The following is a 57,671-nucleotide window of genomic DNA, read 5'->3' as shown; positions in this document are numbered from 1 at the left end:
AGCTGGTGGGCGGCCCCGTCGACCTGGCGCCGGTCGCTGGTGAGGTGCGCCGCTTCGACGACGCCAGCGTGCTGCAGCCGCTGCATGCGGGCCTGCCTTCGGCCTTGCTCACGCAGCGTCCCGACCTGATCGCCGCCGAGCACCAGCTGCGCGCCGCGCAAGCCAATATCGGCGCCGCGCGCGCCGCCTTCTTCCCGACGATTTCGCTGACGGCGGGTTATGGCACGGCCAGCGCGGAGTTGAGCGGCCTGTTCGACTCGGGCAGCGGCGCCTGGAATTTCGCGCCGCGCCTGGTGCTGCCGATCTTTGACGCGGGCCGCATCCGCGCCAATATGGACCTGGCCGAGGTACGCCGCGACGTGGCCGTGGCCAATTATGAAAAAAGCGTGCAGGGCGCCTTCCGCGAAGTGGCCGACGCGCTGTCGAACCGGCGCTGGCTGGCGCTGCAGGTCGACATCGGCAAGACGACCCTGGCCGCGCAGAGCGAACGCGCGCGCCTGGCCAAGCTGCGCTACGACAATGGCGCCGCGCCCTACCTGGAAGTGCTCGATGCGCAGCGCGACCTGCTGACGGTCGAGCAGCAGCTGGTGCAGACGCGCCGCGCGCTGCTGTCCAGCCAGGTCAGCCTGTACGCCGCCCTGGGCGGCGGCGCACCCGCACCCGCCGCCGCTTCCACCCACTAATTTGATCGCCCCGACACCATGACTCCACAACTGAAGAAAAAACTCATTCCCGCGGCGCTCGTCGTGGCCGTTCTCGTGCTGGGCTACGTGGCCTGGCAAAAAATGCGCCCCACGGGCCCTGGCGAAGGTTTTGTCAGCGGCAATGGGCGCATCGAAGCGACGGAAGTCGATGTCGCCACCAAGCTGGCAGGCCGGGTCAAGGAGATCCTCGTGCGCGAGGGCGACTTCGTCAAGGCGGGCCAGCCGCTGGCCACCATGCAGGTCGACTCGCTGACGGCCCAGCGCGACGAGGCGCGGGCGCGCCAGCAGCAGGCGCTTGACGCCGTGGTCGGCGCGCAGGCGCAGGTGGCCGTGCGCGAAAGCGACAAGGCGGCCGCGCTGGCCATGGTGGCGCAGCGTGAAAGCGAACTCGATGCGGCCAAGCGCCGCCTGGCCCGTTCCGAAACCCTGTCGAAGGAAGGCGCTTCCTCGGTGCAGGAACTCGACGACGACCGCGCCCGCGTGCGCAGCGTCGCCGCCGCCCTGAATGCGGCCAAGGCGCAGGTGACGGCGGCGCAGGCGGCCATCGATGCGGCAAAAGCGCAGGTGGTCGGCTCGCGTTCCGCCGTCGCCGCCGCCGAGGCGACCACCGCGCGCATCGATTCCGACCTGGCCGATGGCCAGCTGACGGCACCGCGCGACGGCCGCGTGCAATACCTGGTGGCGCAGCAGGGCGAAGTGCTGGCCGGCGGCGGCAAGGTGCTCAACCTGGTCGACCTGTCGGACGTCTACATGACCTTCTTCCTGCCCGAGACGGCGGCGGGCAAGGTGGCGATGGGCGGCGAAGTGCGCCTCATCCTCGACGCGGCGCCCAATTACGTGATTCCGGCGACGATTTCCTTCGTCGCCGCCAGCGCGCAGTTCACGCCGAAGACGGTGGAAACGGCCAGCGAGCGCCAAAAACTGATGTTCCGCGTGAAGGCGCAGATCAGCCGCGAGCTGTTGCAAAAGCACCTGGCCCTGGTCAAGGTGGGTTTGCCCGGCGTGGCCTGGGTGCGCCTTGATGCGAAGCAGCCATGGCCCGCTGAACTGACGGCGAAGGTTCCGCAGTGAGCCTGGACGTGACTTCCTTTGTCGTCAGCATCAAGGGCGTCAGCCAGCATTACGGCAAGACGGTGGCGCTCGACGGCGTCGACCTCGACGTGCCGGCCGGCCGCATGGTGGGGCTGATCGGCCCCGATGGCGTGGGCAAATCGAGCTTGCTGTCGCTGGTGGCCGGCGCGCGCGCCGTGCAGCAGGGCAGCGTGATGGCGCTGGGCGGCGACATGCAGGACGCGCGCCACCGCGACGATGTCTGCCCGCGCATCGCCTACATGCCGCAAGGACTGGGCAAGAATCTGTATCCGACCCTGTCGGTCGAGGAAAACCTGCAGTTTTTCGCGCGCCTGTTCGGCCATGACGCGGCCGAGCGCCGCCGCCGCATCGACCAGCTGACCCGCAGCACGGGCTTGCAGCCGTTTCTGGCGCGCCCGGCGGGCAAGCTGTCGGGCGGCATGAAGCAGAAGCTGGGCCTGTGCTGCGCCCTGATCCACGATCCCGACCTGCTCATTCTCGATGAGCCGACCACCGGCGTCGATCCGCTGGCGCGCGCCCAGTTCTGGGACCTGATCGCCGGCATCCGCCAGCAGCGTCCGCAAATGAGCGTGATGGTGGCCACCGCCTACATGGACGAGGCGCAGCGTTTCGACTGGCTCGTCGCCATGGATGACGGCAAGGTACTCGACACGGGCACGCCGGCCGAACTGCTGGCGCGCACAGAAAGCGGCAACCTGGAAGCGGCCTTCATCAAGCTGCTGCCCGAAGCCAAGCGCGCGGGCCACCAGCCCGTCGTGATCAGCCCGCTGGACGCCGCCAGCGCGCAGGACGTCGCCATCGAGGCCAAAGACCTGACCATGCGCTTCGGCGATTTCACGGCCGTCGACCATGTGAATTTCCGCATCGGCCGCGGCGAAATCTTCGGCTTCCTGGGCTCGAACGGCTGCGGCAAGTCGACCACCATGAAGATGCTCACGGGCCTGCTGCCGGCCACCGAAGGCAAGGCCTGGCTGTTCGGCAAGGAGGTCGATTCCAGCGATATCGACACGCGCCGCAGGGTCGGCTACATGTCGCAGGCGTTTTCCCTGTACAGCGAATTGACGGTGCGCCAGAACCTGGTGCTGCACGCGCGCCTGTTCCACGTGCCGGAAAACGAGATCCCGGCCAGGATCGACGAAATGGCGCAGCGCTTCGACTTGCGCGCCGTGATGGACGACTTGCCCGACAGCCTGCCGCTGGGCATACGCCAGCGCCTGTCGCTGGCCGTGGCCATGGTGCACAAGCCGGAAATGCTGATCCTCGACGAACCGACGTCCGGCGTCGACCCGATCGCGCGCGACAATTTCTGGCGCCTGATGATCGAACTGGCGCGGCGCGACCGCGTCACCATCTTCATCTCGACCCACTTCATGAACGAGGCCGAGCGCTGCGACCGCATCTCGCTGATGCATGCCGGTAAAGTGCTGGTCAGCGATGCGCCGGCTGAGCTGGTGCGCAAGAAGGGCGCGCCATCGCTGGAAGCGGCGTTCATCGCCTACCTGGAAGAGGCGGGCGGCGGCACGGCGGCGGCGCAGGATAGCGACGCGGAAGCGCCCGTGCGGAAGGCGGAAGCGGCCGCACCGCAACAGCAACACCGGCGCAGCCGTTTCAGCCTGAGCCGCATGCTCAGCTATATGTGGCGCGAGACGCTGGAGTTGCGCCGCGACCCCGTGCGCCTGACCCTGGCGCTGGGCGGCTCCGTGCTGCTGCTGTTCGTCATCGGCTTCGGCATCAGCCTGGACGTCGAAGACTTGAGCTACGCGGTGCTCGACCACGACCAGACCACCCTGAGCCAGAATTACACGAACAACCTGGCCGGCTCGCGCTACTTCGTCGAGCGCCCGCCACTGCGCGATTATGCCGATATCGACAAGCGCATGCGCAGCGGCGAACTGTCGCTGGCCATCGAGATTCCACCGGGCTTCGCGCGCGACGTGCAGCGCGGCGCGCCGGCGCAGGTGGGCGCGTGGATCGACGGCGCCATGCCGATGCGCGCCGAAACCGTGCAGGGCTACGTGCAGGGCATGCATCAGCTGTGGCTGGCCGACCAGGCCTTGCACCGCTACGGTATCACGATGCGCAATCCCGTCGCCATCCAGACGCGCTACCGCTACAACCCGGATGTGAAAAGCCTGCCCGCCATGGTGCCGGCCGTGATTCCCTTGCTGCTGCTGATGCTGCCGGCCATGCTGGCGGCGCTGTCCGTGGTGCGCGAAAAGGAACTCGGTTCCATCATCAACCTGTACGTGACGCCCGTCACGCGCCTGGAATTCTTGCTCGGCAAGCAGGTGCCGTACGTCGTGCTGGCCATGTTCAACTTCATCCTCATGGCCCTGCTGGCGGTCACCGCCTTCGGCGTGCCGATCAAGGGCAGCCTGCCGACCCTGATCGGCGCCACCTTCCTCTTCAATATCTGCGCCACGGGCATCGGTCTGTTCGCCTCGACCTTTACGCGCAGCCAGATCGCGGCCCTGTTCGTGACCATGATCGGCACCATGATCCCGGCGATCCAGTTTTCCGGCCTGCTCAACCCCGTCTCGTCGATGGAAGGCGTGGGCAAGGCGATCGGCCTGATGTACCCGGCCACGCACATGCTCAATATCAGCCGGGGCGTGTTCAACAAGGCGCTGGGCTTCGGCGACCTGCACGCCTCGTTCTGGCCATTGCTCGTCGCCATACCTGTGATCCTCGGCGTGACGGTGGCGCTGCTGAAGAAACAGGAGAGCTGATATGCGCCACCTTGAAAACATCTACCGCCTGGGCGTGAAGGAAATCTGGAGCCTGATCCGCGACCCGATGATGCTGATCCTGATTCTCTACACGTTCACTTTGGCCATCTACGTGGCTGCCACGGCCAAGCCGGAAACCCTGCACATGGCCTCGATCGCCATCGTCGACGAGGATGGCTCGCCGCTGTCCGCGCGCATCGCCTCGGCCTTCTTCCCGCCCCAGTTCACGCCGCCGGCCATGATCAACCAGAGCCAGGTCGATGCGGGCCTCGATGCGGGCCGGTACACCTTCGTGCTGACGATCCCGCCCAAGCTGCAGGCTGACGTGCTGGGCGGGCGCCAGGCGGAATTGCAGCTGAACGTGGACGCCACGCGCATGAGCCAGGCCTTCAGCGGCAGCGGCTACATCCAGCAGATCGTCGCCGGCGAAATAGCCGAATTCGCCAAACGCTACCGTGGCACGACCGTCTCGCCCGTGGAGTTGGTGATGCGCGCGCGCTTCAATCCCTCGCTGAGCCAGGCGTGGTTTGGCTCGCTGATGGAGCTCATCAACCAGGTGACGATGCTGTCGATCATCCTCACCGGCGCGGCCCTGATCCGCGAGCGCGAACACGGCACCATCGAGCATTTGCTGGTGATGCCCGTGACGCCGGCCGAGATCATGCTGGGCAAGGTCTGGTCGATGGGCCTGGTGGTGCTGCTGGCCGCCGCCCTGTCGCTGAACCTGGTGGTGCGCGGCATGCTGCACGTGCCGATCGAAGGCTCGATCGCGCTGTTCCTGTGCGGCGCGGCCCTGCACCTGTTCGCCACCACGTCGATGGGCATTTTCCTCGCCACCGTGGCACGCAGCATGCCGCAGTTCGGCATGCTCTTGATCCTTGTGCTGCTGCCGCTGCAGATGCTGTCGGGCGGCAGTACGCCGCGCGAGAGCATGCCGCAGCTGGTGCAGAACATCATGCTGATCGCCCCCACCACGCATTTCGTCGAATTGAGCCAGGCGATTCTGTACCGGGGCGCCGGCATCGACGTGGTATGGAAACCGTTCCTGGCCCTGCTGGCCATCGGCACGGGCCTGTTTGCCTTCGCGCTGGCGCGCTTTCGCAGGACCATCAGCCAGATGGCGTAGCCCCCGCGCCGGAATGGTCCGGCGTTTTTTGCATGAAAAGGATAGCCATGAAGATCGAAGCTGCACCATTTTTCTCCACCGGCGGCTTGCCGTCGCTGGGTGTGCTGGGCGACTATGCGCGCGACTCGTGGCAGCGCATCGTGCTGTACGCGGACGTGATGCGCCGGCGCGGCAACCAGTACCAGGAGCACCTGGCCGAGGAAGTGCCGAACGTGCTGGACTTCCCCGCCGAACTGGTGATGTCGGGCCTGGAGCTGGCGCGCCCCGTCAACTACGGCCTGGCGCGGATACTGACACCCGATGCGCCCGAGCCTGATCCATCGAAGCGCCCTTTTGTCGTCGTCGATCCGCGCGCGGGACACGGTCCCGGCATCGGCGGCTTCAAGGCCGAGAGCGAGATCGGCGTGGCCCTGCGCGCCGGCCATCCGTGCTACTTCATCGGCTTCCTGCCCGATCCCGTGCCGGGACAGACGGTGGAAGACGTGATGCACGCGGAGGCGGCCTTCCTGGAAAAAGTCATCGCCTTGCATCCGCAGAGCGAGGGCAAGCCCGTCGTCATCGGCAATTGCCAGGCTGGCTGGCAAATCCTCATGACGGCGGCCATGCGCCCGGAGCTGTTCGGCCCCATCATCGTGGCCGGCGCGCCCGTGTCTTACTGGGCCGGCTGGCATGGCCGCAATCCGATGCGCTACGCGGGCGGCCTGATGGGCGGCAGCTGGGCCACGGCGCTGGCCGGCGACCTGGGCAACGGCCGCTTCGACGGCGCCAGTCTGGTGCAGAATTTCGAAAAGCTCAACCCGGCCAATACCCTGTGGAGCAAGCAGTACAACCTGTACGCGAACATCGATACGGAAGCGCCCCGCTACCTGGAATTTGAAAAATACTGGGGCGGCCACGTCTTCCTCAATGACGTCGAGATGCAGTACATCGTCGATAATCTGTTCATCGGCAACCGCCTGGCCACGGCCGAATTGATCACCGCCGACGGCGTGCGCCTGGACTTGCGCAATATCCGTTCGCCCATCGTCGTGTTCTGCTCGAATGGCGACAACATTACGCCGCCGCCGCAGGCGCTGGGCTGGATCACGGACCTGTACCGCGATGACAAGGATGTGCTGATGCACGACCAGACCATCGTGTACGCCGTGCACGACAGCATCGGCCACCTGGGCATCTTCGTCTCGGCCAAGGTGGGACACAAGGAACACCAGAAATTCGCCAGCAATATCGACCTGATCAACCTGCTGCCGGCCGGTATCTATGAAGCGCGGATCGTCGACAAGACGCCCGACACGCCGAACGCCGATCTGGCCAGCGGAGATTATGTGCTGCAGGTCGAGCACCGCGGCATCGAGGACGTGCGCGCCATCGTGCAGCCCAGCGTGGAAAACGACCGCAAGTTCGCCGCCGCCGCGCGCGTATCCGAGGTGAACCTGGCCTTGTACCGCACGTTCGCGCAGCCGTGGGTGCGCGCCATGGTCACGCCGCAGACCGCGCGCTTCCTGCAGCTTGCGCATCCGCTGCGCGTGTCGTACGAGCGCTGGACCGATCACAATCCGCTGGCCAGGCTGGTGGCCAGGGAGGCGGAGAAGGTGCGCGCGCACCGCCAGCCGGTATCGACCGACAACCCGCTGCTGGCCATGCAGGAAGCCGTTTCCGGCGCCATCACGGCCGGCTTGAACGGCTGGCGCGACTGGCGCGACATGCTGCAGGAAACCACCTTCGACCTGGTGTACGGCTCGCCCCTGGTGCAGGCGCTGACGGGACAGTCCATCGGCGATGCCACGCCGCCGCGCCCGCATCCGGGCATCTCGCCCGAGCATTGCGAATACGTGCGCTGCGAAACGCGCAAGATGGACGAGGACATGCAGCGCGGCGGCCTGGTGGAAGCGGCCGTGCGCGCGCTGTTCTACATCTACCGCTTCCGCATGATCGCCGACGAGCGCAGGGTCAACCTGGCCCTCAAATTGATCAAGCCGCAATACCGGCAGGAGGTCGGCATGGAAGAATTCCGCGGCATCGTGCGCCAGCAGGCGCGCCTGATGCTGCATGATTTCGACGCCGCCATCGCCGCCTTGCCCGTCTTGCTGTCGCGCGCCGACCCGGACGACATCGGCGCGCTGGCCGAATGGCTGCAGCAGGTGCTGCAAGTGCCCGAGGCGCCGACGCCGGACGAGGAAGCGAGCCTGCAGCAGATGCTGGACGTCTTCGACCGCGCGATCAAGGCGCAGGCGAAGGCGCTGCCGCCGGACGTGCGCGCATCCCATGCCGGACCCAAAGCCAAACCGGCCAAACACATTACCTCTGCCTAGAAGACCACGATGACTACTACCCAAGACGACGATCTGAATATCGTACGTAACCGCACCTTCGACCAGATCGCCATCGGCGACACCGCCAGCATCACGCGCACCCTGAGCATGGACGATATCGCCCTGTTCGCCGTGATGTCGGGCGACGATAACCCGCAGCACCTCGATACGGAATTTGCCGCCGCGACCCGCTACCAGGGCGTGATCGCGCACGGCATGTGGGGCGCCTCCCTCATTTCCGCCGTGCTGGGCACGCGCCTGCCCGGCGCCGGCACGGTCTACACGGGCCAGACCCTGCGCTTTTTGCAACCGGTGCGCGTGGGCGATACCTTGGCCATCAGCGTCACCGTCACGGCGCGCGAGCCGCGCAGCCGCCACGTGACCCTGGCTTGCCGCTGCGTCAACCAGCATGGCGCCGTGGTGCTCGACGGCGAGGCGCAGGTGATCGCGCCCGCCGAGCAGATCGAGCGGGCGCGCGCCACCCTGCCCGAAGTGCGCCTGCATAACGGCGACGGCACGCGGCGCCTGCTCGAACACGCGCGCACCCTGGGGCCGATCCGGGTCGCCGTGATCCACCCCTGCGATGCACTGAGCCTGTCGGGCGCGCTGGACGCGCATGCGGCCGGCCTGATCACGCCCGTGCTGGTGGCGCCGCGCGCGCGCCTGGAAGCGGTGGCGTTGGAGGCGGGCCTGAGCCTGGCCGGCATCGTCATCGAGGACGTCGAACATAGCCATGCGGCCGCCGCGCGCGGCGCCGAGCTGGCCGGCAAGGGAGAAGTGGAAGCCTTGATGAAGGGCAGCCTGCACACGGACGAACTGATGTCGGCCGTGCTATCGGCCAGCGCCGGCCTGCGCACCAAGCGCCGCATCAGCCACTGCTTCCTGATGCAGACGCCCGCCTATCCGCGCCCCTTCATCATCACGGATGCGGCCATCAATATCGCGCCCAACCTGGCCATGAAGGCCGACATCGTGCGCAACGCCATCGACCTGGCGCACGTGATCGGCGTGGCCCAGCCGCGCGTGGCCATCCTGGCCGCCGTGGAAACGGTGAACGCGGACATGCCGGCCACCCTGGACGCTGCCGCCCTGTGCAAGATGGCCGACCGGGGACAAATTACCGGCGCGATCCTCGACGGCCCGCTGGCCTTCGACAATGCCGTCTCGATCGCCGCCGCCACCGTCAAGGGCATCGTCTCGGAAGTGGCGGGCCGCGCCGACATCCTGCTGGTGCCCGACCTGGAAAGCGGCAACATGCTGGCCAAGCAGCTTGAATACATGGGCGACGCGGACAGCGCCGGCATCGTGCTGGGCGCGAAGATCCCCGTCATCCTCACCAGCCGCGCCGATTCGCGCGCCAGCCGCATCGCCTCGTGCGCCATCGCCGTGATGCTGGCCAATCACTACCGGAGCACGCCGCCATGAACGCGCCAATCACCCACGCCGACGGCACCCTGATCCTGGTGCTCAATTGCGGCTCGTCGAGCATCAAGTTCGCCCTGTTCGAGCAGGCGGACGGCGTGCTGCCGCAGCAGGCGCAATGGAGCGGCAAGGTCGAAGGCATCGGCCGCGAAAACGCCACCTACCGCGCCGGCGGCCTGCCGGCGCTGGCCCTGCAGCTGGACCCGGTGCAGCCCCATCACGCTGCCCTCGAATACATCCGCGCGCAAGTCGTGGCGCAGCTGGCCGGGCGTCCCTTGCGCGCCGTGGCGCACCGCGTGGTGCATGGCGGCAGCAAGTATTTCGCTCCCGTGCGCATCGATTTTGCCGTGCTGGCCGACCTGAAAAGCTATGTGCCGCTGGCGCCCCTGCACCAGCCGTTTGCCCTGGAGGCGATCGAGGTGCTGCTCGAGTCGCGCCCCGACATCGCCCAGGTGGCGTGCTTCGACACGGCCTTCCACCACACGGTGCCGCAGGTCGAGCAGATGCTGGCCCTGCCTTACGATGCGTGGGAGCGGGGCTTGCGCCGCTATGGTTTCCACGGTCTGTCCTACGAATACCAGTCGCTGGTGCTGGAGCGGCGTTTTGGTGCTGCCGCGCGCGGCAAGGTCATCGTCGCCCACCTGGGCAGCGGCGCCAGCCTGTGCGCCATGGACAATTTGCGCAGCGTGGCCACGACCATGGGATTTTCCGCGCTCGACGGCCTGATGATGGGCACGCGCTGCGGTGCGCTCGATCCGGGCGCCGTGATCTACCTGATGGAAATCGAAAAGCTGTCGCTGGAAAAAGTGGCGCATGTGCTGTACCACGAGTCGGGCTTGCTGGGCGTGTCGGGCGTGTCGGCCGATCCGCCGGTCTTGCTGGCGCAGCAGGACCGGCAGGATGCCACGGGCGAGCGCATCCGCGCCGCGCTGGCTTTATATATCCGCCGCATCGTGCGCGAGATCGGCGCCCTGACGGCCGTGCTCGGTGGACTGGACATGCTGGTGTTTACGGCCGGTATCGGCGAGCACAGCGCCGAGCTGCGCCAGCGTATCTGCGCCGAACTGGGTTTTATCGGCCCCGTGCTCGATGGCGAGGCCAATGCGCGCAACGCCAGCCGTATTTCCAGCGATGCCAGCCGCATCGTGGTGGGCGTGGAGCCGGCCAACGAGGAGTGGGTGGCGGCGCGCCACGCGGCCTTGGCCGTCAGCATGTAAGCCCATGCGCTGCTCGACGCGAAATTTGCCGATTTGCACATATTTCTCGTTGAGTGCGCTAACGCACTGTGTGGTTTGCCTATTCTCTTTACTATGAAGTCATGCCATTGCGCTACCTCAGAAACAGCGCGATGCCTGGCAAATTTTGAACATTTTGCCCGCCTTTAGTAAGAATAAAATTAAACCATATTGAAAGGACTCATCATGAACAAATTACTCGCCGCCCTGATCGCTACCCTGTTTGCCACCGCTGCCATCGCGCAAACGGCGCCAGCCACCCCAGCCGTTGCCAGCGCCCAGGCATCTGCGCAACATGACATCAACAAGGCTGCCAACAAGGAAGCCAAAGTCGATGCGAAGGCTGACGCCAACGTCGCCAAGGCCGAAATGAAGGCAGACGAAAAGAAAGCCGACGCCCAGCACAAGGCCAATAAAACCAAGGCCAAGGCTCACGACAAAGTGGTCGATGCCGATGCGGAAGACAAGATGAAGGCGCAAGCCAAGGCTGACAAGGCTGCCGCCAAGGCCGATGCGAAAGCCACCAAGGCTGCCGTAAAAGCCGATGCCAAGGTCGCCAAGGAAAAAGTCGAAGCGAACGCCGACAAAGCCCTCGCCGCCACCAAGACGGAAGAAGCCAAGGCCAAGGCCGACGCTGAAGTCAAGGCCGCCGCCGCCAAGTAATTCCCCGTTTGCGGGCCACGGCCTGCAAGCCAAAAAGACAGCTTCGGCTGTCTTTTTTTTCGTCTGCCACTTTTCCCGGGCACCGCTTGCCAGTCTTGATCTGGCGCAAATGCTCCTCTTTTCGCCGTGCCATAGTGAACTGGCCAACAGACGAAGGAGACATCATGAGCACCGCTAAAACGAAAAAATCACCGGCCACCGGTTCGGCGGAAGGCGCGCCGGCCATGCAGTCCATGCCGGTCGAGGGCGACGTGCATGCCGACACCGATGCGGCCGGTGCCGGCGCCATGCCGGGGCCGCGCCTGGGCATGTCTTACGCAGACCAGGCCGCCACCCATGTCGCAGCTGGCAGCGCGGGGAGCATGCCGGGCGGCGGCATGCAGCAGGCATCGCAGGGCATGGCCGGCGCCAGTTGCATGCACGTGGGCGATGGCGGCGGCATGGGGGGCGACCGCGATGGCGGGGGCGGCGCAGGCGGCATGGGCGGCGACGGTGGCGGCCAGGGCGGCGGCACGCCGCAGGTGCGCACCTGCGCCACGATGGACGTGCATCGCCGCCTGCTGACGGAAGATCCATCGTATGCGAGCGTGCGCGCCGATATTGAAAACCTGGCCGGTCTCTACGAGGGCGACGGCAGCATTGCGGCACGTTCCGGCGTGACGCAGATACCGGTGGTCGTGCACGTGGTGTGGAATACGGCCGCGCAGAATATTTCGGATGCGCAGATCGCCAGCCAGATCGATGTGCTGAACCGTGATTTCCGGCGCGTCAATCCGGATGTGAACAGCACGCCGGCGCCATTTTTGCCGCTGACGGCCGATGCGCGCGTGGAATTCGCGCTGGCCACGACCGATCCGAACGGCGCGGCCACCAGCGGCATCGAGCGGCGCCAGACGACGGTGGCCTCGTTTGGCGCCGACGATGCCGTCAAATCGCAGGCGACGGGCGGCATGAATGCCTGGCCGGCCGACACCTACCTGAATATCTGGGTCTGCCAGCTGGGCGGCGGCCTGCTCGGCTACGCGCAGTTTCCCGGCGGCCCGGCCGCCACCGACGGCGTGGTGATCCTGCAATCGGCCTTCGGCACGACGGGCACGGCGGCGCCGCCGTTCCACCTGGGGCGCACGGCCACGCACGAAATCGGCCACTGGCTGAACCTGAACCATATCTGGGGCGACGACGGCACCGGCTGCTCGGGCACGGACAACGTGGCCGATACGCCGAACCAAGGCGGCCCGAACACTGGGCAACCTTCGTTCCCGCACATTTCCTGCAGTAACGGGCCGAATGGCGACATGTTCATGAACTACATGGATTATGTCGACGATCCCGCCATGTTCATGTTCACGGCGGGCCAGGTGGCGCGTATGCAGGCCTGCCTCGACGGTCCGCGCGCCAGCATCGGCACGGGAACGGGCGGCACGGGCGCCACGCCGCGCCAGAGCTCCTCCCCCGTCGTGGCCTGGGGCGCGAACCGCCTCGACGTCTTCGTGCTGGGCACCGACCGCGCGCTGTACCACAAGGCCTGGAACGGCACGGCCTGGGCGCCGTCCGTCACCGGCTATGAAGGGCAGGGCGGCATCTGTACCAGTGCCCCGCAGGTGGTGTCGTGGGCGCCGAACCGGCTCGACGTATTCGTCACGGGCACCGATAGCGGCTTGTTCCATAAATGGTGGAACGGCACGGCCTGGGGACCGTCGCTGACCGGCTATGAAGCGATGGGCGGCTTGTGCGTGGGCGACCCGCGCGCCGTGGCCTGGGGACCGGACCGCCTCGACGTGTTTGTCGTCGGCACGGACCGCGGCCTGTATCACAAGTGGTGGAACGGGTCCGCCTGGGGGCCTTCGCTGACGGGCTACGAAGCCATGGGCGGCATCTGCCTGGGCCAGCCGGAAGCCGTGGCGTGGGGGCCGAACCGCCTCGACGTCTTCGTCATCGGCACGGACCGGGCCCTGTACCACAAGTGGTGGAACGGCACGGCCTGGGGACCGTCGCTGACGGGCTACGAGCGCCTGGGCGGCATTTGCACTTCGTCGCCGAAGGCGGTGGCCTGGGGACCGAACCGCCTCGACGTTTTTGTTACGGGCACCGATGGCGCCCTGTACCACAAGTGGTGGGATGGCGCCAAATGGGGGCCGTCCAACGATGGCTTCGAACGCCTGGGCGGCATCTGCGTGGGCGAAGTGGAAGCCGTATCGTGGGCGCCCAACCGGCTCGACCTGTTCGTCATCGGCACCGATAGCGCGCTGTACCACAAGGCGTGGAACGGCAGCGCCTGGACGCCGTCGCTGACGGGCTTTGAAAGCCTGGGCGGCGTATGCACCTCGCGTCCGCGCGCCACGGCCTGGGCGCCGAACCGCCTCGACGTGTTTGTCACGGGGACGAATGGCGCGCTGTTCCACAAGGCGTGGAACGGCACGGCCTGGTCGCCCTCGGTGAGCGGCTATGAAAGCCTGGGCGGCGTGGTATCGTGTTTCTGACGTCAATGCGTTAAACGGGAGGCGGCATGCACGGTATGACAACGGCTTTGCCCAGCGGCAGCTGGACCCATTCCTTCGAGGAGGATGCCGATGGTATCGAGGTGTACCGGCCCACGGCCACCTTCGCCTTTCCTCCCAGCCGCAAGGGGCGCAAGGTGCTGGAGTTTGGCGCGCCGGCTGGTGCCATGTCGCCGGGAGACGCGACATGGACGAGCATGGCGCCCGGTCCCGATGACCGTCCCCGCGCCGGACCACCTGTCCGGCTGGTGCCGCTGGGCATGGGGCGCTATGCCCTGGGGGACGCCGCAGGGAAGCAGGACGTGATCGATATCGTTGAAGCCACGCCCGAGGTGCTGCGCCTGGCGCGGCATCAGGGATGACCCCGGAGCTTGCTGGCGAGCGCCGTGCGGTTGCCCACGCCCAGCTTCTGGTAGATCGCATGCAGCTGGTTGCGCACGGTGGCCGGCGACTTGCCCAGTTCCCTGGCGATGCTTTTATACGGCAAGCCCTCTATCGCCATGGCCGCCACCAGCCGTTCGGCCGGCGTCAGGCGCTGCATGGCCACCTGCCTGAAACGTTGTTTGTCATCGCTGTTCTCCTGTATGGGGCGGCACGCCGGCGGCATGCCTGCAGGGATAACGGGAACATGGGACATATCTGCAAAATTATCTGTAAGACGGGTTTTCCCGTTGCCGCCACGCGGCGATGGGCGAAAAAAAAGACAGGCGAACCTGTCTTTTTGTCTTGCTTGATGGCGGTCAGCCGATGGCTGCCATGGACACCGGTTTCAGCTTGGCCGCCAGCGCCTTGCCCTTCTTGGCGCGCTTGCCGAAGTGCTCGGCCAGGGCCGTGGCGCCCAGCGATGCCTCCTGCGGTTTCGAGGCCCGGCCGATGCCCGAGACGACCACGCCGCGCTGCGTGATCGGCTGCACGGCCAGCAGCTTGTCCTTGGCATCGAGGTCGATCAGTTTCACGCCCGTGCCGCCCTTGGACAGGGTTTTCATTTCATCGAGGCCGAACACCAGCAGGCGCGCGCCTTCCGTCAAACAGGCCAGGGCGCTGGCCGCTTCGGGGATGACTTTCGGTTCCAGTGGCACGTCGCCATCGTCCAGGGTGATGAAGGCCTTGCCGCCTTTCAGACGGCTCGTCATGTCGCCCGCCTTGGCGATGAAGCCGTAACCGGCGTTTGAGGCCAGCAGCAAATTGGTGGCGCCATTGCCCGCAAAGTAGTGCAGGATGCGCACGGCATTGCCCGGCGTGCCGCCGCTCAGGTCGCACAAGGTGGTGATCGGCACGCCGTCGCCGCGCGCGTTGGGCAGCGCCGAGACAGGCACCGAGTAGATCTTGCCGTTGTTGCCAAAGCCCAGCAGGGTGTCGACCGTGCGGCACTCGAAGGCGCCATGCAGGCTGTCGCCCGCCTTGAAGGTGAACTGCGCCGCATCGTGGCCGATGCCCGTGCGTGCGCGCACCCAGCCTTTTTCCGAGATGATGACGGTGACCGGTTCGTCGACCACTTTTTGCTCCGCGACGGCTTTCTGCGCTTCCTCGATCAGGGTGCGGCGCGCGTCGCCGAACTGCTTGGCGTCCGCTTCGATCTCGCGGATGATGGCGCGCTTCATCGAACCCGGGTTGTCGAGCAGGTCTTGCAGCGATTTTTCTTCCTTGCGCAGCTCGGCCAGTTCCTGCTGGATCTTGATCGTTTCCAGGCGCGCCAGCTGGCGCAAGCGGATTTCCAGGATATCGTCGGCCTGGCGTTCGGACAGCTTGAACGCCTCGATCAGGGCCGCCTTCGGTTCATCCGAATTGCGGATGATCTGGATCACCTTGTCGATATTGAGCAGGATCGCTTCGCGTCCTTCCAGGATATGGATGCGGTCCTTGACCTTGCCCAGCTTGTAGCCGGTGCGGCGCGTGACGGTCTCGAAGCGGAAGTCGATCCATTCGCGCAGGATGTCGCCCAGGCCTTTCTGGCGTGGACGGCCATCGCCGCCTATCATCACCAGGTTGATCGAGGTCGACGATTCCAGCGACGTATGCGCCAGCAGCATCAGCATGAATTCCGTCTGATCCTGGTTTTTCGACTTCGGTTCGAATACCAGGCGCACGGGCGCGGCGCGGCCCGATTCGTCGCGGATGGTGTCGAGCGAGTTGAGGATCAGTGCCTTCAGGGCCACCTGGTCCGGCGACAGCGCCTTCTTGCCCAGCTTGATCTTCGGATTCGTCAGCTCTTCGATTTCTTCCAGCACCTTCTGCGACGAGGTGCCCGGCGGCAGTTCCGTCACGACGGCTTGCCACTGGCCGCGCGCCAGTTCCTCGATCTTCCAGCGCGCGCGCACTTTCATGCTGCCGCGCCCGCCCGCATACATGTCCTGGATTTGCGATGGCGGGGTGATGATCTGGCCGCCGCCGGGGAAGTCGGGGCCGGGCATGATGGCCATCAGTTCGGCGTGCGTGATCTTCGGATCGCGGATCATGGCGACGGCTGCTTTCGCCACTTCGGCCAGGTTGTGCGACGGGATTTCCGTCGCCAGGCCCACGGCGATGCCGGAGGCGCCATTGAGCAGCACCATCGGCAGGCGCGCCGGCAGCAGCTTCGGTTCTTCCGTCGAACCGTCGTAGTTGGGCTGGAAGTCCACCGTGCCCATGCCGATTTCATCCATCAGCAGCCTGGCGATCGGCGTCAAACGCGCTTCCGTGTAACGCATGGCCGCCGCGCCGTCGCCGTCGCGCGAGCCGAAGTTGCCCTGGCCATCGATCAGCGGGTAGCGCAAGGAAAAATCCTGCGCCATGCGCACCAGCGCGTCGTACACGGACTGGTCGCCGTGCGGATGCAGCTTACCGAGCACGTCGCCGACCACGGCCGCCGATTTGCGCGGCTTCGCCGTGGCATTCAAGCCCAGCTCGTTCATCGCATACAGGATGCGGCGCTGCACCGGCTTCTGGCCATCGCATACGTCGGGCAGGGCGCGGCCCTTGACGACGGAGATGGCGTAATCGAGATAGGCTCGCTCGGCAAAGGTGGACAGGGTCAGCGCTTCGCCGTCGAATACCGGTTCATCCGGCTCGATCGGCTCAGGCTGGGCATCGTCAAATAAATTGGTTTGTGTGGACATGGCGCTTGTTTCGGTGTTAAGTGGTTGCGGTTGAATTCATGGAGCTGATTATGACAGCCCGGGTCGGGATAAGGCGGCGCCGTAGCGCAGATAGATGCAGCGTAGGGTGAAATACAGCACGATCAGGGCCAGTTCGACGCCGTTATGCATCATCGACATGGCGCGCACGGGCGCGGCCTGGCCCGCCAGCAAAAAGCTGCCTAGGGACGGCACCAGCACCAGCGGCCAGACCGTCCGCCAGCGCAAATCGCTGGGCGAGATCAGCAGGCCGGCGCACGACCAGGCATACAGCGCGGCGCCGAGCGGCACGGCTGGCAGCAGCTGCAGATACAGGGGCAGCAGCAGGGCGGCGCAGCCGACCAGCCATGCCACGCGCAGGCGCGGCAAACGCGCCGCGGGCAAGCCGCATTCCTCATACAGGCCGCCGGCGCTGCGCAAGGTCAGCAGTAACAGGCAAAACATCATGGGCATGCCATTGGCGATGACGAGTGCCGCGGAGCCTGTGCCGTTCATGAACATGGCGGCGACCAGCGCCAGGCCCAGCGCAGCGGCGAGCAGCACGCCGTTGAGCAGTTGGCGGTTCATGGCATAGGCCAGCAGCGCCGAGGCGCACAAGCCCACCGAGGTGGCGATGCGCAGCGCCTCGCCCCGTTCGGGCAGGAACAGCGATAGCGCCAGCAGCACGTAGGGCACGATCCAGGCCAGATGCAGCAGCCCGTGACGCTGCCGCAGCACGGGCAGGCATTCCAGCAATGCTTCCTGCAGCGCGTGCAGGCGCGCGAACAGGGGCGCGGGCCAGCGCAGCGCGTGCATGGCCAGCAGGGCAAAGGCCAGCGCCTGGCATCCCAGCAGGCTGGCATACGCGCCCATGTCGCCTAGGCTGACGTCGGCGACCTTGAACAGGCTGGACAGGATGAGGTGCAGCACGAAGCCTAGACCCGCCGAGGCGAAGGCCGTCTGCTTGAAATAGCGGCGCGAAAAAACCGCCTGTTCCCATTGTTCGAACAGGTCGATGTCGAGTTTGTAGGCCAGCATTTCGGCGTGATGCCAGCGTATCGTCTGCAGCAGCTCGCGCAGCTGCAGGTTGAATTTTTTGTCCAGCATCTGGCGCGCATAGGCCGACGGTGGCTGCTGCGACAGGATGCAGTCCAGGCCGGGATAGCTGTCGCGGTTGTCGTTGAAATGGGCGAACGAGCGGTCGGCCCGGTAGCGCTGCACGGCAGCGCGCACCAGGTCGCCATGGCGGCGCGCCAGGTAGGAAAAATCAAATTCCCAGCCCAGTTGCTCGAACAGGGCGTTGCGCAACGACAGCTCATAGCCGGCGCTGGCGCAATAGCGCAGCGCGCACAGATCGAATTCCTCGCGCACGTCGAGGTTGAGCAATTCCTCGCGCTCGAGGAAGCCGGCCAGCAGCGTGGCCGCGTCGCGGCGTCGCGACTGCTCCAGGAATGCCTGCCACAGGCTGGCGCCTTCCTGGACGGGATCGATGGCGACCACGCCCCATTGTTCCGGCGGCCGTGCGCGTTCCCGCGCTGCTTCGTCGGGGACGCCCCACAGCTCCGCAGGCGCTTCCTGATGTTCCTGTCCTGCGTCGGCGATCACGCCCCACAGTTCAGGCTGTGCTTCCGCGGGCGCTTCGTCGGCCGGCGCTTGCTCCTGCAGTGGCACGGCTGCCGCCAGGCCGGCGTCTGTTTGCCAGCCGGACGCGGGCGCCGCAGAGAGATCCGCCGGATCCGGCTCCGCCAGTTCAGCCGCTGGTGTGGCGTGCATCTGCGCCAGCTCCGCGGCAAAGCGCGGTGCATGGCGCAGCGCATATTCATAGGCGTCGCGCAGTTGCTGGAAGGCGGCCGGGTCGTCCTCGGGCCGCGTTACCTTCAGGCGTTTCGCGTAGGCGCGCTTGATGGCGCGCTCGTCACCCGTCGGCGCCGTGCCGAGGATGTCCCAAAGGCTGCGCTCAGCGCCATGCATGCCGCCGTCCATCAGACGTCGCTCCCGTTACGGGACAGGTCGGGTGTAGTGGCTTGCTTGGGCATGGGCGCGCGTTCAGGCATGGACGTTTTCTTGCTGGTTTTCATAGAACAGATTGGCCAGGATTAGCATGGCGATGAGTGGCAGCAGGGCTTGCGGCAGTATCAGGCGGGCATCGGGCAAATTGGCAAAAAAGGACGTGCTCGATACCAGCGTGATCTTGGCCAGCAGCAGGGCTGGCCATACCAGGTGGCGGGAAATGTCGGGCATCGTGAATGTATACAGCGGTACTCCGGCCAGGCACCACAGCCAGGCCAGCACCGGGGCCAGGCCGGCCGGCAGCACGCCCGTCGCCGCGACAAAAAACAGCATGGTGCCACCCAGCAGCCAGGTGATGCGCAAGCGGTGCTGCCACGCCTTTGGCAAGCCCAGGGCCGGATACAGTTGCGCGCCGCTGCGCGCCAGCAGTATCAGCAGGCACAGGCTGAAAGCAAAACAGGCGCCGGCAGGAAAGGCGTCGAAGGCGGTTGCCCGCATCATCCAGGCCAGCAGCGAGGCAATCGGCAGCAAGAGCAGATAGGCGCGCAGCTTGAAGTGGGCCGAGGAAGCAAATACGGCCACTAGCGCGCAGACGGCAAGCAGGAGCGTGGCGCCGGAGACCAGCGTCGGCGATGGATGGCTGACAAACAGCAGCAGCGACAGCCCGGCATAGGCATACACCCAGCCGAATTGCCACAGGTGCCGATGTCGGTACTGCAGATAGACACCGAAGTGCTGCTGCCTGGACTGCGCCATCCGCCCGGGCAGTGCAACAGGGCGGTAAAAGGCGAACGCGGCGTAGGCCGAGAAGGACAGCAGCTGTGACAGCACGAAGAAAATCGCATGAAAGGAGTCGATGCCGAAGAAACCCCAGCGCTCATGCATGAACAGCGCTAGTCCGTAGAGGGCCATGCCGGTCACCGCGGAAAGTATGGCGGTACTTCCGAAGTATTTTTTGGCGCGCGCCTTGCTCTCCCACCAGGTGATCGACGCGGGATCGATCTTGTAGGCCAGCAGGTCGCCATGATGCGCGCGCAAGTCCTCGATGAGTGCCAGCAGGGTCCGCGTCAAGCGCACATCGTGCAGTCTGGATGCGGATGCCGGCGGTGCGGCCATCAGCAGATCGAGGCATGCGTCGTACTCTCCGCTGCGGCGCAAATAGGCCAGCGAAGCCGTCGCATTCTGGCGCCCGACCAGGCTGCGCGCCGCTTCCGCATCCATTTTGTGCAATTGCGGCAGCCGCTGGTCCCACTGATAGTGCTCGATGAAGCGAGCACGGACGGCGTCATGGCAGGCGGCCGTGGCGCAGTAGCGCAGGGCCAGGCGTTCAAATTCCTCGCGCACGGCGAGGTGGGTCATCGCTTCGCGCTTTTCCAGCGTCGACAGCTTGATGCCGTTGCCGGAGGCCAGCCATTCCTGCCACAGGATCTGCGCTTCTTTCCGCGGATCGGCTGTCATGGCAGGCGATGCCGCCGGTGGTGCTTTGCCGAAATCGATCTTGCCAGCTGCCAGCGGGGCTGGAGTGGGCGCGGGCGCTGTGGCCGCAGCGGTGGATGCGGCAGGCGCCTGTCGTTCCTGGCTATGCGCGACGATGCGCAGCGCATGGTCATAGGCATCGCGCAGGCGCTGGAAGGCGGCCGCACCGTCTTCAGGACGGTTCAGCTTTAACTGGCGCGCATAGGCGCGCTTGATGTCCCGTTCATCGCCCGTCTCGGCGATGCCCAGGACTTGCCAGATATCCAGCGTCTCGCTACCCGTCACAGGAAACTGTCACTTTCTATTTCCTTGAGCACCTCCGCGAACGCCGTACGCGCTTGCCGGATGGTGGACGGGTTCTGCGTCTCCAGCGCGGCCTGGAAATTGGCCGTATGCGCGGCGATGTAGTTGCGCACGTCGCCCAGCGACTGTTCGTACAGGCGGTCGGCGCGCGTGACCAGGGTACGGTTTTCCAGCTGCTCGCGCGGGTGGATCTTCAGGTCGGCCAGTTCAAGGAAACGCTGTTCGATCTGTTCCGGCGTCATCACGCCCGCATTGTCGCTGATGATCATCTTGTGGCGTTCCTGCGTGGCCAGCACCGTCACTTCTGCTTCCAGCACGCCGCTGATATCATAGGTGAAGCGCACGTCGATGCTGATCTCGCCCGCTTTTTTGACGGGAATCGGAAAGTTAATCTTGCCAAGGAAGACGTTGTCGGCCACCAGGCGTGATTCGCCCTGGAAGATCGCCAAGTTGATTTCCTTCTGGTTGTCGTGGATGGTGGTGATGCTTTCCGTGCGCGAGACGGGCACCACGGAATTGCGCTCGATGATGGGCAGGTAATGGCCGCCTTCATACTGGTTCGGGCCGATCTGGCGCGAGGTCGCAATGCCCAGCGAATATGGCGCCACATCCGTCATGACGACTTCGTCGAGGGCCGCGTCGCGCATTTTCAGGCCCGCCTGCACGGCGGCGCCCAGCGCCACGGCTTCGTCCGGATCCAGGTGGATGGCGGGGAAGCGGCCGAACATGCGCGAGACGAGTTTGCGTACCAGCGGCATGCGCGTGGCGCCGCCGGCCAGTACCACTTCATCGAGTTCGGCGGCACGGATGGTGGCGTCGCGCAGCGCGCGCTCGACCGGCAGGCGCAGGCGCGCCAGCAGGGGCTCGCACAATTGCGCCAGCTTGTCTTCGTTGATCTCCCAGCTGTATTCCTTGTCCTGGTAGCGCGTGGCCATGCGCACGGACGGCTGGTCCGACAGCAGGCGCTTGGCGCGTTCGGCCTCATCGCGCAGCAGCTGCTGCTGGCGTGGGTCGAGCAGGCGGCTGCCGATGGCGTCGCGCAGGCCGCTGCCTTCCAAAAAGGCGTCAACCAGGACGGTGACGAAGTCTTCGCCGCCGAGGAAATTGTCGCCGGCCGAGGCGCGCACTTCCATCACGCCTTCGAACAATTCCAGGATCGACACGTCGAAGGTGCCGCCGCCCAGGTCGAAGACGAGGAATTTGCTTTCCTGTTCCTTGTCGCGGATGCCGTAGGCCAGCGCGGCGGCCGTCGGTTCATTCAGCAGGCGCTCCACGCGCAAGCCGGCCAGCTGGCCGGCGATGCGCGTAGCCTTGCGCTGCGCATCGCTGAAATACGCGGGCACGGTGATGATGGCCTCTTCGACCTTGTGGCCGAGGAAGGCTTCCGCATCTTCCTTCAGCGCGCGCAGCACCATCGACGACAGTTCTTCCGGACGGAATTGCTGCGTGCCGAGGGTGATCTTCTTTTCGCTGCCCATGTAGCGCTTGAAGACGGCCGCCGTCAGCTGCGGGTGCGTCTGCAGCCGTTCGCGCGCGGCGCGGCCCACCAGCACGGTGCCGTCGTCATCGATGCTCACGCACGATGGCGTCAGGTGTTCGCCCAGCGCGTTCGGGATGATGGAAGCCTTGCCGTCGCGCCAGAGGGCGACCAGGCTGTTGGTGGTGCCCAGGTCAATGCCGATAATCATCAGATATCCGCCTCCGCCTCATTGCCGTGTTCCTCGATCCAGGCGCGGCGTCCGGCCGCTTCGCCCTTGCCCATCAACATATTGAAGCGCGAGGCCGAATCCATGTGGTCGACTTCGCCGAGCGTCACGGGCAGCAAACGGCGCGTGTCCGGGTTCATCGTCGTTTCCCACAGCTGTTCCGCGTTCATCTCGCCCAGGCCCTTGAAGCGCGAGATCGACCAGGCGCCCTGTTTCACGCCTTCCTTGCGCAGCTTGTCCTCGATGGCCAGCAGCTCGCCGTCGTCGAGCGCATAGATTTTCTGCATCGGCTTCTTGCCGCGCGCCGGCGCGTCCACGCGGTACAAGGGCGGCCGGGCGATGCAGATGTGGCCCTTGTTGATCAGGACCGGGAAGTGCTTGAAGAACAAGGTCAGCAGCAGTACCTGGATGTGCGAGCCGTCCACGTCCGCGTCGGACAGGATGCAGATCTTGCCGTAGCGCAGGCCGGACAGGTCGGGCGAGTCGCCCACGCTGTGCGGATCGACGCCGATGGCGACCGCGATATCGTGGATCTCGTTATTGGCGAACAGGCGGTCGCGGTCCGTCTCCCACGAGTTCAGGACCTTGCCGCGCAGGGGCAAGATCGCCTGGAATTCCTTGTCGCGGCCCATCTTGGCCGAACCGCCCGCCGAGTCGCCCTCGACGAGGAACAGTTCATTGCGCGCGATGTCCGACGATTCGCAGTCCGTCAGCTTGCCCGGCAACACGGCGACACCCGAGGATTTTTTCTTTTCCACCTTTTGCAGCGAACGCTGGCGCGACTGCGCCTGCTTGATCACGAGCTCGGCCAGCTTCTTGCCGTAGTCGACGTGCTGGTTCAGCCACAGTTCCAGCGGCGGCTTGGCGAAGGTCGAGACGAGGCGCACGGCGTCGCGTGAATTGAGGCGTTCCTTGATCTGGCCCTGGAATTGCGGGTCCAGCACCTTGGCCGACAGCACGAAGGAAGCGCGCGCGAACACGTCTTCGGGCAGCAGTTTCACGCCTTTGGGCAGCAGCGAGTGCATTTCGACGAAATTTTTCACGGCGCCGAACAGGCCGTCGCGCAAGCCCGATTCGTGCGTGCCGCCATTCGAGGTGGGAATCAGGTTGACATACGATTCGCGCACGATGGCGCCTTCTTCCGTCCACGCCACGACCCAGGCCGCGCCTTCGCCTTCGGCAAAGCCTTCCGAGTCCGGGCCAGCGTATTGTGCGCCTTCGAACAGGGGAATCAGAGTTTCGCCATTCGATACCTGCGCCAGCGTTTCGGTCAGGTAGCCGCGCAAGCCTTCCGCGTACTGCCAGGTCTGCGTATCGCCCGTCTTCGCGTTGGTGAGCGTAACTGTCACGCCCGGCAGCAGCACGGCTTTCGAGCGCAGCAGGCGTTGCAGCTCGGTTTGCGAGATGTTCGGCGAATCAAAGTATTTTGCATCGGGCCAGGCCGTGACGCGCGTGCCGGATTTTTTACCGTCGCGCGGGGCGGGGCGGGAACTCAGGGGCTCGATCACGTCGCCGTTGGCAAACACCATGTGGTGCAAGCCGTTGCCGTCGCTTTCCTTGCGCCAGACGGTGATTTCCAGGCGCGTCGACAGTGCATTGGTGACGGACACGCCGACGCCGTGCAAGCCGCCCGAGAACGCGTAGGCGCCGCCCGAACCCTTGTCGAACTTGCCGCCCGCGTGCAGCCGGGTAAACACGATTTCCACCGTCGGCACGCCTTCTTCCGGGTGCAAGCCGACGGGAATGCCGCGGCCATTGTCTTCGACGGTGATGCTGCCATCGGTGTTCTGCGTCACGGCGATATGCGTGCAATGACCGCCCAGCGCTTCGTCGGAGGCATTGTCGATCACTTCCTGAATGATGTGCAGCGGATTTTCAGTGCGGGTGTACATCCCCGGGCGCTGCTTGACGGGTTCCAGTCCTTTCAGGACACGGATGGATGATTCGCTGTAGTCGGATGCTGGTTTTTTAGTGGCCATACGTGTTCAAGCTAAGTAAAGACAGTGGTTGGAACGCCAGGCCAGGGCACTGCGGGCGCAATGACAGCGGCGGCGATAACTGTATGAATATACAGTATATCCCGTCCAGCGTCACTGGGGGAGGGCAGTGCGGCAGGCTAGGCGTCCTTGTGCGGACGCTCGCGCATTCTATCTTGTCCGGCGAGCAATAGCGCTACTCCAAGGCAACAACAGTGCTCCGCGCGCGTGGTTTTGCACCAATTGTGATGGATTTTATGCGGTAAAGCCGCCTTTTTTACATCTTGTTTACAGCCGCCTTCCCAGTCTTTACGAATTTTTTAGACCCTTTTGGCTAATCTGCTCACTATCAAAACAAACCTGAATGAGGGTGGGAATGGATCTCGTGTATCTCGGCTTGATTGCCGTGTTTTTCGTCCTGGCGGCCGGCTTTGCCGTCGCCTGCGACAAATTAGGGAGCGTCAAATGAACGCGTTTTATGTGCTGGGCGCCGTCGTCTCGGCCGGCCTGCTCGTGTATTTGCTGGTGGCGCTGCTGAAGGCGGAGGAACTGTGATGACGACGCAATCGATACTGTTGTTGGTGGCCTTCCTGGCCGTGCTGCTGGCCGCCGGCTATCCGCTGGGCCTGTACATGGCCAAGGTGGCCGGCGATGGCCCCGTGCGCGGTCTGGGCTGGCTGCAAAAGCTGGAAAATCTGCTGTACCGCTGGTCCGGCCTTCCCGCCGACAAGGCCATGGGCTGGAAAAGCTATGCCATCGCCCTGATCGTCTTCAATACCGTGGGCGCCGTCTTCGTCTACGGCCTGCAGCGCCTGCAGGGCTTCCTGCCACTCAATCCCCAGGGCCTGGGCGCCGTCAGCCCCGATTCCTCGTTCAATACCACCGTCAGCTTCGTCGCCAATACCAACTGGCAGGGCTACGGCGGCGAACAGACCATGAGCTATCTGACCCAGATGCTGGGCATGGCCTGCCAGAACTTCTTTTCGGCGGCCACCGGCATCGCCGTGATCTTCGCGCTGGTGCGCGGCTTCGCCTCGCGTTCCAGCAAATCGATCGGCAATTTCTGGGTCGACCTGGTGCGCTCGACCCTGTACATCCTGCTGCCCTTGTCCCTGGCCCTGTCGGTGGTCTTCATGGGCGAAGGCATGATCCAGAATTTTTCCGCCTACAAGGAAGTGACCCTGCTCGACCACGTGGCGTATGAAACGCCGAAAACGACGGCTGACGGCCAGCCCGTGCTGGACGCCGCCGGCAAACCCGTGATGGAAGCGCAAGTGGCGACGACGCAGATGATCGCCATGGGGCCCGTCGCGTCGCAGGAGTCGATCAAGCTGCTGGGCACGAACGGCGGCGGCTTCTTCAATGCCAATTCCTCGCACCCGTACGAAAACCCGACCGTGCTGTCGAACTTCCTGCAGATGCTGGCCATCTTCATCATTCCCGCCGGCCTGTGCTTCACCTTCGGCCGCATGGTGGGCGACCTGCGCCAGGGCTGGGCCGTGCTGGCCGCGATGAGCCTGATCTTCGTCGTCATGACGGCCGGCGTGATGAGCGCCGAGCAGCAAGCCAATCCCGCCTTGCAGGCCTTGGGCGTGGACCAGCAGGCCAGCAGCCTGCAATCGGGCGGCAATATGGAAGGCAAGGAAACGCGCTTCGGCATCAGCTCCTCGACCCTGTTCGCGGCAGTGACGACGGCCGCATCGTGCGGTGCCGTCAATTCCATGCACGACTCCTACATGCCCCTGGGCGGCATGGTGCCGCTGCTGCTGATGCAGTTCGGCGAAGTGATTTTCGGCGGCGTGGGCACGGGCCTGTACGGCATGCTGATGTTCGCCATCCTGGCCGTCTTCATCGCCGGCCTGATGATAGGCCGCACGCCTGAATACCTGGGCAAGAAAATCCAGGCCTATGAAATGAAGATGGTGTCGCTGGCCATCCTGATTACGCCAGCCCTCGTCTTGACGGGTACGGCGATCGCCGTGATGGTCGAACCGGGCAAGATCGGCGTGGCCAATCCGGGCGCGCACGGTTTCTCCGAGATCCTGTACGCCTTCACGTCGGCGGCCAACAACAACGGCAGCGCGTTTGCCGGCCTGTCCGCCAACACGCCGTTCTACAACGTGATGCTGGCGATCGCCATGTGGTTCGGCCGCTTCGGCGTGATCGTGCCCGTGCTGGCGGTGGCCGGTTCGCTGGCGGCCAAGCAGCGCCTGTCGGCCAATGCCGGCACCATGCCCACGCACGGCCCCATGTTCATCGGCCTGCTGATCGGCGTCGTCGTGCTCGTCGGCGTGCTCAATTACGTTCCCGCGCTGGCCCTGGGCCCGATCGTCGAACACCTGCAACTTTTCATCAAATAAGAGGCTACCATGTCACGCACAAGCCTGACTTTGTTCGATTCCGCACTGATTGGCCCCGCCGTCGTCGATGCGTTCAAAAAACTCGACCCCCGCACGCAGTGGCGCAGCCCCGTGATGTTCGTCGTCTATGTCGGCAGCATCATCACGACCCTGCTGGCCATCCAGGCCCTGAATGGCCAGGGCGAGGCGCCGTTCGGCTTCATTGTCGCCGTCGCCGTGTGGCTGTGGTTTACCGTGCTGTTCGCGAACTTCGCCGAAGCGCTGGCCGAAGGCCGCAGCAAGGCCCAGGCGGCCTCCCTGCGCGCCCTCAAGCAGACGGTGATGGCAAAGAAAATGCAGACGCCGAAATACGGCACCTCCTGGCTGCCCACGCCGGCCACCGACCTGCGCAAGGGCATGACGGTGCTGGTGGAGGCGGGCGACGTGATTCCCGCCGACGGTGAAGTGACGGCAGGCGTGGCCTCCGTCGACGAAAGCGCCATCACGGGCGAATCGGCCCCCGTCATCCGTGAATCGGGCGGCGACTTTTCCGCCGTCACGGGCGGCACCCGCGTGCTGTCGGACTGGCTGCTGGTGCGCGTCTCCGTCAATCCGGGCGAAGCCTTCATCGACCGCATGATCGCCATGGTCGAAGGCGCCAAGCGCCAGAAGACGCCGAACGAGATCGCCCTGACGATCCTGCTCGTGGCCCTGTCGATCGTTTTCCTGATCGTCACCGTGACTCTGCTGCCGTACTCGCTGTTTTCCGTGGCGGCGGCCGGCAGCGGCGCCCCCGTCACCATCACCGTGCTGATCGCGTTGCTCGTGTGCCTGATCCCGACCACCATCGGCGGCCTGCTGTCCGCCATCGGCGTAGCCGGCATGAGCCGCATGATGCAAGCCAATGTGATCGCCACCTCGGGCCGCGCCGTGGAAGCGGCTGGCGACGTGGACGTGCTGCTGCTCGATAAAACGGGCACCATCACCCTGGGCAACCGCCAGGCGTCAAGCTTCGTGCCTGCCCCCGGCGTGACGGAGCAGCAGCTGGCCGACGCGGCGCAGCTGGCCTCGCTGGCCGATGAAACGCCGGAAGGGCGCAGCATCGTCGTGCTGGCCAAGCAGAAATTCAATATCCGCGAACGCGAGATGGCCAGCCTGCATGCGACGTTTGTACCGTTCACGGCGCAGACGCGCATGAGCGGCGTGGATATCGCGGGCGAACAGCAGGTGCGCCAGCTGCGCAAGGGCGCGGCCGATTCCATGAAAAAGTATGTGGAGGCGCTGGGCCAGCCGTATCCGGCCGAGGTGGCACGCGCCGTTGACGACATCGCGCGCCGCGGCAGCACGCCGCTGGTGGTGGTCGACGATGGTAAGGTCATGGGCGCCGTGGAACTGAAGGATATCGTCAAGGGCGGCATCAAGGAACGCTTCGCGGAATTGCGCCGCATGGGCATCAAGACCGTCATGATCACGGGAGACAACAAGCTGACGGCGGCCGCGATTGCCGCCGAAGCGGGCGTGGACGATTTCCTCGCCGAGGCGACGCCGGAAGACAAGCTCAAACTCATCCGCAGCTACCAGTCCGAAGGCCGCCTGGTGGCGATGACGGGCGATGGCACCAACGATGCCCCCGCGCTGGCCCAGGCCGACGTGGCCGTGGCCATGAATTCGGGCACGCAGGCGGCGAAGGAGGCGGGCAATATGGTCGATCTGGACTCGAACCCGACCAAGCTGCTGGAAATCGTTGAAATCGGCAAGCAGATGCTGATGACGCGCGGCTCGCTGACGACGTTCTCGATTTCGAACGACATCGCCAAGTACTTTGCCATCATCCCGGCCGCGTTTGTGGGCACCTACCCGCAACTGAAGGCGCTCGACATCATGCAGCTGGCCAGCCCCGCCTCGGCCATCATGTCGGCCGTGATCTTCAATGCCCTGATCATCGTCGTGCTGATTCCGCTGGCGCTGAAAGGCGTGCAATACCGGGCCATCGGCGCGGCCATGCTCTTGCGCCGCAACCTGCTGATCTACGGCCTGGGCGGCATCGTCCTGCCTTTCATCGGCATCAAGCTGATCGACATGCTGCTGTCCGCCCTCCATTTAGTCTAAAGGAACCATCATGAGCACTATCGTACGTCCCGCCCTGGTCCTGTTTGCCGCGCTGACCGTGATCTGCGGCGTCGTCTATCCGTTTGCCACGGCCGGCATCGGCCAGCTGGCCTTCAACGATGAAGTCAACGGCAGCATCGTCGAGCGTGGGGGCAAGCCCGTCGGCTCGACCCTGATCGGCCAGTCCTTTACTTCGCCCAAGTATTTCTGGGGTCGGCCGTCGGCCACCGCGCCGATGGCCAATAACGGCGCCGGTTCGGGCGGCTCGAACCAGGGACCGACGAATCCGGCCCTGGTCGATGCCGTCAAGGCGCGCGTCGCCGCCCTGCAGGCAGCCGATCCCGGCAACCGCAACCCGATCCCCGTCGACCTGGTGACGGCGTCGAGTAGCGGCCTGGACCCGGAAATCAGCCTGGCGGGCGCCCTGTACCAGGCGCCCCGCGTGGCCCGCGTGCGCGCCGTGCCGCTGGCGCAGGTGGAAAATGCCATCGCCAAGGTACAGAAAACCGCGTATATCGGCTTTTTCGGCGAACCGCGCGTGAATGTGCTGGAACTGAACCTGGCGCTCGATGCCATGGCCAAGTAAGCTGGCAAAGGCGCGCAGGCCGGCATCGTGCACGGCTTGGCCGATGATGTCGTCGGATGACGCGCTTGCGCGCTAATCCGACCTACTTGACGCCATGGCAAAATAAAAAGATAGGCGCAGGTCGGCGTAGGTCGGCTTAGCGCAGCGTAAGCCGACATCACCCATAGCCCCAGCCAGGCCAACAATGCTGCCGGATTACGCGCCAGCGCTAATCCGGCCTACACATGCTCCAAGTAAATTAAAATACAACATGCTCCCCAACGACAGCCAACGCCCCGACCCTGATGCCCTGCTGGCGCAAGTGCAGGCGCAGGAAAAGAAAGCCGCGCGCGGCCGGCTGCGCATCTATTTCGGCGCCTCGGCCGGCGTCGGCAAGACCTACGCGATGCTGGCGGCCGCCCGCAAAATGCTGGCCGATGGCCAGGACTTGCTGGTGGGCGTGGTGGAGACGCATGGGCGCCAGGATACGGCGGCCCAGCTCGACGGCTTGCCCGTGCTTCCGCTCAAAGCCATCGAGTACCGCGGCAAGACCCTGTACGAGTTCGACCTCGACGAAGCCCTGCGTCGCGCGCCGCCGCTGATACTGATGGATGAACTGGCCCACTCGAACGTGGCCGGATCGCGTCATCCGAAGCGCTGGCAGGATGTCGAGGAATTGCTGGCGGCCGGCATCGACGTGCTGTCGACCGTGAACGTGCAGCACCTGGAAAGCCTGAACGACGTGGTAGGAGGGATCACGGGCGTGCGCGTGGCCGAGACCCTGCCCGATACGGTGTTCGACCGTGCCGATGAAGTGGTGCTGGTCGATATCCCGGCCGATGAACTGCTGCGCCGCCTGAAGCAGGGCAAGGTATATCAGCCGCAGCAGGCCGAACGGGCATCGCAGCATTTTTTCCGCAAGGGCAATTTGATCGCCCTGCGCGAACTGGCCTTGCGCCGCACGGCGGACCGGATCCAGGATGACGTGCAGGCCTACCGCGTCGAAAAATCCATCAATCCCGTGTGGAAGACGGGCGCCGCGCTGCTGGCCTGCGTGGGACCGCACGCGGGGGGCGAACACGTGATCCGCAGCACGGCGCGCCTGGCAAGCCAGCTGAACGCGGAATGGCACGCGCTGTACGTGGAAACGCCGCGCTTGCAGCGCTTGCCGGCGGGCCAGCGCGAGCGCATTTTGAAAACCCTGAAACTGGCGCAGGACCTGGGCGCGCGCACGGCGATTCTGCCGTCCGCCGACATCGCCGGCGCCGTGGTCGAGTATGCGCGCGGCGCGAATATCTCGAAAGTCATCGTGGGCCGTGGCCGCGGCGGTGCGCTGGCGCGCCTGTGGCAGACGCCGCCGGCCGCCCGCATGGCCAGCCTTGCGCCCGATATCGATTTGATCGAGGTGGGTTTGCCGCCTGCCGATGCGGCGCCCCGGCGCGCGGCGGACGACGACGCGGATGCGCCGCGCCGGCCATCGCGCCATTGGCGCTACATCCTGGCCGCCGGCGCCAGCCTGGCCACGGCCCTCGCTTCGGTCCCCCTGCAGCCCTACCTGGACCTGGCCAATATCGCCATGTTGTCCTTGCTGACGGTGGTGCTGGTGGCCGTGCGCCTGGGGCGCGGGCCGGCGGCGCTGGCCAGCCTGGTGGGCGTGGCCAGCTTCGACTTCATCTTCGTGCCGCCGCGCTTCTCGTTTGCCGTGGGCGATTTCCAGTATGTGATCACGTTTGGCGTGATGCTGGCGGTGGGCCTGATCACGGGCCACCTGACGGCCGGCCTGCGCTTCCAGGCGCGCGTGGCCTCGCACCGCGAAGCGCGCGCCCGCGCCCTGTACGAGTTTTCGCGCGAATTGTCCGGCGTGCTGCAGACGGAGCAGATTTTCGACATCACGAAAAGCGCCATCGAACGGGCGTTCCGCGCGCGCGCCGCTTTGCTGCTGCCCGACGACGAAGGCAGCTTGCAGTCCCCGAACGGCGGCGAGCCGCTCGATATCGGCATCGCGCAGTGGGCCTTCGACCATGCGCAGGCGGCGGGGACGGGCACCGATACCCTGCCGGCTTCGCCCATTTTCTACCTGCCGCTGATCGCGCCTATGCGCACGCGCGGCGTGCTGGCGCTGCTGCCGCTCGATGGCGCGCAGCGTGGCCGCTGGCTGCTGGTGCCGGAACAGCGCCAGCACCTCGACACCTTTGCCGCCCTGGCGGCCATCGCCCTCGAGCGCGTGCACTACATCGACGTGGCCCAGGGCGCGCTGCTGCAGATGGAATCGGAGCGGCTGCGCAATTCGCTGCTGGCGGCCCTGTCGCACGACTTGCGCACGCCCTTGACGTCGCTGGTGGGCCTGGCCGAATCGCTGGCTCTGTCCCGGCCTGCGCTGTCGCCCGCGCAGCTGGACATGGCGCGCTCGCTGCAGTCCGAAACCGTGCGCATGAGCGCCCTGGTGGCGAACCTGCTGGACATGGCGCGCATCGAGAGCGGCCAGGTGCGCCTGAACCTGCAATGGCAGGCGCTGGAAGAAGTGGTGGGCAGCGCGCTGCGCGCCAGCGGCCCGCAATTGCAGCAGCACGCCGTGCTGACGCAGCTGGCGCCGGACCTGCCGCTGGTGCGCTACGACGCCGTGCTGATCGAGCGCGTGCTGTGCAACCTGCTGGAAAACGCGGCCAAGTACACGCCGCCGGGCAGCACCATCACGGTCGCGGCCGGGGTGCACGGCCAGTTCCTGCAGGTGACGGTGCTTGACGATGGCCCGGGCCTGCCGCCCGGCCGCGAAGAAGCCATCTTTGAAAAATTCACGCGCGGCGAGCGCGAATCGAACAAGCCGGGCGTCGGGCTGGGGCTGGCCATCTGCCGCGCTATCGTCGAAGCGCACGGCGGCACTATCCACGCGCAGCCGCACACGCCGGGACAGGGCGCCGCCATCGTCTTCAGCCTGCCGCTGGGCACGCCGCCGGCGCCGCCGGAGATCGAGCTCGATGACGCCAACGACCATGAAACAGGAAAACCAACATGAACGAACCTTCCGCTACCGCCTTGCTCGTCGAGGATGAACCGCAAATCCGCCGCTTCGTGCGCGCCGCGCTGGAAGACGAGGGCTGGCAGATTTTCGAATCGGCCACCATGCAGCGCGGCCTGATCGACGCGGGCACGCGCCGGCCCGATCTGATCGTGCTGGACCTGGGCCTGCCCGACGGCGACGGCATCGATTTCATCGCCGACATCCGCAAATGGTCGGCCGTGCCCATCATCGTGCTGTCGGCGCGGGTCGACGAGCAGGACAAGATCCGCGCGCTCGATGCGGGCGCCGACGACTATCTGACCAAGCCGTTCGGCGTGGGCGAGCTGCTGGCCCGCGTGCGCGCCACCTTGCGCCGCCAGCGCCAGCCCGCCGCCAGCGACGATGGCGTGGTGCAGTTCGGCGACGTGCGCGTCGACCTGAAGGATCGGCTGGTGACGCGCAACAAGCAGCTGGTGCACATGACGCCGACGGAATTCCGCCTGCTGTCGGTACTCGTGAAGAACGCGGGCAGGGTGGTCACCAATCCGCAACTGCTGCGCGAAGTGTGGGGGCCGTCGAACAGCGAAAACGGCCATTACCTGCGCATCTACATGGGCCATCTGCGCCAGAAGCTGGAAGCCGATCCGGCCCAGCCGCAGTACCTGCTGACGGAAACGGCGGTCGGTTACCGCTTGCTGCTGCCGCTCTAATACCTGTTATTTCCCCTGTTTGAAAACAGGCGCCGCGCGCGCCGGGGGGACGCTTTACCTTATTTTTTGCAGCGGCGGGCCAGCTGCGCCATGTTGGCAAAGGCCCATACTACCCATGAAGAAGAAAAAACCATGAATAAAATGCTACTTGCACTTGCCGTCGCCACCGCCTTGACGGGCAGCCTGGCCCACGCGGACGAGGCCAAGCCCGACAATGAAGTCAGTTTCAACGTGGCCGGCGTATCCGACTACCGTTACCGGGGCATCTCGCAGACGCGCTTGAAGCCCGCGCTGCAGGGCGGCGTGGATTACATCAACAACCCGACGGGCCTGTATGCGGGCGCCTGGGCTTCCACTATCAAGTGGACCAAGGATGCGGGCGGCAGCGGCGACGTGGAAGTCGATCTGTATGCGGGCAAGCGCGGCCAGTTGGGCGGCGCTGTCGGCTATGACGTCGGCGTGCTCGCCTATGTGTACGCGGACAACGGCTTGAAGCACGTCGCCGGCCTGGCCGACGCGGACACGCAGGAAGTCTATGGCCAGCTGTCGTATGGCCCCGCCTATATCAAATATTCGCACGCCGTCTCGAACCTGTTCGGCATCGTCAACAGCAAGAACAGCGGCTACCTCGATATCGGCGCGAATATCGACCTGACGAACGGCTGGACCGGCAACCTGCATGCGGGCCATCAGAAAGTGAAAAACAATGACGCGTCGAGCTACACGGACTGGAAAGTGGGCGTCACGCGCGACTTCGGTGTCGTGACGGGCGCGCTGGCCGTGATCGGCACGAACGCGGGCAAGGCGGCGTATGCCTCGCCCGTGAATGGCAAATTCATGGGCAAGACGGCGCTGCAGCTGACGGTCAGCAAGACGTTTTAATTGACAGGTGAGGGAGGCGGCGCATGCGCCGCCTTTTTTGCGCGCTCTAAGCGGGCAGGTTGAAAACGGCGCAGTAAAGTTGCCCCAGGCCGACCACGCGGGCGTCTGGAATCTGCGCGGCCAGGGCGTGGGCGGGCGCCGCTTGCGTGTCCCTTGCCAGCAGCACGCGCAAGCCGGGATTGACGCTGCGCGCGTGCGCGATGCGGCGCGCCAGGCCCGCCTGCGCGCCGGCGTCGACGACGCCGTCGAGCGGCACCACCAGCACGCGCGCGGCGATCAGGGCCGAACGGCTGCCCATGGAGTCGCGGCCTTCGCTGTCGATGACGATGTCGTGGTAGCAGTGCACCAGGTGCTCGAGCTCCGGCTGCAAGCCCTTGGCGCTGATGGCGCGCGCCATCAGGCGCGGCCGCGTCAGGCTGCCGTGCATGGCGCCGTCGTGCATATTCCTGGCTTGCGCCATGGCGCCCTGACGCGGATCGGCATCGAGCAGCAATACCTTGCGTCCGGCCAGCGCGCGCGAGGCGGCCAGCCGCCCGGCCAGGATGGATTTCTCCATCCCCCCGCGTTCATCCGTGATGGCGATGATCATCTTGGCGCACGGCTGGCATGATGTTGGCGGAAGAAACCAGCTGCAGCAGACAGCCTTCGCGTGCTTCCTCCCTGTCGCCCGCGGTCCATGCGGGCAGCTGCATCAGGGGTTCGAGCGCTTCGGCCAGGGCGGCCTGGCCGGCGGAAGACATGGGCGTCATCGGCAGGCGCAATGCGTCGCGTACCTTGCCCTGCATGGCCAGCGCGGCCTTCACGGGAGCGGGATTTGGTTCGGCAAACAGCAGGCGGATGACGGGCAGCATGGTCTTGAACAGGGCGCCGGCGGCGCCGTGGCGGCCCTGCCTGACGAGGTGGTACAGCTGCGCATACAGGTCGGGGCGCACCTGGGCGGCGGCCGACATGGCGCCGTGGCCGCCCATGGACAGGCTGGCCAGCAGCAGCGCGTCGTCGCCGCACAGCACGTCCAGGCGCGTGTCGAGCAGCAGTTCGCCCAGCTGCTGCAGCTTGCCGCCCGCTTCCTTGATGGCGACGAAGTGCGAGTCGCGCGCCAGCAGCGCCGCCGTCTGCGGTTCGATATTGACGCCCGTGCGGGCCGGCACGTTGTACAGCACGATGGACTGGTCGGTGGCGGCGGCGATGGCCTGGAAGTGGCGCACGATGCCGTCCTGCGAAGGGCGCACATACGCTGGCGCCGAGACCAGCAGGCCGGCCAGCGGATGGTCGTTGTAGCGCTGCACGGCGGAGACGACGCTGCGCGTATCGCTGCCGCCTATCCCCATGACGACGGGGAAGCGGGGACCGACGGCTTCGAGCACGCTGTCGAGCAGCATGCTCTGTTCCGCGGCGCTCAGCATGGCCGCTTCGCCCGTGGTGCCGCACACCACCAGGCCATCGACGCCGCTGGCGGCCAGTTCGCATGCGAGCTGCTGGGCCGCGTCGAAGTCGATGTCGCCATCGCCGTCGCAAAATGGCGTGACCATCGGCACCCAGATGCCCTGGAAATGCGCGGTGATGCGCGATGACGACATCGCCTGTTCGCAGGTGTACTGGTTCATAGCGATTTCCCCTGGCTGATGCGGCCAAATTCCGCCGCCGGCAGCAGGCGCATGACGGCATCCATGGTCAAGCGCAGGGCCGGTTCCGTCACGCACAGCCAGACTTTCATGCGCTCGGCATGATCGACCGCTTCGACGCGCATGAACGACAGCATGCCGCCGCAGGTCTTGACGACCAGCTGGCGCAGCTCGGCCAGGCAGGACTTGTCGACCGTGATATGCATGAGAAAGGTGGGCAGGCGGGGATGGCGGTGGGGCAGTGCTTGATGCGATTGCAGGCGTGAATGGGGTTCCATGGTGGCTTTGCAGCGGTGGTTGAGGTACGTTCAAGATTAGCAGCGGGGGCGTAAAGATTCTCTAAAAAGCGGGGCCTGCGGCGTAAACGGGCCGTATGCAGGCGGCGTGAGTGTGTTGCGCAGAGGCCCGCGCGTGGGCTTTTGTTACAAAATTGAATCGTGCTTTCGGAGATGGGGGTTTATATTGAAAACGTCTCCGCTTTCAGTCAGCCTTGCCATGTCAGACGAAAAAGATCCCCAGCAGCCGCCATCCACCGATCCCGCGGCGCCAGCGTCGTCCCGGCCCGACCGGGTAGGCCGCCGGGCGCCCGATGATGAGCACCGTGCGCGCGACGCCGCCCCCCGCTATTTGAAGGATAACGACACGCCGCTGGCGCTGGCCTGGCGGGTGATCTCGTCGCGCTACCGTTCCATGCGCGACAAGGCCAGCCGCGATTTCATGCGGCGCACCCTGCGCATCGGCATCTCGGCGCGCATTTTCCATCCCGAGCCGGGCGCCACTGGCCTGCGCAGCAAGAACCTGCAATACCTGGAAGAGTCGATCGCCCAGTGGGTCATGTCGCGCGACGTGCTGGTGTTCATGATCCCGACGGTCAATACCAGCGGCCAGCTACACCCGAGCAATATCACCCTGCGCCACTATGCGCGCCATCTGGACGGCCTGGTGCTGCAGGGCGGCGCCGACGTCTCGCCGCAGACGTATTCCGAGGCGGCCACGCGGCCCGAATGGAACGGCGACCGCGCGCGCGACCTGTACGAACTGGAGCTGCTGCACGAATTCGTCGACGCGGGCAAACCCGTGCTGGGTATTTGCCGCGGCTGTCAACTGATCAACGTGGGCTTTGGCGGCACCCTGTACCAGGACATCGCTTCGGACGTGGCAGGCGCCACTTCCCATGTCAACGACCTGTATGACCGCCACCGCCATACCATTGTCTTCCCGAAAGGCTCGTCCCTGGCGGGCATGTTCCCGAAGACGGGCGAGGCGCTCGTCAATTCCATCCACCACCAGTCGGTCAAGGACCTGGGGCGCGACGTCACCGTGGAAGCGTATTCGCAAGGGGACAACATCGTCGAGGCCATCCGCTACCAGCGGGCGCGCTTCGTCATGGGCTTGCAGTGGCACCCGGAATTCCATTCGGCGGGCGGCGTCGAACTGCTCGATTGCACGCCCATCCTCGATAATTTTTTGCGCGCGGCGCGGGAGACGCGGTTTTGAGTACGCATCTGATCCGCCGGCGCACCGTGCTGGCCGGCCTGCTGGCGCTGCCACTGGCGGGCTTGCGCGCGGCGCCGCACCCGCATGAAGGCGCGCTGCCGTTTGCGCTGACGTCCGCCGCGCGCGCCCGCACGCTCAAGGCGCGGGTGGCGCCCGCCATCGCCGGACAGGTGGTCAAGGCGGCGCGCAAGGACGCGGCGCGGCCCGTGCACCTGATGGCCGAAGTGCGCACGGGCGGCTTGCTGAAGGGAGAGGGCGGGCGCGAGACCAGCCAGCAGGCGCAGGAAGACTGGCGCCAGGCGAGACTGCAGGCGCTGGCCTGGCGGCTGTCGGGCGAGATGGCGCATTTCGAGGCGGCGCGCCAGCTGCTGCTGGCCTGGAGCGGCACCTACCAGCCCTCGTTCAGCCCTGTCGACGAGACGGAGCTGGCCAGCCTGCTGATGGGATACGACCTGGTGCAGGAGCGCTTGAACGGCATCGAGCGCGAGCAGGTGCAGGCGTTTTGCCGCACCCTGGCGCAGGGCTACCTGAGCGATCCCGTCAAGGTGGGCGGCCCCTCCACGGCCCGCAACAACTGGCACAGCCACCGCATCAAGATCGGCACGGCCGCCGCGTATGTCACGGGCGACGCCCTGCTGGTCGCGCGGGCGAAGGAACGCTTCCTGGCGCACGTGCCGCGCAATATCGGCGTCGGCGGCGTGCCCTTCGACTTCGAGCAGCGCGACGCCCTGCACTACACCACCTATAGCCTGGAGCCGCTGCTGACGACGGCCCTGATGGCGCAGGCGCATGGCGACGACTGGTATGGCGCGCCGGAAGCGCGGCGCCTGGTCGAGGCGCTGGCCTGGCTGGCGCCGTATGCGCAGGGCAAAAAGACGCACGAAGAGTTCGCGAAAAGCGCCGTGCCCTTCGACCGCAAGCGCGTGGCCGCCGGCGAAAAGGGCTTTACGGGAAATTGGGAGGCCAGGGGCGCCGCCAATGTGTATTTGCTGGCGGCGCGCTTCGATCCCGCCTGGCTGCCGCTGGCACTGGAATTGCGCCCGCCAGCCTGGGCGCTGGCGCTGTACGGCGCGTAGTGAAAACTTCGTGCGCACGGTGAACATCACATTGCTACGTTACTAGGCAGCGCAACGTCAGTAGTTCATGGGCTCGCCACGGAAGCAGCGGATGGCCGAATCGACCATGCCCTCGGCGCTGCCCTGCACGTTGTGCTGCTTGCGCAGGTATTGCGCGTCGCTCCATTGCTTGGCCACGTCCGACAGGTGTTTCAGGGCCGGCGTGCTGCCCAGCGCCTCGGCGTGCGGTTCCATCTTGCGCAGCGTGGTCATGATGTCTTCGCGCAGCGACATCGTTTCGTAGGTTTTCGGATGCGTGATGGCGCCATCGAGGCCGAAGCGGCAAGCCTGGAAGCGGTTGTAGTTATACACGAGGTAATCGTCTTCCACGGGCGGCGCTTCGCGGCGTTCGAGCAGGTAGCGGCACAGGGCCTGCAGGTAGGCGGCCAGGGCGGCGGCCCGTTCCACCGTCAGCGGCGTGTCGCACACGCGCAGTTCGATGGTGCCGAATTCCGGCTTGGGCCGGATATCCCAGTAAAAGTCCTTCATGCTCTTGATGATGCCGGTGTTCTCCATCTTGGCGAAATACTCGTTGGAGAACTGGTCCCAGCTCAGGGTGAACGGTGCGCGTCCGCTCATGGGAAAGGCGAACACGGAATTCAAACGGGCCGAATCGAACAGGGTGTCGCGCCCCTGCACGTAGGGCGAAGACGCCGACAGGGCGATGAAGTGCGGGATGTAGCGGTTCAGCGAATGCAGCAAGAACATGGCGTCGTCGCCCGAGGCGCAGCCGATGTGCACGTGCTGGCCGAAGATGGTGAACTGCTTGGCCAGGTAGCCATACAGTTCCGAGATTTCCTGGAAGCGGGGCTTGGAAAAGATCTTTTGCGACGACCATTGCTGGAACGGGTGCGTCCCGCCGCCCGCGATGCCGATATTGAGCTTGTCGCCGGCCGTGATCAGGGTGTCGCGGATTTCCTGCAACTGCTCCAGCAGGGGGCCGTGATGCGTGTGCACGCTCGAGTTGATCTCGATCATGCTCTCGGTGATTTCCGGCGTGACGTTGCCGGGAAACGGCTTCTTGTTCAGCAGATGCAGCAGGTCGGGGCTGGCGGCCGTCAAGTCATAGTCCGACAGGTTAACCAGTTGCAGTTCGAGTTCGACGCCGAAGGTCAGCGCGGCCGATTGGCCAAAGGGTTCCAGCGGCATTTAGCGCTCCTTTATTTCGTGGGTTTCTTTGGCCAGCATCAGCACGCGCTGCACCAGCACGGGGCCGACCAGTTCCAGGCCCAGGGTGATGGCGGCCAGGGCGTTCAATTCGTCGCCGAAGTTCACGCCGTGCTGGCGCGCGTGTTCGAGCAGCAGGATGATGAAGACGGAAACGGGCGTCAGGGCCACGCCCGTCAGCACGCCCTTGCGCCAGGAAATGCCGCTCACATGCGAAAACGCGGCCACGCCGGCGACCTTCGTCAGCAACCGTCCGCCGACGACGGCCAGGGCCAGGCCCGCGCCGGCCGTCACGCTGGCCCATTCCAGGGTCGAGGCGGCATACACGAACAGCAGCACCGTCAGCAGCTCGCCCATGGCGCCGAAATTGCGCTGCGCCTGGCTGAAGGCGACCCTGCGGTGGCGCGCCACCAGGCCGAAGGTGAGGGTGGCCAGCAGCGGCGACAGGCTGGTGGTGTAGGTCAGGGCGACGAGCAGCATCACCGACAGGGCGAATGCCACGGTGGCGTCCTGCGCCATGTTGCCCAGGCGGCGCAGCATGGCCGGCACCACGATGCCGAAGACGGTGCCGGCGGCCACGGAGGCGGCCAGCACGGCGGCGCTGCTGCTGCTTGCCTGGATCAGGTCGGTGGAACTCTGGAACATCCAGAAGCCGACGATGATGTTGAACGTGAAGACGGCCAGCACGCAATTGAGGGCGGTGAGGTGGACGATGCGTTCCGTGACCTGGCCCGAGCTGCGTTCCTCGTTGATGACGCGCATTATGGTGGCCGGCGAGGTGGACATGGCCAAGGACGCCAGCAGCAGCGCCGTCATCGAGGTGGAACCGAATTCGATGCCGATGAAGTAGACGACGGCAAAGGTCAGCAGGGATTCGACCAGGCCCGTGACGGCGATCCACGGATTGTTCTTCAGCCAGCGCAGGTTGATGCGGTAGCCCACCTCGAACAGGATCAGGCCGAAGGCCACGTCGGCCAGCACCAGCATGGGGCCGGCGTCCGTCTGCGGCAGGATGCCTACCTGCGTCTGTGCGAGGACGAAGCCGATCACGCCGTAAAAACTGATGCGCGGCAGGCCAGTCCAGCGGTGGCCGAATTCGCCCGCCACCCAGGCCAGGGTAATGGCGAACGGCCAGGACAGGTCGGCGGCGATCGAGATCAGACTTTGCATGCTCATTCCTTTGATGTGGCGCTGGCACCGGCCGGCAGCACGGGGGCTGGCGCGGCAAGGTCGTGGTGCAGCGATGGTGCATGGTTTGCACACAGCGATGCGCCGATTCTACCGGAGCAGAAGGCGCGCACGATGTGCGCAATCGAACAGTGTCGCGGCCATGGCGGCCGCGCACGGGATGCAGCAGGGTGGGGCAGGGCCGGTACCGGCGTATGGTACCCGCCCGCAGCGGAGATGCTCCGCACGGTAGTGCCGTGTCGCAGTGTACGGCATGGCGGCCCTCTGCCGCCATGGACTTTTTGTTGCGTGCTTTTATTTACTGAGCAGACGCATGCCCCGTTCCAGCCCGTCGATCGACAGGGGGAACATGCGGTTGTTCATCAACTGCCGCATCACGCCGATCGACTGGCGGTATTGCCATAATCCTTCCGCTTCGGGATTGAGCCAGATGAATTTCGGGAATGCCTGGGTAAAGCGCGCCAGCCAGGTGGAACCCGCTTCCTCGTTGTTGTATTCGACACTGCCGCCCGGTTGCAGGATTTCATAGGGGCTCATGGTGGCATCGCCGACGAAAATCAGCTTGGTGTCGGGCGGGTATTTGCGCAGCACGTCCCAGGTGGGGAAACGCTCGGCGTTGCGGCGCCGATTGTTCTTCCACAGGTAGTCGTAGACGCAATTATGGAAGTAAAAGAATTCCATGTTCTTGAATTCCGTCTTCGCCGCCGAGAACAGTTCCTCGGTGCGCTCGATATGGTCGTCCATGCTGCCGCCCACGTCGAGCAGCATCAGCACCTTGATGCGGTTCTTGCGCTCGGGCCGCATCCTGATGTCGAGGTAGCCCGCGTTATTCGCCGTGGCGGCGATGGTGGCGTCGAGCGCCAATTCATCTTCCGCGCCTTCGCGCGCGAACTTGCGCAGGCGGCGCAAGGCCACCTTGATATTGCGCGTGCCCAGTTCGCGCTCGCCGTCGTAATCCTTGTAGCTGCGCGCTTCCCACACTTTCACGGCCGTGCGGTTGCCGCCCTTGCCGCCGATGCGGATGCCTTCCGGATTCGTGCCGCCATTGCCGAACGGCGACGTGCCGCCCGTGCCGATCCACTTGCTGCCGCCCTCGTGGCGCTCCTTCTGCTCCTTCAGCAGCTCGTTCAGGCGGTCCATCAGCTTGTCGTAGCCGAATTTTTCCAGCTGCGCCTTCTGCTCCTCGGACAGCTCGCGCTGCATGCGCTTGAGCAGCCAGTCGAGGGGTATCGCCGCGTTCGTGTCGAAAGCCGCGTTGACACCCTTGAAGTACTGCGCGAACGCGCGGTCGAACTTGTCGAAATGGGCTTCATCCTTGACCAGGGTCAGGCGCGCCAGATAGTAGAAATCGTCCATCGAGGCGTCGATGACGTTCTTTTGCAGCGCCTCGAGCAGGCTCAAGAATTCCTTGATCGAGACGGGAATCTTCGCATCCTTGAGCGTGAAGAAGAAGTCGATCAGCATGGCGCGCGCTCTCCCGCGCGGGACAGCGCGGCGATGGGGCGCTGCGCCAGCTTGTAGCGCAGATGGGCGGCAATCTCGGGCCACTCGCCGCGCGTGATGCTGTACATGACCGTGTCGCGCACGGTGCCGTCGCGGCGCAGCGCATGGTGGCGCAGCACGCCATCCTTTTTCGCGCCCAGGCGCTCGATGGCCGCCTGCGAGGCGTGGTTGAAATTGTCGGTGCGCAGGCCCACCAGCGCGCAACCGAGCGTGTCGAAGGCATGCGCCAGCAGCAGCAATTTGCAGGTGGTGTTGACGTGGCTGCGCTGGCAGCGCTTCGCATACCAGGTGTAGCCGATTTCCAGACGCCCGATGGCGGGTACGACGTCGTGGTAGCTGGTGGTGCCAAGCACCTCGCCGCTGGCCACGTCGATGACGGCAAAGGCGAAGCGCGAAGGGCGCATCTCGATGCCCTTGAAAATATACTGGTCCACCTGCTCCGGCTCGGGCACGGAGGTGACGCGCAGATTCCACAGCTCGCCATCCATGGCCGCCGCGCGCAGGCCCGGCGCGTGGTGCGGCGCCAGCGCTTCGAGGCGGATGCCGTGCAGTTCCAGCGGGACGAAGACTGCGTCAGGGCTGATGTCGTTCACCGGCGCTCCTTAGCGGTTGGTGCGCGACATGAACATCAGGCGCTCGAACAGGTGCACGTCCTGCTCGTTTTTCAGCAGCGCGCCATGCAGCGGCGGCACGACGGCCTTGCTGTCCTTGCTGCGCAGCGCGTCAGGCGGGATGTCCTCGGCCAGCAGGAGCTTGAGCCAGTCGAGGAATTCCGACGTCGACGGCTTCTTCTTCAGGCCCGGCACGTCGCGCACTTCATAGAAGGTCTGCAGCGCCTGCGCCAGCAATTCCTGTTTCAGGTGCGGGTAGTGGACGGCGACGATCTGCTCCATCGTATCCTTGTCCGGGAACTTGATGTAGTGGAAGAAGCAGCGGCGCAAAAAGGCGTCCGGCAATTCCTTCTCGTTGTTCGAGGTGATGATGACGAGCGGACGGTGGCGCGCCGTGACCATTTCGCGCGTCTCGTACACATAGAATTCCATGCGGTCCAGTTCGCGCAGCAGGTCGTTCGGGAATTCGATGTCGGCCTTGTCGATTTCATCGATCAAGAGCACCACCGGCTCGGGCGCCGTGAACGCCTGCCACAGCACGCCCTTGACGATGTAGTTCTGGATGTCGCGCACGCGTTCGTCGCCCAGCTGCGAATCGCGCAGGCGCGAGACGGCGTCATATTCGTACAGGCCCTGCTGTGCCTTGGTGGTCGATTTGATATGCCATTGCATCAGCGGCATGTTCAGCGCGGCGGCGACCTCCTCGGCCAGCATGGTCTTGCCCGTGCCCGGCTCGCCCTTGATCAGCAGCGGGCGTTGCAGTGTCAGCGCCGCATTCACGGCCAGTTTCAGGTCGGCGGTGGCGACATAGCTGTCGGAACCTTCGAAGCGTTGGCCTTGCTGGGTGTGCTGTGCTTGCATGAGCGGTCTGCCAAAGTAGGGAAATGGTGAGTATAAACAGAACTGTGGCGCACTGCCACGCCGACGGCCTGTGCCCGCCTGCCTACAATGCGGGTTTTATAGGTGGACTTGCAAGAATATCTTGGCTAGAATCGGCAACAGCAGATTAATTGTCAACCTTAATTGTCAACACATAAAATCAAAAAAAACCAGCTCTGGCGTTTCTCCGATTACCTCTGTTCACTTTGCCACTATGAAAAAAATATTTGCACTTCTCGTGCTTGCCGGCATAGCAAATGCCGTCACAGCGGCTGACATTGTAGGAAACGCCAAGGCAGCCCCTGCCAAGGTGGAAATGTGTATCGGCTGCCACGGCATCCCCGGTTACAAGGCAACCTTCCCGGAAGTGTTCCAGGTGCCGATGATCGGCGGCCAGCCGGCAAAATATATCGAGAACGCCCTGCAAGCCTACAAGAAGGGCGACCGCAAGCACCCCAGCATGAAGGGCATCGCCAGCAGCCTGTCGGACCAGGATATCGCCGATGTCGCCGCGTATTATGCGCAACAAGCCAAGCCGAACTGAGGACCAGCCAGATGATGAAAACACTACTCGCCGCCCTCGTTTGCGCCACCGTTTCGCTGTCCGCCAGCGCCGCCGGCAATATCAACACGGGCAAGGCCCTGGCCGAAAAATACAGCTGCGCCACCTGCCACGGCAAGGATTACGGTTCGCCCATCGACCCGTCCTACCCGAAACTGGCGGGCCAGCACAGGGATTACCTGGAACACGCGCTGACCGCTTATAAACGGGGCGACAAGGCCAACGGCCGCAACAACGCCATCATGACGGGCCAGGTGAAACCGCTGAGCAACCAGGACATCAAGGACCTGGCCGCCTACCTGCACAGCTTGCCGACCACCTTGGTAACCCACCGCTGAGCTTTAGCCCGGCTCAGGCTTTCAGTCCCACCCGGCGCGCCAGCTTGTGCAGATTGCTGGCGTCCAGCCCCAAGTGGCGCGCGGCGGCGGCCCAGTTATCCTGATGCTGGGCCAGCGCTTGCCGGATGGCCTGGCGCTGGCTCGCTTCCACGATCTGATGCATGGACAGCGGCGCCGCCGCCGGCATGCCGCAGGCGGCCGGTGCCGGCGCGTCCGCGCCGGCCGGCGCTTCCAGCGCATCGAGGTCGAGCATATCCGTTTCCAGCGTGACGATATCCTTGCGGTCGGCGCCGCGGATCACCGCTTTCAGCGCGGCCCGGCTGATCACATGTTCGAGTTCGCGCACATTGCCCGGCCAGCGGTAGTGGCACAGCGCGTTTTCCGCCGCGGCCGACAGGCGCAGGCTGCGCAAGCCCAGGCGCGCGCGGTTCAGTTCCAGGAAGCCGCCGGCCAGCAGCAGCACGTCATTGCCCCGCTCGCGCAGCGGCGGAATCGGCACCGGATACACGGATAAGCGGTGGTACAGGTCGGCGCGGAACGAGCCGTCGCGCACATGTTCGCGCAGGCTGCGGTTGGTGGCTGCGATCACGCGCACGTTGACCCTGCGCGGCCGGTCCGCGCCCAGGCGCTGGATTTCGCCATTTTGCAAGGTGCGCAGCAGCTTGGCCTGTATGGACAGCGGCAATTCCCCCACTTCGTCGAGGAACAGGGTGCCCCCTTCGGCCGCCTCGAAACGCCCCGGCCGGTCGCTGACGGCGCCGGAAAACGCGCCGCGCACATGGCCGAACAATTCGCTCTCGGCCAGCGATTCGGGCAAGGCCGCGCAATTGACGTGGATCAATGGCTTGCCCGCGCGGCGCGACAGCCGGTGCAGGCGGTGCGCGCACAATTCCTTGCCCACGCCCGTCTCGCCCAGCAGCAACACCGGCAGTTCGGAATCGGCCACCACCTGCAGCTCGTGCAGCAGCTGCGTGATGGCGCCGCTCTGGCCGACGAAGTCGTGTTCCTCGCGCGGCGCCTGCGCATCGGCCAGCATGGCGCCGCCCGACAGGCGCAGGGCGCGGATTTCCGTTTCCAGCCGGGTCACGCGCACGGCCGCCTCGATGGCACAAGCCAGTTCGCCCAGGTCGCGCTGCGCTTGCCCGTCAAAAGTGCCCACCCGCAGCGCGTCGAGCGTGATCACGCCCCAGCGCTCGCCTTCCAGGTCGAGCGCCATGCCCATGCAGTCGTGCACGGGCAGCGGCTCGCCGGCCCGCTCGGCGATCAGGCCATCGTAGGGATCGGGCAGGGAGCTGTCGTGATGGAAGCACAGCACGCCGCGCCGCTGCAGGATGGCGGCCAGGCGCGGATGGTCGGCGACGGCGAAGCGCCGCCCCAGCGCATCGCTGGCCAGGCCGGCCATCGCCACGGGAAGCAGGTGCTCGCCATCGAGTTTCAGCAAGGCCACGGCTTCGCAGCCGAAGTGCGCGCGCAGGCTGCCGACCAGGCGCTGCAGGCGCACGGCAACGGGCAGGTCGGCGACCAGGTCGGTGAGCAGCAGCAGGTGGATGGCGGTGGTGGTCATAATTACCATGTAGGGTACAACGGACCGTACTGCAAAAGGGTCATATCGACCCTACATTTTTCAAATCGTTGATTTAAAACAAGTTTTTCCTGGCACGCGGTTTGCCTTGGTAAGAGTGCCGAACCGGCATACAAGACCAAGGAAAGCTTGATGAAAACGACTCCCTCCCTCCGCGCCATTGCCGCCGCCGTTTGCGTCCTGGCCATGCCCCTGTCCGTGCAAGCGCAGGCGAGCCTGCCGGCCAGCGCCGCCGCCACTGCCGCCAAATCCGCCGCCAAACCTGTCCCCACGCTCAAGCGCTATGAGCTGCAAACGAATATCGTCGACGGCAAGATGGTGTTCGTCGACGCCAAGGGGCAAGTCAACCCCGTGCTGGCGGCGAACGTGGGCGACACGGTCGAACTCGTGCTGAAAAGCGGCGAAGGCGCCGAACACGACCTGCTGATCCCGGAGCTGAACGTGGCATCAAGCAAGTTCAGCGCCAATAGCGGCAGCACCAGCGTGCGCTTCAAGGTCACGCGCGCCGGCACCTTCACCTATTACTGCTCGATTCCCGGCCACCGGCAGATCGGCATGGAAGGCAAGCTGGAAGTCGCCGGCACCTCGCTGGCCGAAGCCGGTGCGCCGAAGGCCGCCGCCGCCGGCGCTGCCAGCGAATCGGGCCAGGCCGCCGCGCTGGCACTGTACACGCCCGCGCCGTCGCCGATGCGCGGCCCCGATCCATCGGCCGTCAGCGTGGCCGCCAATCCTGCCTCGGTGCCGGCCGCCATCGCCGCGCGCGCGCCGCAAACCCTGAAATACCGCATGGAGACGGTGGAACTGCCGGGCAAGCTCGATGACGGCACCAGTTTTACCTACTGGACCTTCAACCGGCAAGTGCCTGGCCCGATGCTGCGCGCTAAGGTGGGCGACACGGTCGAGCTGACCCTGTTCAACGCCAGGGACAGCAAGATGATCCACTCGATCGACCTGCACGCGGTGACGGGCGGCCATGGCGGCGGACAGCATACGCAGGTGGCGCCGGGGCAGGAAAAGACGGTGACTTTCAAGGCGCTCAATCCGGGCCTGTTCGTCTACCACTGCGCCACGCCGCTGGTGCCGCAGCATATCGCGGCCGGCATGTACGGCATGATCCTGGTCGAGCCGGAAGGCGGTCTGTCAAAAGTCGACCGCGAGTATTACGTGATGCAGGGCGAGATGTACACGGGCCGTCCGCACGGCGCACCCGTGCACCAGGAGCCGAACCTGGAAAAAATGGCCAATGAGCTGCCCGACTACTACGTCTTCAACGGCGAAGTGGGCGCCCTGAGCAAGACGCACAAATTGCAGGCCAAAGTCGGCGAGACCGTGCGCATCTATTTCGGCGTCGGCGGCCCGAACAAGATTTCATCGTTCCACATCATCGGCGAGATCTTCGACAAGGTGTACAGCGAAGGCTCGATCAGCAGCCCGAAACACGACGTGCAAACCACGCTCGTCGCACCGGGCGGCGCGACCATCGTCGAACTCAAGGTCCAGCACCCCGGCAGCTATCTGCTGGTCGACCATGCGCTGTCGCGCGCCGGCAAGGGCGCCGTGGGCGTGCTGGAAGTGACGGGCGACCCCGTGCCGGGCGTGTATCACGCGGGCGCCGTGCAATAAATCTACCTATTCATCCTCAAGGAACTGTTATGGAAATGATCGACCAATCCCTGGGCCAGCTGGCCCGCCGCATCCCTGGCGCGACGCGCCTGTTCGATGCGCACCGCCTGGATTTCTGCTGCGGCGGCAACAAGACCCTGCGCGCGGCGGCCGAAGCGGCCGGCGTGGACGCTGCCCCCATCGTCAAGGAACTGCAAGTACTGGCAGGACGCGCGGACACCAGCGGCGAGCGTGACTGGCAGGATGCTGGCGCGCCGGAACTGGTGGAGCACATCCTGGCCCGCTACCACGCCGTGCACCGCGAGCAGCTGCCCGAGCTGATACGCCTGGCGCGCAAGGTCGAGCAGGTGCATGGCGACCGCACCGACTGTCCGCACGGGCTGGCGGAACACCTGTCGGCCATGGCGCAGGAGCTGGAAAGCCACATGCGCAAGGAGGAAGACGTGCTGTTCCCGATGATCGTGCGCGGCCAGGGCCCCCGGGCCGGCGCGCCGATCAACGTGATGCGCATGGAGCACGACGACCATGGCGTGGCCTTGCGCGCGATGGAGGCGATGACGAACGATATCACCGCACCTGGCGGCGCCTGCACCACCTGGCGCGCGCTGTACACGGGCTTGCGCACCTTCCGCGAAGACCTGATGGCGCACATCCATACTGAAAACAATATCCTGTTCGAGCGCTTTGCGCCGGCCGTGGTGCACTGACAAAGGAAAGACCGATGGGTCCCTACAAAAAACTCTGGTTCACCCTGATCGGTGTGCTGATCGTGACGTTTTCGCTGCTCGGCTACTACGGCACGGAAGTGTACCGCCAGGCGCCGCCGATTCCCGCGCAAGTGCTGGCGCAGGACGGCCGGCAGCTGTTCGACCGCGAGGGCATCCTCGACGGCCAGACGGCCTGGCAATCGGTGGGCGGCATGCAGCTTGGCTCCATCTGGGGCCACGGCGCCTACCAGGCGCCCGACTGGACGGCCGACTGGCTGCACCGCGAACTGACGGCCTGGCTGGAACTGGCCGCGCAAGAACTGCACGGCAAGGCCTACGCGGCGCTCGACGGCCCCGCGCAGGCGGCGCTGCGCGAAGCGCTCAGGCTGGAATACCGCGGCAACCGGACCGATGACGCGCAAGTGCTGCATCTGTCGGCGCGCCGCGTGCAAGCCATCGCCAACACGGCGCACTATTACGACCAGCTGTTCTCCGACGCACCGGCGCTGCATGCCAGCCGCGAACACTTCGCCATGAAGGAAAACACCCTGCCCAGTGCCGCGCGGCGCGCGCAGATGACGCAGTTCTTCTTCTGGACGGCGTGGGCTGCCGCCACCGAGCGTCCAGGCCAGAAAGTGACCTACACGAACAACTGGCCGCACGAACCGCTGATCGGCAACCAGCCCAGCGGCGAAAACCTCGTCTGGTCGGTCGCCAGCGTGGTGGTGCTGCTGGCCGGCGTGGGCTTCCTTGTGTGGGGCTGGGCCTTCCTGCGTGACCACGACGAAGCGCTGCCGGCCGCCGGCCCGCGCGATCCGCTCACCACTTTCGCGCTGACGTCTTCGCAGCGGGGACTGGGCAAATACCTGTTCCTGGTGGTGGCGCTGTTCATCTTCCAGGTCTTCATCGGCGGCTTTACGGCGCACTACACGGTGGAGGGGCAGCAGTTCTACGGCATCGACGTGTCGCGCTGGTTCCCGTATGCGCTCACGCGCACCTGGCACATCCAGGCGGCGCTGTTCTGGATCGCCACGGGCTTCCTGGCCGCCGGCCTGTTCCTCGCGCCCCTGATCAATGGCGGCAAGGATCCGAAGTGGCAGCGCCTGGGCGTCGACGTGCTGTTCTGGGCGCTGGTGCTGGTGGTCGTCGGCTCCTTCATCGGCAACTACCTGGCCATCGCGCAAATCATGCCGCCCGAGTGGAATTTCTGGCTCGGCCACCAGGGCTATGAATACGTGGACCTGGGACGCTTGTGGCAAATCGGCAAATTCGTCGGTATCCTGCTGTGGCTGGTGTTGATGCTGCGCGGCGTCGTGCCGGCCCTGCGCCAGCCGGGCGGCGACAGGAATCTGCTGGCGCTGCTGACGGCATCCGTGGGCGCCATCGGCCTGTTCTACGGTGCCGGCCTGTTCTACGGCGAACGCACGCACCTGTCGGTGATGGAATACTGGCGCTGGTGGGTGGTGCACCTGTGGGTGGAGGGTTTCTTTGAAGTGTTCGCCACGACGGCGCTGGCCTTCATCTTCTCGACCCTGGGCCTGGTGTCGGTGCGCATGGCCACGACGGCCAGCCTGGCCTCGGCCTCGCTGTTCATGCTGGGCGGCATACCCGGCACCTTCCACCACCTGTACTTTGCCGGCACCACCACGCCTGTGATGGCCATCGGCGCTAGCTTCAGCGCGCTGGAAGTGGTGCCGCTGATCGTGCTGGGCCACGAAGCGTGGGAAAACTGGCGCCTGAAGGAGCGCGCGCCGTGGATGGAAAACCTGCGCTGGCCGCTGATGTGCTTTGTCGCCGTCGCCTTCTGGAACATGCTGGGCGCGGGTGTGCTGGGCTTCATGATCAATCCGCCTGTGGCCTTGTACTACATCCAGGGCTTGAACACGACTCCCGTGCATGCGCATGCGGCGCTGTTTGGCGTGTACGGTTTCCTGGCGTTGGGCTTTACCTTGCTGGTACTGCGTTATCTGCGGCCCGACTACCGCTTCAGCCCTGCGCTGATGAAGACGGCGTTCTGGGGCTTGAACGGGGGGCTGGCGCTGATGATCTTTACCAGCTTGCTGCCGATTGGCATCATCCAGTTCCACGCCAGCGTCACGGAAGGCCTGTGGTTTGCCCGCAGCGAAGGCTTCATGCAGCAACCGCTGCTGCAGAACCTGCGCTGGATACGCACCTTCGGCGACGTGGTCTTCATCGTCGGCGCCGTCGCCATGGCATTGCAGGTGGTGCTGGGATTGATGGGAAGAGGGCCGGCACAGGTATTGCCTCAGCGTATGAAGGAGGCAGTCAAGCCGATGTGAGGTAGTACTGGCGTAACACCTGGAAAAACCGTAGCGAGCGGCAGCGATTTGTGGCTAAGAAGCGCAACCGTACACTAGTACGGTGAGCATCGCAGGCCGCAAAGCGCGACGCGCAGTAGGTTTTGACAGGTGTTCCTAGCGGCGGCGCACGCAGTCGATATAGGCATCCGTGTCGGGCGGCAAGCCCGAGCGCTGCGAAGCCCAGATCATCTGGCCCAGGCATTCCATCACTTCGTGCTGGGCCGCATGGGCCGAATCGAGGCGCTGGGTCAGCTGCTGGACGGCCGGGCGGATGCCGCGCGGCTGGTCCACCTGCACCTGCTCCGTGATCGACAGATGCATGGACAGGTGCAGGAAGGGATTGGCCTGGCCCCCTTCGACGGAGTAATCGCGCGCCAGCGCCGCTTCGACATCGGAGAGCTCGTTTTCATACTCGGGATGTTCGAGGATCCAGTCGAGCGCGATGGCTTCCATCGGCGTGAGGATTTCATGGGCGCGGTGCTTGCGCAAGGTGTCGCAAAAGAAGCGGCGCACGTCGTCGGAAGAGGGGTTGAACATGGCTGTAGGACTGTGGCTAAGGGGCAGCCGGCATTGTACCGCGTACATCAGCGAAGGGCATCGGGGATGCCCTTTTTGCCGTCCGGCGTCCGCTTTCGTGACCCGCTAGTCACCGCAATTTAATACCCTGCAGTAAGTATTATCCACTACCGCCACGGCCCGGCGGCGCCAAATAACGGTGATAAAATCGCCGCTCTTGATATTTGCACTGGACACGATGGCGATTTTGTTGCCATTGCTTGCTTCCATTGCCCGCACCTTTGCCACCAGATCTTGCTCCTGGCTTATCCCGGAGCGCGGCAGCATGCCTATCACCATCGACCTTGACCTGTCCGGCCGCCCTGGCGTTCCGGATGGCTGGCTGTTTTTCATTCAACACGGCGATGGTGCCGCCACGGTGGCGCGCAAGAATCATCCTTCAGTATTCATAAACGGAGTTACGTATGCGTAAATCGCTATTACTTTTGATGTCGTGCCTGATCCTGGCGGCATGTAACAAGACCCCTCCGGCCTCGTCCGAAAAACCGGTCGACGTGCTGCTGATCGGCGCCGGCACCATGAGCGCCACCCTGGGCAGCATGCTCAAGGAACTCGATCCCTCGCTGACGATGGAAATGGTCGAGCGCCTCGATTCCGTGGCCGCCGAAAGCTCGGATGCGATGAACAACGCAGGCACGGGCCACTCGGCATTTGCCGAACTCAACTACACGCCGGAAGCGGCCGACGGCAGCATCGAGACCAAGAAAGCCGTTGCCATCAACGAGCAATTCGAAATTTCCAAGCAATTCTGGGCTTATCAGGTCGCCAACAAGCACCTGGGTGCGCCGCAAACCTTCATCAACAACGTGCCGCACATGGCTTTTGTCTGGGGCGACGACAATATCGCCTTTTTGAAGAAGCGCTATGCCGCGCTGCAAAAGGAAAACCTGTTCAAGGGCATGCTGTACTCGGAAGATCAGGCGCAGATCGAACAATGGGCGCCGCTCATCATGCAGGGACGCGACAAGGGGCAGAAAGTAGCCGCGACGCGCATGGACATCGGTACCGACGTCAATTTCGGCAACCTCACGCGCGGCCTGGTGAAGTACCTGACGGACAATCACGGCATGGTGCTGCACCTGCGCCACCAGGTGGAAGACATCCAGCGCGGCGCCGATGGCGTGTGGAACGTGACGGTGAAAGACCTGGGCGCCGGCAAGGAAAAGACCGTGCGCGCCAAGTTCGTCTTCATCGGCGCCGGTGGCGGTTCGCTGCCGTTGCTGGAAAAATCGGGCATTCCTGAAGCCAAGGGCTACGGCGGCGTGCCGGTGGGCGGCCAATGGCTGGTGACCACCAATCCAGCGCTGGTGGCGGCGCATGCGGCCAAGGTGTACGGCAAGGCGTCCGTCGGTTCGCCGCCGATGTCCGTGCCGCATCTCGATACGCGCATCATCGATGGCAAGAAAGCCCTGCTGTTTGGCCCGTTCGCCACCTTCTCGACCAAGTTCCTGAAAAACGGTTCGTGGATCGACCTGCCGGCCTCGATCGGCACGGGCAACGTCAAACCGATGCTGCAAGCCGGCTACGACAATATTCCGCTGACCAAGTACCTGGTCGAGCAAGTGATGAACTCGCCGGAAGACCGCCTGAAAACCCTGCGCGAATACTTGCCGAACGCCAAGATGGAAGACTGGACCTTGCAAAACGCGGGCCAGCGCGTGCAGATCGTCAAGGATGACCCTGTCAAAGGCGGCTTGCTGCAGTTCGGCACGGAAGTCGTCGGCGCCGCCGATGGCAGCATCGTTGCCCTGCTGGGTGCCTCGCCTGGCGCCTCGACCGCGCCGCCGATCATGATCAAGGTGCTGCAAACGGCCTTCAAGAGCCGCCTGGCTACGCCGGAATGGCAAGCGAAGATGGTGGAAATGGTGCCGTCGTACGGTCAAAAGCTGAACGATGACCCGGCCCTGGCCAACAAGATCCGTCACTACAGCAGCGATATCCTGGGCTTGAAGGCCATTACGCTGGACGTGCCAGCGGCGCCTGCGGCCAACTAAATTGGCCGGTACGGCAGCAATGCCGTTCAGTTAAGCTGTCCGACGCATTTAAGGGCCAAGGCGTCAGGCGTAAGAACGTAAAAATGGCGGGCCGGCGACGCTCGCTTGGCCCGGTACACCTGTGCGGGCGACTGGAGCTTTAATCCGTTTTTCAGCTCTACTGGTCGCGTAGGGGCGCTATCTGAACGGCATTACCGGTACGGCAGGGTGTTCCTGCTGGCATGAAAAAAGGGGCAGCCTGTTCAGGCTGCCCCTTTTGCGTGGGAGCGTGCGTTCATTGCGGCGGACTACTCCTTGCCCGGCAGAATCAGCTCCGGCGTGCACCCTTCGGCGGCGATGCCGTCGCAAGGCTTGGCCGGTGCCGCGCCATCCTGTGCCCGTGGCGCATGGGGCTGGCGCAGGTAGCGCGACGTGTGGCGGTGCGCTTGCTGTGCGTTGCCATGCACGGGCCAGGTCAGGAAGCGGGACAGCTCCTGCAAGGCGCGCTGGTACACATCGCGTTTAAATTCAATGACGACATCGAGCGGGACCCAGTATTCATGCCAGCGCCAGGCGTCGAACTCGGGATGGTCGGTCAGGCGCAGATTGACGTCGTTATCGCGCGCGCACATTCTCAGCAGAAACCAAATCTGCTTCTGGCCACGGTAATGGCCGCGAATCTCGCGCTTGATGAAGTGGTCTGGCACTTCATAGCGCAGCCAGTCGCGGGTGCGGCCGACAATTTTGACGTGTTCCTGTCTGAGTCCGATTTCCTCTTCAAGTTCGCGAAACATGGCTTGTTCCGGTGTTTCGCCATATTTGATACCGCCTTGCGGAAACTGCCATGAGTGCTCGCGCACCCGCTTGCCCCACCACACCTCGTTCTGGGCGTTTAGCAGGATGATGCCGACGTTGGGCCGAAACCCTTCACGGTCGAGCATAATGCACCTCAAACTTTCTGCGACAGTGCGTCCTTTTTTACATAATTACCCACAACTTCGCAAGCCGGTGACCTTTTCGGGGTGCGAAAAGCGCCGGAATCGCACCAATTGAGCGCATTTGTGTAAAGTATGGACGCATCAGCCAGCTAATCCTTTAAAATTAGGTTGATTATAACCCTCTCTTTTTAAAAAGAATTCACCGTTATGCGCGCCTCCCGTTTTTTTATTTCCACACTTAAAGATGCACCTTCTGACGCGGAAATCGTCAGCCACCAATTGATGATGCGTGCAGGCATGATCAAACGCCTTGGTTCCGGCATCTATACCTACATGCCGATGGGCTTGCGCGTGATCCGCAAGGTGGAAGCCATCATCCGTGACGAGATGAACAAAGCCGCCGCCATCGAACTGCTGATGCCGCTCGTGCAGCCGGCCGAACTGTGGCAGGAAACGGGCCGCTGGACCAAGATGGGCGACGAACTGATGCGCGTGAAAGACCGCCACGGCCGCGAATACGCGATCCAGCCGACATCGGAAGAAGTCATCACCGACGTCGTGCGCACGGAAATCAAGTCCTACCGCCAGCTGCCGTTGAACTTCTATCACATCCAGACCAAGTTCCGCGACGAGCGCCGTCCACGCTTCGGCCTGATGCGCGGCCGCGAATTCACCATGAAGGACGCGTATTCGTTCGACCGCGACCTGGCCGGCATGCAAGCGTCGTATAAAGTCATGTTCGACGCCTACACGCGCATCTTCACGCGTTTCGGCCTGCAATTCCGCGCCGTGGCGGCCGATAACGGCGCCATCGGCGGTTCCGGCTCGCACGAATTCCACGTCATCGCCCACACGGGCGAGGACGCGCTCGTGTACTGCCCGACCTCCGATTACGCGGCCAACATGGAAGCGGCCGAAGCGCTGCCGCCAGCGGGCGAGCGCCCGGCCGCCACCCAGGCACTGACCAAAACGGCCACGCCGGACACCGTCAAGTGCGAAACCGTGGCCACCCTGCTGGGTATCGAGCTGTCGCGCACCGTGAAAACCATCGCCCTGACGGTGGAAACGACGGGCAAGGACGAGAAGGTCACGAAACAGCATTTCATGCTGCTGTTGCGCGGCGACCATGAACTGAACGAGATCAAGGTGGGCAAGGTTGCCGGCCTGGCCGGTCACCGTTTCTCGACGGAAGCGGAAATCCTGGAAGTCTACGGCACCATCCCTGGCTACCTGGGCCCGATCGGCACGCAGGCCCCCGTCACCGTCGTGGCGGACCGCACGGTCGCCCACATGAGCGACTTCGTCTGCGGCGCGAATGAGGCCGGCTTCCACTACACGGGCGCCAACTGGGGCCGTGACATGGCCGAGCCTGCCATCGTGGCCGACTTGCGCAATGTTGTCGCCGGCGACGCGTCGCCGGACGGCCAGGGCACGCTCGCCATCGAGCGAGGCATCGAAGTGGGCCACGTGTTCCAGCTGGGCACGGCGTACTCGGAAAGCATGAAAGCCACCTTCCTCGATGAAAACGGCAAGCCTGCGCCGCTGCAGATGGGGTGTTATGGCATCGGCGTGACGCGCATCCTGGGCGCCGCCATCGAACAGAACTTCGACGACAAGGGCATCATCTGGCCCGCCTCGATCGCGCCGTTCGAAGTCGTGCTGTGCCCGATGGGCATGGATCGCAGCGAACTGGTCAAGGAAGAGACGGAGAAGCTGTACGCGGCCCTGCAAGGCGCCGGCGTCGATGTCATCGTCGATGACCGCGGCTTGCGTCCAGGCGCCATGTTTGCCGACTGGGAACTGATTGGCGTGCCGCACCGCATCGTCATCGGCGAGCGCGGCCTGAAAGAAGGCAAGCTGGAATACCAGGGCCGCCGCGATACGGAAGCGACCGGCGTTGCACCGGACGAGATCGTCGCTTTCATCCAGGGCAAAATGGCGCAGTGAAGCGCTATTCAATAGCTAAAACGGCTGGCGCGATCGCGCTGGCCGCCTGCCTGGCCTGCGCTCCCCTGGCGCAGGCCGGCAACCAGAAGGAGGAGGCGCTGGCCGACTCCGTCCGCCTGGCCCTGTCGCACGCGATCCGCGACGAACGCCCGCCGCAGCCCAAATTTGCCACTGCCGCCGAGCTGCAGCGCTACCAGCAATGGCTGGCGCAGATGTCGCAACGCCTGCAGCGCAAGCTGCCGGACGCCCAGTCGCGCACGGAATTCCTGGAAACGGTATGGTATGAATCGCGCCGCGCGGGCCTGGAGCCGGCCCTGGTGCTGGGCCTGATCCAGGTGGAGTCGGCCTACCGCAAATATGCCGTTTCGCTGGCCGGCGCGCGCGGCTACATGCAGGTGATGCCATTCTGGACGGGCGTCATCGGCGACCATGACCGCAGCAAGCTGTTCCACATGCAGACGAATCTGCGCTATGGCTGCGCCATTCTGCGTATGTACCTGGATATGGAAAAAGGCGATCTGTACCTGGCGCTGGGGCGCTATAACGGCAGCCGCGGGCGGGCCGAGTATCCGAATGCGGTAAGGGCGGCTTGGCGGAACTGGGAATTCAAGTGAGGAGGTTGGGTCGGACCCCGGAATTTTCTTCTGGGTTTGCGTTTTTTTGAACAGCGGGCCGGAGACGCGGGACTGAGAAAACAACGATGGCGGCGTTGCAGCTCCTCGCCGTACTGGCGTACTGTCTTCGTCGCTGCGCCTTGCCCTCGCCGTTTTTCAGGCCCGCTTGGCCCGGATCGCCTGTGCGGGCGGCTGGGGGAGAATAGTTTTGCTGGCGTGCTTGCTGCCCAAAAAAATGCCCCGCTCGCAGTGATGCGGCGGGGCACTCACACGGCGCGGACGCCCTGTGCGTATCTGATTATTTCAAATGATCGGAGATCAGTTTCGTCATTTCAAACATGGAGACTTGGGCTTTGCCGCCGAAAACGGCTTTCAGCTTGTCGTCCGCATTGATCATGCGGCGGTTGGCCGGATCTTGCAGATCGAGTTTTTTGATGTAATCCCATACCTTTTTGGTCACTTCCGTGCGCGGCAGTGGTGCTGCGCCAACAACGGCGGCCAGGTCTTTCGATGGCGTCATCGCTTTCATGAATGCTGCGTTTGGCTTGCGTGGTGTTGCCGGTGCTGCCGCTTTCTTCGCCGCTGCTGGTTTAGCTGCTGCCTTGGCTGCGGGTGCTGCTTTCTTGGCGGCTGCAGGCTTGGCTGCTGCTGCTTTGGCTGGCGCTGCTACTGGGGTTTTTTTGGCTGTTGCCATCTTCGAGCCTCCTTAACAAACACATGGGAAATTGCGCAATTAATCGCACGGCTAATATTGGTGTGGATTTACCTTGTATGCAAGTGTTTTTCACGTTTTCACGAGGAAAAAGCAGGGAAATGGCAATGCTGTCGCCCGGGCGCACCGCTTGGGAGCGCAGAACGGCGTTTTTGCCCGTAAATGGCATGGTTGCAGGCTATGCGGGGAGGGGGACTGCGCAGGGCGGGAACAGTGATGCCGGACACATCAAAATGCAATCCGGCATTA

The 57,671-nt window shown here is 64.7% G+C and carries 47 protein-coding genes (1 of these 47 only partly in view); 28 read left to right on the top strand and 19 right to left on the bottom strand.

What is annotated here, in order from left to right; genetic code table 11:
- From CBW66_RS03910 to CBW66_RS03865, 10 genes are all read left to right on the top strand, one after another.
- Positions 1-683 carry the final stretch of an efflux transporter outer membrane subunit gene (locus CBW66_RS03910; RefSeq protein ID WP_086137124.1) on the top strand. 763 nt of this gene lie to the left of the window's left edge, so the window shows 683 of its 1,446 coding nt (coding positions 764-1,446); its start codon lies off the left edge, out of view; the stop codon is at positions 681-683.
- An 18-nt stretch (positions 684-701) separates the two neighbouring features.
- A complete protein-coding gene (locus CBW66_RS03905) occupies positions 702-1,775 on the top strand; it encodes an HlyD family secretion protein (RefSeq protein WP_086137123.1) in 1,074 nt (357 codons plus the stop codon).
- A gap of 2 nt (positions 1,776-1,777) precedes the next feature.
- Positions 1,778-4,525, top strand: coding sequence for a ribosome-associated ATPase/putative transporter RbbA (gene rbbA / locus CBW66_RS03900; RefSeq protein ID WP_086137228.1), 2,748 nt, complete (start codon positions 1,778-1,780; stop codon positions 4,523-4,525).
- 1 nt (position 4,526) lies between these two features.
- A complete protein-coding gene (locus CBW66_RS03895; protein ID WP_086137122.1) occupies positions 4,527-5,651 on the top strand; it encodes an ABC transporter permease in 1,125 nt (374 codons plus the stop codon).
- Positions 5,652-5,698: 47 nt separating this feature from the next.
- On the top strand, positions 5,699-7,963 hold the full coding sequence (locus CBW66_RS03890) for a DUF3141 domain-containing protein (RefSeq protein ID WP_086137121.1): 2,265 nt from the start codon (positions 5,699-5,701) through the stop codon (positions 7,961-7,963).
- A gap of 9 nt (positions 7,964-7,972) precedes the next feature.
- Positions 7,973-9,388: a bifunctional enoyl-CoA hydratase/phosphate acetyltransferase gene (locus CBW66_RS03885; protein ID WP_086137120.1), complete on the top strand. Its 1,416-nt coding sequence runs from the start codon at positions 7,973-7,975 to the stop codon at positions 9,386-9,388.
- Positions 9,385-10,602: an acetate/propionate family kinase gene (locus tag CBW66_RS03880; protein WP_086137119.1), complete on the top strand. Its 1,218-nt coding sequence runs from the start codon at positions 9,385-9,387 to the stop codon at positions 10,600-10,602. Before CBW66_RS03885 ends, CBW66_RS03880 begins: the two co-directional genes overlap by 4 nt.
- 204 nt (positions 10,603-10,806) lie before the next feature.
- The gene (locus CBW66_RS03875; RefSeq protein ID WP_086137118.1) at positions 10,807-11,283 is read left to right on the top strand and encodes a hypothetical protein; all 477 of its coding nucleotides are present in this window, start codon (positions 10,807-10,809) and stop codon (positions 11,281-11,283) included.
- 164 nt (positions 11,284-11,447) lie between these two features.
- The gene (locus tag CBW66_RS03870) at positions 11,448-13,763 is read left to right on the top strand and encodes a M43 family zinc metalloprotease (RefSeq protein WP_276206263.1); all 2,316 of its coding nucleotides are present in this window, start codon (positions 11,448-11,450) and stop codon (positions 13,761-13,763) included.
- Between the two features lie 26 nt (positions 13,764-13,789).
- Positions 13,790-14,143: a hypothetical protein gene (locus CBW66_RS03865; RefSeq protein ID WP_139841570.1), complete on the top strand. Its 354-nt coding sequence runs from the start codon at positions 13,790-13,792 to the stop codon at positions 14,141-14,143.
- Here CBW66_RS03865 and CBW66_RS03860 read toward each other — a convergent pair.
- From CBW66_RS03860 to CBW66_RS03835, 6 genes are all read right to left on the bottom strand, one after another.
- Positions 14,134-14,322, bottom strand: a complete 189-nt coding sequence (locus tag CBW66_RS03860; RefSeq protein WP_205701106.1) for a helix-turn-helix transcriptional regulator — start codon at positions 14,320-14,322, stop codon at positions 14,134-14,136. The genes CBW66_RS03865 and CBW66_RS03860 overlap by 10 nt on opposite strands.
- A 199-nt stretch (positions 14,323-14,521) precedes the next feature.
- On the bottom strand, positions 14,522-16,876 hold the full coding sequence (gene parC, locus CBW66_RS03855) for a DNA topoisomerase IV subunit A (protein ID WP_086137115.1): 2,355 nt from the start codon (positions 16,874-16,876) through the stop codon (positions 14,522-14,524).
- A gap of 48 nt (positions 16,877-16,924) precedes the next feature.
- The gene (locus CBW66_RS03850) at positions 16,925-18,844 is read right to left on the bottom strand and encodes a J domain-containing protein (protein WP_086142958.1); all 1,920 of its coding nucleotides are present in this window, start codon (positions 18,842-18,844) and stop codon (positions 16,925-16,927) included.
- Positions 18,845-18,919: 75 nt separating this feature from the next.
- Positions 18,920-20,644 carry a J domain-containing protein gene (locus CBW66_RS03845; RefSeq protein ID WP_086137113.1) on the bottom strand — a complete coding sequence of 575 codons (1,725 nt, stop codon included), beginning with the start codon at positions 20,642-20,644 and terminating at the stop codon, positions 18,920-18,922.
- Complete coding sequence (locus tag CBW66_RS03840) at positions 20,641-22,350, bottom strand: molecular chaperone HscC (RefSeq protein WP_086137112.1); 1,710 nt, start codon at positions 22,348-22,350, stop codon at positions 20,641-20,643. Before CBW66_RS03840 ends, CBW66_RS03845 begins: the two co-directional genes overlap by 4 nt.
- Positions 22,350-24,347 (bottom strand): DNA topoisomerase IV subunit B, encoded by a 1,998-nt coding sequence (locus CBW66_RS03835; protein WP_086137111.1) that lies wholly within the window; start codon positions 24,345-24,347, stop codon positions 22,350-22,352. The genes CBW66_RS03840 and CBW66_RS03835 overlap by 1 nt, the downstream gene beginning before the upstream one ends.
- Positions 24,348-24,809: 462 nt before the next feature.
- Between CBW66_RS03835 and kdpF the strand changes: the two genes are divergently transcribed.
- From kdpF to CBW66_RS03800, 7 genes are all read left to right on the top strand, one after another.
- On the top strand, positions 24,810-24,899 hold the full coding sequence (gene kdpF / locus CBW66_RS03830; RefSeq protein WP_034746483.1) for a K(+)-transporting ATPase subunit F: 90 nt from the start codon (positions 24,810-24,812) through the stop codon (positions 24,897-24,899).
- Positions 24,899-26,704 (top strand): potassium-transporting ATPase subunit KdpA, encoded by a 1,806-nt coding sequence (kdpA, locus tag CBW66_RS03825; RefSeq protein ID WP_086137110.1) that lies wholly within the window; start codon positions 24,899-24,901, stop codon positions 26,702-26,704. The genes kdpF and kdpA overlap by 1 nt, the downstream gene beginning before the upstream one ends.
- A gap of 9 nt (positions 26,705-26,713) precedes the next feature.
- Complete coding sequence (kdpB, locus tag CBW66_RS03820) at positions 26,714-28,792, top strand: potassium-transporting ATPase subunit KdpB (RefSeq protein WP_086137109.1); 2,079 nt, start codon at positions 26,714-26,716, stop codon at positions 28,790-28,792.
- Positions 28,793-28,802: 10 nt separating this feature from the next.
- Positions 28,803-29,378 (top strand): potassium-transporting ATPase subunit KdpC, encoded by a 576-nt coding sequence (gene kdpC / locus CBW66_RS03815; RefSeq protein WP_086137108.1) that lies wholly within the window; start codon positions 28,803-28,805, stop codon positions 29,376-29,378.
- 250 nt (positions 29,379-29,628) lie between these two features.
- Positions 29,629-32,370 carry a DUF4118 domain-containing protein gene (locus CBW66_RS03810; protein ID WP_086137107.1) on the top strand — a complete coding sequence of 914 codons (2,742 nt, stop codon included), beginning with the start codon at positions 29,629-29,631 and terminating at the stop codon, positions 32,368-32,370.
- Positions 32,367-33,065, top strand: a complete 699-nt coding sequence (gene kdpE / locus CBW66_RS03805) for a two-component system response regulator KdpE (protein WP_034746496.1) — start codon at positions 32,367-32,369, stop codon at positions 33,063-33,065. Before CBW66_RS03810 ends, kdpE begins: the two co-directional genes overlap by 4 nt.
- Positions 33,066-33,197: 132 nt before the next feature.
- Positions 33,198-33,947 carry a TorF family putative porin gene (locus CBW66_RS03800; RefSeq protein WP_086137226.1) on the top strand — a complete coding sequence of 250 codons (750 nt, stop codon included), beginning with the start codon at positions 33,198-33,200 and terminating at the stop codon, positions 33,945-33,947.
- Positions 33,948-33,993: 46 nt separating this feature from the next.
- Here CBW66_RS03800 and CBW66_RS03795 read toward each other — a convergent pair whose 3' ends face one another.
- From CBW66_RS03795 to CBW66_RS03785, 3 genes are read right to left on the bottom strand one after another with little or no spacing between them, the layout of a single operon-like run.
- A complete protein-coding gene (locus tag CBW66_RS03795) occupies positions 33,994-34,503 on the bottom strand; it encodes a cobyrinic acid ac-diamide synthase (protein WP_230492099.1) in 510 nt (169 codons plus the stop codon).
- A 10-nt stretch (positions 34,504-34,513) separates the two neighbouring features.
- A complete protein-coding gene (gene dapA, locus CBW66_RS03790; RefSeq protein ID WP_086137105.1) occupies positions 34,514-35,551 on the bottom strand; it encodes a 4-hydroxy-tetrahydrodipicolinate synthase in 1,038 nt (345 codons plus the stop codon).
- A complete protein-coding gene (locus tag CBW66_RS03785; protein ID WP_230492100.1) occupies positions 35,548-35,847 on the bottom strand; it encodes a hypothetical protein in 300 nt (99 codons plus the stop codon). The genes dapA and CBW66_RS03785 overlap by 4 nt, the downstream gene beginning before the upstream one ends.
- 217 nt (positions 35,848-36,064) lie before the next feature.
- On the opposite strand from CBW66_RS03785, the gene CBW66_RS03780 reads away from it, so the two are divergent.
- Positions 36,065-37,066 carry a gamma-glutamyl-gamma-aminobutyrate hydrolase family protein gene (locus tag CBW66_RS03780; RefSeq protein WP_086137104.1) on the top strand — a complete coding sequence of 334 codons (1,002 nt, stop codon included), beginning with the start codon at positions 36,065-36,067 and terminating at the stop codon, positions 37,064-37,066.
- Complete coding sequence (locus tag CBW66_RS03775) at positions 37,063-38,142, top strand: alginate lyase family protein (protein ID WP_086137103.1); 1,080 nt, start codon at positions 37,063-37,065, stop codon at positions 38,140-38,142. The genes CBW66_RS03780 and CBW66_RS03775 overlap by 4 nt, the downstream gene beginning before the upstream one ends.
- Positions 38,143-38,199: 57 nt before the next feature.
- On the opposite strand, the gene CBW66_RS03770 is transcribed toward CBW66_RS03775, so the two are convergent.
- From CBW66_RS03770 to CBW66_RS03750, 5 genes are all read right to left on the bottom strand, one after another.
- Complete coding sequence (locus CBW66_RS03770; RefSeq protein WP_086137102.1) at positions 38,200-39,330, bottom strand: YbdK family carboxylate-amine ligase; 1,131 nt, start codon at positions 39,328-39,330, stop codon at positions 38,200-38,202.
- The gene (locus CBW66_RS03765) at positions 39,331-40,518 is read right to left on the bottom strand and encodes a cation:proton antiporter (protein ID WP_170932835.1); all 1,188 of its coding nucleotides are present in this window, start codon (positions 40,516-40,518) and stop codon (positions 39,331-39,333) included.
- A 312-nt stretch (positions 40,519-40,830) separates the two neighbouring features.
- Positions 40,831-42,000, bottom strand: coding sequence for a VWA domain-containing protein (locus CBW66_RS03760; protein ID WP_086137100.1), 1,170 nt, complete (start codon positions 41,998-42,000; stop codon positions 40,831-40,833).
- Positions 41,994-42,632: a GNAT family N-acetyltransferase gene (locus CBW66_RS03755; RefSeq protein WP_086137099.1), complete on the bottom strand. Its 639-nt coding sequence runs from the start codon at positions 42,630-42,632 to the stop codon at positions 41,994-41,996. The genes CBW66_RS03760 and CBW66_RS03755 overlap by 7 nt, the downstream gene beginning before the upstream one ends.
- A gap of 9 nt (positions 42,633-42,641) precedes the next feature.
- Positions 42,642-43,511, bottom strand: a complete 870-nt coding sequence (locus CBW66_RS03750; protein ID WP_086137098.1) for a MoxR family ATPase — start codon at positions 43,509-43,511, stop codon at positions 42,642-42,644.
- A 232-nt stretch (positions 43,512-43,743) separates the two neighbouring features.
- Between CBW66_RS03750 and CBW66_RS03745 the strand changes: the two genes are divergently transcribed.
- Together CBW66_RS03745 and CBW66_RS03740 are read left to right on the top strand one after the other, a co-directional pair.
- The gene (locus CBW66_RS03745) at positions 43,744-44,073 is read left to right on the top strand and encodes a cytochrome c (protein WP_046684254.1); all 330 of its coding nucleotides are present in this window, start codon (positions 43,744-43,746) and stop codon (positions 44,071-44,073) included.
- A gap of 14 nt (positions 44,074-44,087) precedes the next feature.
- Positions 44,088-44,429, top strand: coding sequence for a cytochrome c (locus CBW66_RS03740; protein WP_086137225.1), 342 nt, complete (start codon positions 44,088-44,090; stop codon positions 44,427-44,429).
- Between the two features lie 13 nt (positions 44,430-44,442).
- Here the strand turns inward: CBW66_RS03740 and norR are convergent, their stop codons facing one another.
- The gene (norR, locus tag CBW66_RS03735; protein WP_086137097.1) at positions 44,443-45,993 is read right to left on the bottom strand and encodes a nitric oxide reductase transcriptional regulator NorR; all 1,551 of its coding nucleotides are present in this window, start codon (positions 45,991-45,993) and stop codon (positions 44,443-44,445) included.
- Positions 45,994-46,143: 150 nt separating this feature from the next.
- Between norR and nirK the strand changes: the two genes are divergently transcribed.
- The 3 genes from nirK to CBW66_RS03720 are packed head-to-tail and all read left to right on the top strand — an operon-like array spanning position 46,144 to position 50,641.
- Positions 46,144-47,634, top strand: coding sequence for a copper-containing nitrite reductase (nirK, locus tag CBW66_RS03730; protein ID WP_086137096.1), 1,491 nt, complete (start codon positions 46,144-46,146; stop codon positions 47,632-47,634).
- 29 nt (positions 47,635-47,663) lie between these two features.
- Positions 47,664-48,341, top strand: coding sequence for an iron-sulfur cluster repair protein YtfE (ytfE, locus tag CBW66_RS03725; RefSeq protein WP_086137095.1), 678 nt, complete (start codon positions 47,664-47,666; stop codon positions 48,339-48,341).
- A gap of 14 nt (positions 48,342-48,355) precedes the next feature.
- Positions 48,356-50,641 carry a nitric-oxide reductase large subunit gene (locus CBW66_RS03720; protein WP_086137094.1) on the top strand — a complete coding sequence of 762 codons (2,286 nt, stop codon included), beginning with the start codon at positions 48,356-48,358 and terminating at the stop codon, positions 50,639-50,641.
- 135 nt (positions 50,642-50,776) lie between these two features.
- On the opposite strand, the gene CBW66_RS03715 is transcribed toward CBW66_RS03720, so the two are convergent.
- Both CBW66_RS03715 and CBW66_RS03710 read right to left on the bottom strand, forming a co-directional pair.
- Complete coding sequence (locus CBW66_RS03715) at positions 50,777-51,199, bottom strand: DUF1841 family protein (protein ID WP_070218599.1); 423 nt, start codon at positions 51,197-51,199, stop codon at positions 50,777-50,779.
- 105 nt (positions 51,200-51,304) lie between these two features.
- Positions 51,305-51,505, bottom strand: coding sequence for a hypothetical protein (locus CBW66_RS03710; protein WP_139841569.1), 201 nt, complete (start codon positions 51,503-51,505; stop codon positions 51,305-51,307).
- On the opposite strand from CBW66_RS03710, the gene CBW66_RS28890 reads away from it, so the two are divergent.
- Positions 51,504-51,650 (top strand): hypothetical protein, encoded by a 147-nt coding sequence (locus tag CBW66_RS28890; RefSeq protein WP_170932834.1) that lies wholly within the window; start codon positions 51,504-51,506, stop codon positions 51,648-51,650. The genes CBW66_RS03710 and CBW66_RS28890 overlap by 2 nt on opposite strands.
- Entirely contained in the window at positions 51,643-53,232 is a 1,590-nt protein-coding gene (gene mqo / locus CBW66_RS03705) for a malate dehydrogenase (quinone) (RefSeq protein ID WP_230492101.1), read from the top strand. The genes CBW66_RS28890 and mqo overlap by 8 nt, the downstream gene beginning before the upstream one ends.
- 287 nt (positions 53,233-53,519) lie before the next feature.
- Here mqo and CBW66_RS03700 read toward each other — a convergent pair whose 3' ends face one another.
- Positions 53,520-54,152 carry an RNA pyrophosphohydrolase gene (locus CBW66_RS03700; protein ID WP_086137091.1) on the bottom strand — a complete coding sequence of 211 codons (633 nt, stop codon included), beginning with the start codon at positions 54,150-54,152 and terminating at the stop codon, positions 53,520-53,522.
- A 204-nt stretch (positions 54,153-54,356) separates the two neighbouring features.
- Here CBW66_RS03700 and CBW66_RS03695 point away from each other — a divergent pair, with 204 nt between their 5' ends.
- Entirely contained in the window at positions 54,357-56,096 is a 1,740-nt protein-coding gene (locus tag CBW66_RS03695; RefSeq protein ID WP_086137090.1) for a proline--tRNA ligase, read from the top strand.
- Between the two features lie 11 nt (positions 56,097-56,107).
- The gene (locus CBW66_RS03690; RefSeq protein WP_230492109.1) at positions 56,108-56,710 is read left to right on the top strand and encodes a lytic transglycosylase domain-containing protein; all 603 of its coding nucleotides are present in this window, start codon (positions 56,108-56,110) and stop codon (positions 56,708-56,710) included.
- Positions 56,711-57,008: 298 nt separating this feature from the next.
- Here the strand turns inward: CBW66_RS03690 and CBW66_RS03685 are convergent, their stop codons facing one another.
- Complete coding sequence (locus CBW66_RS03685; RefSeq protein ID WP_071650146.1) at positions 57,009-57,404, bottom strand: SWIB/MDM2 domain-containing protein; 396 nt, start codon at positions 57,402-57,404, stop codon at positions 57,009-57,011.
- Between the last annotated feature and the right edge of the window lie 267 nt (positions 57,405-57,671).

This window comes from Janthinobacterium sp. GW456P, from assembly GCF_002127655.1.
Taxonomy (GTDB): Bacteria; Pseudomonadota; Gammaproteobacteria; order Burkholderiales; family Burkholderiaceae_D; genus Janthinobacterium.
This window is presented reverse-complemented; position numbering and strand designations above follow the sequence as displayed.

What these genes read in the sequence shown, in the direction of transcription:
- CBW66_RS03905 (WP_086137123.1), top strand. Translation starts at nt 702, where the DNA reads ATGACTCCACAACTGAAGAAAAAACTCATTCCCGCGGCGCTCGTCGTG.
- CBW66_RS03895 (WP_086137122.1), top strand. Translation starts at nt 4,527, where the DNA reads ATGCGCCACCTTGAAAACATCTACCGCCTGGGCGTGAAGGAAATCTGG.
- CBW66_RS03890 (WP_086137121.1), top strand. Translation starts at nt 5,699, where the DNA reads ATGAAGATCGAAGCTGCACCATTTTTCTCCACCGGCGGCTTGCCGTCG.
- CBW66_RS03885 (WP_086137120.1), top strand. Translation starts at nt 7,973, where the DNA reads ATGACTACTACCCAAGACGACGATCTGAATATCGTACGTAACCGCACC.
- CBW66_RS03880 (WP_086137119.1), top strand. Translation starts at nt 9,385, where the DNA reads ATGAACGCGCCAATCACCCACGCCGACGGCACCCTGATCCTGGTGCTC.
- CBW66_RS03875 (WP_086137118.1), top strand. Translation starts at nt 10,807, where the DNA reads ATGAACAAATTACTCGCCGCCCTGATCGCTACCCTGTTTGCCACCGCT.
- CBW66_RS03870 (WP_276206263.1), top strand. Translation starts at nt 11,448, where the DNA reads ATGAGCACCGCTAAAACGAAAAAATCACCGGCCACCGGTTCGGCGGAA.
- CBW66_RS03865 (WP_139841570.1), top strand. Translation starts at nt 13,790, where the DNA reads ATGCACGGTATGACAACGGCTTTGCCCAGCGGCAGCTGGACCCATTCC.
- CBW66_RS03860 (WP_205701106.1), bottom strand. Translation starts at nt 14,322, where the DNA reads ATGCAGCGCCTGACGCCGGCCGAACGGCTGGTGGCGGCCATGGCGATA.
- parC (WP_086137115.1), bottom strand. Translation starts at nt 16,876, where the DNA reads ATGTCCACACAAACCAATTTATTTGACGATGCCCAGCCTGAGCCGATC.
- CBW66_RS03850 (WP_086142958.1), bottom strand. Translation starts at nt 18,844, where the DNA reads ATGCATGGCGCTGAGCGCAGCCTTTGGGACATCCTCGGCACGGCGCCG.
- CBW66_RS03840 (WP_086137112.1), bottom strand. Translation starts at nt 22,350, where the DNA reads ATGATTATCGGCATTGACCTGGGCACCACCAACAGCCTGGTCGCCCTC.
- CBW66_RS03835 (WP_086137111.1), bottom strand. Translation starts at nt 24,347, where the DNA reads ATGGCCACTAAAAAACCAGCATCCGACTACAGCGAATCATCCATCCGT.
- kdpF (WP_034746483.1), top strand. Translation starts at nt 24,810, where the DNA reads ATGAACGCGTTTTATGTGCTGGGCGCCGTCGTCTCGGCCGGCCTGCTC.
- kdpA (WP_086137110.1), top strand. Translation starts at nt 24,899, where the DNA reads ATGACGACGCAATCGATACTGTTGTTGGTGGCCTTCCTGGCCGTGCTG.
- kdpB (WP_086137109.1), top strand. Translation starts at nt 26,714, where the DNA reads ATGTCACGCACAAGCCTGACTTTGTTCGATTCCGCACTGATTGGCCCC.
- kdpC (WP_086137108.1), top strand. Translation starts at nt 28,803, where the DNA reads ATGAGCACTATCGTACGTCCCGCCCTGGTCCTGTTTGCCGCGCTGACC.
- CBW66_RS03810 (WP_086137107.1), top strand. Translation starts at nt 29,629, where the DNA reads ATGCTCCCCAACGACAGCCAACGCCCCGACCCTGATGCCCTGCTGGCG.
- kdpE (WP_034746496.1), top strand. Translation starts at nt 32,367, where the DNA reads ATGAACGAACCTTCCGCTACCGCCTTGCTCGTCGAGGATGAACCGCAA.
- CBW66_RS03800 (WP_086137226.1), top strand. Translation starts at nt 33,198, where the DNA reads ATGAATAAAATGCTACTTGCACTTGCCGTCGCCACCGCCTTGACGGGC.
- CBW66_RS03795 (WP_230492099.1), bottom strand. Translation starts at nt 34,503, where the DNA reads ATGGAGAAATCCATCCTGGCCGGGCGGCTGGCCGCCTCGCGCGCGCTG.
- dapA (WP_086137105.1), bottom strand. Translation starts at nt 35,551, where the DNA reads ATGAACCAGTACACCTGCGAACAGGCGATGTCGTCATCGCGCATCACC.
- CBW66_RS03785 (WP_230492100.1), bottom strand. Translation starts at nt 35,847, where the DNA reads ATGGAACCCCATTCACGCCTGCAATCGCATCAAGCACTGCCCCACCGC.
- CBW66_RS03780 (WP_086137104.1), top strand. Translation starts at nt 36,065, where the DNA reads ATGTCAGACGAAAAAGATCCCCAGCAGCCGCCATCCACCGATCCCGCG.
- CBW66_RS03770 (WP_086137102.1), bottom strand. Translation starts at nt 39,330, where the DNA reads ATGCCGCTGGAACCCTTTGGCCAATCGGCCGCGCTGACCTTCGGCGTC.
- CBW66_RS03765 (WP_170932835.1), bottom strand. Translation starts at nt 40,518, where the DNA reads ATGCAAAGTCTGATCTCGATCGCCGCCGACCTGTCCTGGCCGTTCGCC.
- CBW66_RS03760 (WP_086137100.1), bottom strand. Translation starts at nt 42,000, where the DNA reads ATGCTGATCGACTTCTTCTTCACGCTCAAGGATGCGAAGATTCCCGTC.
- CBW66_RS03750 (WP_086137098.1), bottom strand. Translation starts at nt 43,511, where the DNA reads ATGCAAGCACAGCACACCCAGCAAGGCCAACGCTTCGAAGGTTCCGAC.
- CBW66_RS03745 (WP_046684254.1), top strand. Translation starts at nt 43,744, where the DNA reads ATGAAAAAAATATTTGCACTTCTCGTGCTTGCCGGCATAGCAAATGCC.
- CBW66_RS03740 (WP_086137225.1), top strand. Translation starts at nt 44,088, where the DNA reads ATGAAAACACTACTCGCCGCCCTCGTTTGCGCCACCGTTTCGCTGTCC.
- norR (WP_086137097.1), bottom strand. Translation starts at nt 45,993, where the DNA reads ATGACCACCACCGCCATCCACCTGCTGCTGCTCACCGACCTGGTCGCC.
- nirK (WP_086137096.1), top strand. Translation starts at nt 46,144, where the DNA reads ATGAAAACGACTCCCTCCCTCCGCGCCATTGCCGCCGCCGTTTGCGTC.
- ytfE (WP_086137095.1), top strand. Translation starts at nt 47,664, where the DNA reads ATGGAAATGATCGACCAATCCCTGGGCCAGCTGGCCCGCCGCATCCCT.
- CBW66_RS03720 (WP_086137094.1), top strand. Translation starts at nt 48,356, where the DNA reads ATGGGTCCCTACAAAAAACTCTGGTTCACCCTGATCGGTGTGCTGATC.
- CBW66_RS03715 (WP_070218599.1), bottom strand. Translation starts at nt 51,199, where the DNA reads ATGTTCAACCCCTCTTCCGACGACGTGCGCCGCTTCTTTTGCGACACC.
- CBW66_RS28890 (WP_170932834.1), top strand. Translation starts at nt 51,504, where the DNA reads ATGCCTATCACCATCGACCTTGACCTGTCCGGCCGCCCTGGCGTTCCG.
- CBW66_RS03710 (WP_139841569.1), bottom strand. Translation starts at nt 51,505, where the DNA reads ATGCTGCCGCGCTCCGGGATAAGCCAGGAGCAAGATCTGGTGGCAAAG.
- mqo (WP_230492101.1), top strand. Translation starts at nt 51,643, where the DNA reads ATGCGTAAATCGCTATTACTTTTGATGTCGTGCCTGATCCTGGCGGCA.
- CBW66_RS03700 (WP_086137091.1), bottom strand. Translation starts at nt 54,152, where the DNA reads ATGCTCGACCGTGAAGGGTTTCGGCCCAACGTCGGCATCATCCTGCTA.
- CBW66_RS03695 (WP_086137090.1), top strand. Translation starts at nt 54,357, where the DNA reads ATGCGCGCCTCCCGTTTTTTTATTTCCACACTTAAAGATGCACCTTCT.
- CBW66_RS03685 (WP_071650146.1), bottom strand. Translation starts at nt 57,404, where the DNA reads ATGGCAACAGCCAAAAAAACCCCAGTAGCAGCGCCAGCCAAAGCAGCA.